51 protein-coding genes and 2 riboswitches (1 of these 53 running past the window's edge) are annotated in these 57,011 nt (G+C 63.4%); of the genes, 31 read left to right on the forward strand and 20 right to left on the reverse strand.

Translation table 11 applies throughout. The features are described 5' to 3' along the window. Positions 1-394: 394 nt before the first annotated feature. The gene (gene norR, locus BLS60_RS20155) at positions 395-1,957 is read right to left on the reverse strand and encodes a nitric oxide reductase transcriptional regulator NorR (protein WP_092371725.1); all 1,563 of its coding nucleotides are present in this window, start codon (positions 1,955-1,957) and stop codon (positions 395-397) included. A gap of 156 nt (positions 1,958-2,113) precedes the next feature. Here norR and hmpA point away from each other — a divergent pair, with 156 nt between their 5' ends. Further along, positions 2,114-3,295 (forward strand): NO-inducible flavohemoprotein, encoded by a 1,182-nt coding sequence (gene hmpA, locus BLS60_RS20160; protein ID WP_092371728.1) that lies wholly within the window; start codon positions 2,114-2,116, stop codon positions 3,293-3,295. A 46-nt stretch (positions 3,296-3,341) separates the two neighbouring features. Here the strand turns inward: hmpA and BLS60_RS20165 are convergent, their stop codons facing one another. Both BLS60_RS20165 and BLS60_RS20170 read right to left on the reverse strand, forming a co-directional pair. Then, a complete protein-coding gene (locus tag BLS60_RS20165) occupies positions 3,342-4,565 on the reverse strand; it encodes a CaiB/BaiF CoA transferase family protein (protein WP_092371731.1) in 1,224 nt (407 codons plus the stop codon). A gap of 76 nt (positions 4,566-4,641) precedes the next feature. Then, positions 4,642-5,823 (reverse strand): acyl-CoA dehydrogenase, encoded by a 1,182-nt coding sequence (locus BLS60_RS20170; protein WP_092371734.1) that lies wholly within the window; start codon positions 5,821-5,823, stop codon positions 4,642-4,644. Between the two features lie 156 nt (positions 5,824-5,979). Between BLS60_RS20170 and BLS60_RS20175 the strand changes: the two genes are divergently transcribed. The 18 genes from BLS60_RS20175 (at position 5,980) to BLS60_RS20265 (ending at position 26,098) form a co-directional block, all read left to right on the forward strand. Next, positions 5,980-6,879: a LysR family transcriptional regulator gene (locus tag BLS60_RS20175; RefSeq protein WP_092371737.1), complete on the forward strand. Its 900-nt coding sequence runs from the start codon at positions 5,980-5,982 to the stop codon at positions 6,877-6,879. A gap of 251 nt (positions 6,880-7,130) precedes the next feature. Next, positions 7,131-8,204, forward strand: a complete 1,074-nt coding sequence (locus BLS60_RS21690) for a proline racemase family protein (RefSeq protein WP_244153447.1) — start codon at positions 7,131-7,133, stop codon at positions 8,202-8,204. After that, positions 8,201-9,325, forward strand: coding sequence for an NAD(P)/FAD-dependent oxidoreductase (locus BLS60_RS20190; protein ID WP_092371740.1), 1,125 nt, complete (start codon positions 8,201-8,203; stop codon positions 9,323-9,325). The genes BLS60_RS21690 and BLS60_RS20190 overlap by 4 nt, the downstream gene beginning before the upstream one ends. Beyond that, positions 9,318-9,554, forward strand: coding sequence for a (2Fe-2S)-binding protein (locus BLS60_RS20195; protein WP_092371742.1), 237 nt, complete (start codon positions 9,318-9,320; stop codon positions 9,552-9,554). Before BLS60_RS20190 ends, BLS60_RS20195 begins: the two co-directional genes overlap by 8 nt. Continuing rightward, positions 9,551-10,813, forward strand: a complete 1,263-nt coding sequence (locus BLS60_RS20200) for an NAD(P)/FAD-dependent oxidoreductase (RefSeq protein WP_092371744.1) — start codon at positions 9,551-9,553, stop codon at positions 10,811-10,813. Before BLS60_RS20195 ends, BLS60_RS20200 begins: the two co-directional genes overlap by 4 nt. A 666-nt stretch (positions 10,814-11,479) precedes the next feature. Continuing rightward, a complete protein-coding gene (locus BLS60_RS20205) occupies positions 11,480-12,229 on the forward strand; it encodes an AraC family transcriptional regulator (RefSeq protein WP_070882348.1) in 750 nt (249 codons plus the stop codon). Between the two features lie 221 nt (positions 12,230-12,450). Beyond that, entirely contained in the window at positions 12,451-13,269 is an 819-nt protein-coding gene (locus BLS60_RS20210) for an ABC transporter substrate-binding protein (RefSeq protein WP_070882349.1), read from the forward strand. 96 nt (positions 13,270-13,365) lie between these two features. Beyond that, a complete protein-coding gene (gene lhpI, locus BLS60_RS20215; RefSeq protein ID WP_092371748.1) occupies positions 13,366-15,177 on the forward strand; it encodes a cis-3-hydroxy-L-proline dehydratase in 1,812 nt (603 codons plus the stop codon). Further along, positions 15,170-15,835 carry an amino acid ABC transporter permease gene (locus BLS60_RS20220; protein WP_092371750.1) on the forward strand — a complete coding sequence of 222 codons (666 nt, stop codon included), beginning with the start codon at positions 15,170-15,172 and terminating at the stop codon, positions 15,833-15,835. Before lhpI ends, BLS60_RS20220 begins: the two co-directional genes overlap by 8 nt. Before the next feature lie 13 nt (positions 15,836-15,848). Beyond that, positions 15,849-16,499, forward strand: a complete 651-nt coding sequence (locus BLS60_RS20225) for an amino acid ABC transporter permease (RefSeq protein WP_092371752.1) — start codon at positions 15,849-15,851, stop codon at positions 16,497-16,499. Then, positions 16,492-17,214 (forward strand): amino acid ABC transporter ATP-binding protein, encoded by a 723-nt coding sequence (locus tag BLS60_RS20230; RefSeq protein ID WP_092371754.1) that lies wholly within the window; start codon positions 16,492-16,494, stop codon positions 17,212-17,214. Before BLS60_RS20225 ends, BLS60_RS20230 begins: the two co-directional genes overlap by 8 nt. 124 nt (positions 17,215-17,338) lie before the next feature. Then, positions 17,339-18,376 carry a trans-3-hydroxy-L-proline dehydratase gene (locus BLS60_RS20235; protein ID WP_092371756.1) on the forward strand — a complete coding sequence of 346 codons (1,038 nt, stop codon included), beginning with the start codon at positions 17,339-17,341 and terminating at the stop codon, positions 18,374-18,376. A 314-nt stretch (positions 18,377-18,690) separates the two neighbouring features. Continuing rightward, positions 18,691-19,638, forward strand: a complete 948-nt coding sequence (locus BLS60_RS20240) for a dihydrodipicolinate synthase family protein (protein ID WP_070882355.1) — start codon at positions 18,691-18,693, stop codon at positions 19,636-19,638. Positions 19,639-19,778: 140 nt separating this feature from the next. Next, positions 19,779-20,831, forward strand: a complete 1,053-nt coding sequence (gene dctP, locus BLS60_RS20245; RefSeq protein WP_092371758.1) for a TRAP transporter substrate-binding protein DctP — start codon at positions 19,779-19,781, stop codon at positions 20,829-20,831. 48 nt (positions 20,832-20,879) lie between these two features. Next, complete coding sequence (locus tag BLS60_RS20250; RefSeq protein ID WP_070882356.1) at positions 20,880-21,386, forward strand: TRAP transporter small permease subunit; 507 nt, start codon at positions 20,880-20,882, stop codon at positions 21,384-21,386. Between the two features lie 3 nt (positions 21,387-21,389). Further along, a complete protein-coding gene (locus BLS60_RS20255) occupies positions 21,390-22,700 on the forward strand; it encodes a TRAP transporter large permease (protein WP_092371760.1) in 1,311 nt (436 codons plus the stop codon). A 117-nt stretch (positions 22,701-22,817) separates the two neighbouring features. After that, entirely contained in the window at positions 22,818-24,398 is a 1,581-nt protein-coding gene (locus BLS60_RS20260; protein WP_092371762.1) for an aldehyde dehydrogenase (NADP(+)), read from the forward strand. A gap of 383 nt (positions 24,399-24,781) precedes the next feature. Continuing rightward, complete coding sequence (locus BLS60_RS20265; protein WP_092371764.1) at positions 24,782-26,098, forward strand: MFS transporter; 1,317 nt, start codon at positions 24,782-24,784, stop codon at positions 26,096-26,098. Between the two features lie 2 nt (positions 26,099-26,100). Here the strand turns inward: BLS60_RS20265 and BLS60_RS20270 are convergent, their stop codons facing one another. The 3 genes from BLS60_RS20270 to BLS60_RS20280 form a co-directional block, all read right to left on the reverse strand. Next, complete coding sequence (locus BLS60_RS20270) at positions 26,101-27,432, reverse strand: leucine-rich repeat-containing protein kinase family protein (RefSeq protein ID WP_092371766.1); 1,332 nt, start codon at positions 27,430-27,432, stop codon at positions 26,101-26,103. 64 nt (positions 27,433-27,496) lie between these two features. Then, on the reverse strand, positions 27,497-28,189 hold the full coding sequence (locus tag BLS60_RS20275; protein ID WP_420848497.1) for a vWA domain-containing protein: 693 nt from the start codon (positions 28,187-28,189) through the stop codon (positions 27,497-27,499). After that, entirely contained in the window at positions 28,171-29,178 is a 1,008-nt protein-coding gene (locus BLS60_RS20280) for a magnesium chelatase ATPase subunit I (RefSeq protein WP_092371770.1), read from the reverse strand. Before BLS60_RS20280 ends, BLS60_RS20275 begins: the two co-directional genes overlap by 19 nt. A gap of 124 nt (positions 29,179-29,302) precedes the next feature. Here BLS60_RS20280 and BLS60_RS20285 point away from each other — a divergent pair, with 124 nt between their 5' ends. The 4 genes from BLS60_RS20285 to BLS60_RS20295 all read left to right on the forward strand — a co-directional run bounded on the left by BLS60_RS20285 (position 29,303) and on the right by BLS60_RS20295 (position 31,837). Further along, positions 29,303-29,881 (forward strand): LOG family protein, encoded by a 579-nt coding sequence (locus BLS60_RS20285; protein WP_092371771.1) that lies wholly within the window; start codon positions 29,303-29,305, stop codon positions 29,879-29,881. Further along, positions 29,881-30,309: an NUDIX hydrolase gene (locus BLS60_RS20290; RefSeq protein ID WP_092371773.1), complete on the forward strand. Its 429-nt coding sequence runs from the start codon at positions 29,881-29,883 to the stop codon at positions 30,307-30,309. Before BLS60_RS20285 ends, BLS60_RS20290 begins: the two co-directional genes overlap by 1 nt. Positions 30,310-30,335: 26 nt before the next feature. Beyond that, positions 30,336-30,467, forward strand: a complete 132-nt coding sequence (locus BLS60_RS21740) for a hypothetical protein (RefSeq protein ID WP_256605040.1) — start codon at positions 30,336-30,338, stop codon at positions 30,465-30,467. A gap of 281 nt (positions 30,468-30,748) precedes the next feature. Next, entirely contained in the window at positions 30,749-31,837 is a 1,089-nt protein-coding gene (locus tag BLS60_RS20295) for a 3-deoxy-7-phosphoheptulonate synthase (RefSeq protein WP_092371774.1), read from the forward strand. 56 nt (positions 31,838-31,893) lie between these two features. On the opposite strand, the gene BLS60_RS20300 is transcribed toward BLS60_RS20295, so the two are convergent. From BLS60_RS20300 to cobW, 3 genes are all read right to left on the reverse strand, one after another. Then, positions 31,894-33,501 (reverse strand): ABC-F family ATP-binding cassette domain-containing protein, encoded by a 1,608-nt coding sequence (locus tag BLS60_RS20300; RefSeq protein ID WP_092371776.1) that lies wholly within the window; start codon positions 33,499-33,501, stop codon positions 31,894-31,896. Between the two features lie 237 nt (positions 33,502-33,738). Then, positions 33,739-37,473 carry a cobaltochelatase subunit CobN gene (gene cobN, locus BLS60_RS20305; RefSeq protein ID WP_092371778.1) on the reverse strand — a complete coding sequence of 1,245 codons (3,735 nt, stop codon included), beginning with the start codon at positions 37,471-37,473 and terminating at the stop codon, positions 33,739-33,741. A gap of 59 nt (positions 37,474-37,532) precedes the next feature. After that, positions 37,533-38,582: a cobalamin biosynthesis protein CobW gene (gene cobW / locus BLS60_RS20310; RefSeq protein WP_092371780.1), complete on the reverse strand. Its 1,050-nt coding sequence runs from the start codon at positions 38,580-38,582 to the stop codon at positions 37,533-37,535. 100 nt (positions 38,583-38,682) lie between these two features. Then, positions 38,683-38,862: riboswitch (cobalamin riboswitch) on the reverse strand. A 71-nt stretch (positions 38,863-38,933) separates the two neighbouring features. Further along, positions 38,934-39,135, forward strand: a riboswitch (cobalamin riboswitch). A 99-nt stretch (positions 39,136-39,234) separates the two neighbouring features. Here cobW and BLS60_RS20315 point away from each other — a divergent pair. The 4 genes from BLS60_RS20315 to cobM all read left to right on the forward strand — a co-directional run bounded on the left by BLS60_RS20315 (position 39,235) and on the right by cobM (position 41,622). Beyond that, positions 39,235-39,420, forward strand: a complete 186-nt coding sequence (locus BLS60_RS20315; protein ID WP_070882369.1) for a CbtB domain-containing protein — start codon at positions 39,235-39,237, stop codon at positions 39,418-39,420. A 10-nt stretch (positions 39,421-39,430) separates the two neighbouring features. Then, positions 39,431-40,147: a CbtA family protein gene (locus BLS60_RS20320; RefSeq protein WP_092371782.1), complete on the forward strand. Its 717-nt coding sequence runs from the start codon at positions 39,431-39,433 to the stop codon at positions 40,145-40,147. Beyond that, positions 40,144-40,551, forward strand: coding sequence for a cobalamin biosynthesis protein (locus BLS60_RS20325; protein WP_070882371.1), 408 nt, complete (start codon positions 40,144-40,146; stop codon positions 40,549-40,551). The genes BLS60_RS20320 and BLS60_RS20325 overlap by 4 nt, the downstream gene beginning before the upstream one ends. A gap of 297 nt (positions 40,552-40,848) precedes the next feature. Beyond that, positions 40,849-41,622 (forward strand): precorrin-4 C(11)-methyltransferase, encoded by a 774-nt coding sequence (gene cobM, locus BLS60_RS20330; protein WP_092371784.1) that lies wholly within the window; start codon positions 40,849-40,851, stop codon positions 41,620-41,622. Here cobM and BLS60_RS20335 read toward each other — a convergent pair. After that, entirely contained in the window at positions 41,585-41,890 is a 306-nt protein-coding gene (locus BLS60_RS20335) for a hypothetical protein (RefSeq protein ID WP_092371786.1), read from the reverse strand. The two genes, cobM and BLS60_RS20335, sit on opposite strands and share 38 nt — an antisense overlap. After that, the gene (locus tag BLS60_RS20340) at positions 41,883-44,615 is read right to left on the reverse strand and encodes a PAS domain-containing sensor histidine kinase (RefSeq protein WP_070882374.1); all 2,733 of its coding nucleotides are present in this window, start codon (positions 44,613-44,615) and stop codon (positions 41,883-41,885) included. Before BLS60_RS20340 ends, BLS60_RS20335 begins: the two co-directional genes overlap by 8 nt. A 100-nt stretch (positions 44,616-44,715) precedes the next feature. Between BLS60_RS20340 and BLS60_RS20345 the strand changes: the two genes are divergently transcribed. Continuing rightward, positions 44,716-45,189, forward strand: coding sequence for a prepilin peptidase (locus tag BLS60_RS20345; protein ID WP_092371787.1), 474 nt, complete (start codon positions 44,716-44,718; stop codon positions 45,187-45,189). A gap of 174 nt (positions 45,190-45,363) precedes the next feature. Then, positions 45,364-46,086 carry a response regulator transcription factor gene (locus BLS60_RS20350; protein ID WP_092371789.1) on the forward strand — a complete coding sequence of 241 codons (723 nt, stop codon included), beginning with the start codon at positions 45,364-45,366 and terminating at the stop codon, positions 46,084-46,086. A 113-nt stretch (positions 46,087-46,199) separates the two neighbouring features. Here the strand turns inward: BLS60_RS20350 and BLS60_RS20355 are convergent, their stop codons facing one another. From BLS60_RS20355 to cpaB, 8 genes are read right to left on the reverse strand one after another with little or no spacing between them, the layout of a single operon-like run. Further along, positions 46,200-46,478 carry a DUF3613 domain-containing protein gene (locus tag BLS60_RS20355; RefSeq protein WP_244153448.1) on the reverse strand — a complete coding sequence of 93 codons (279 nt, stop codon included), beginning with the start codon at positions 46,476-46,478 and terminating at the stop codon, positions 46,200-46,202. 44 nt (positions 46,479-46,522) lie between these two features. Next, positions 46,523-48,049, reverse strand: coding sequence for a tetratricopeptide repeat protein (locus BLS60_RS20360; RefSeq protein ID WP_092371791.1), 1,527 nt, complete (start codon positions 48,047-48,049; stop codon positions 46,523-46,525). After that, positions 48,046-48,936 (reverse strand): type II secretion system F family protein, encoded by an 891-nt coding sequence (locus BLS60_RS20365; RefSeq protein WP_092371793.1) that lies wholly within the window; start codon positions 48,934-48,936, stop codon positions 48,046-48,048. The genes BLS60_RS20360 and BLS60_RS20365 overlap by 4 nt, the downstream gene beginning before the upstream one ends. Further along, the gene (locus BLS60_RS20370; protein WP_092371795.1) at positions 48,936-49,817 is read right to left on the reverse strand and encodes a type II secretion system F family protein; all 882 of its coding nucleotides are present in this window, start codon (positions 49,815-49,817) and stop codon (positions 48,936-48,938) included. The genes BLS60_RS20365 and BLS60_RS20370 overlap by 1 nt, the downstream gene beginning before the upstream one ends. 27 nt (positions 49,818-49,844) lie before the next feature. Beyond that, positions 49,845-51,086 carry a TadA family conjugal transfer-associated ATPase gene (locus BLS60_RS20375; RefSeq protein ID WP_070882381.1) on the reverse strand — a complete coding sequence of 414 codons (1,242 nt, stop codon included), beginning with the start codon at positions 51,084-51,086 and terminating at the stop codon, positions 49,845-49,847. After that, the gene (locus tag BLS60_RS20380) at positions 51,083-52,252 is read right to left on the reverse strand and encodes a CpaE/TadZ family protein (protein ID WP_070882382.1); all 1,170 of its coding nucleotides are present in this window, start codon (positions 52,250-52,252) and stop codon (positions 51,083-51,085) included. Before BLS60_RS20380 ends, BLS60_RS20375 begins: the two co-directional genes overlap by 4 nt. Positions 52,253-52,261: 9 nt before the next feature. Further along, complete coding sequence (locus BLS60_RS20385; RefSeq protein ID WP_092371797.1) at positions 52,262-53,509, reverse strand: type II and III secretion system protein family protein; 1,248 nt, start codon at positions 53,507-53,509, stop codon at positions 52,262-52,264. Positions 53,510-53,527: 18 nt separating this feature from the next. Further along, positions 53,528-54,481, reverse strand: a complete 954-nt coding sequence (gene cpaB / locus BLS60_RS20390; protein WP_092371798.1) for a Flp pilus assembly protein CpaB — start codon at positions 54,479-54,481, stop codon at positions 53,528-53,530. A 395-nt stretch (positions 54,482-54,876) separates the two neighbouring features. On the opposite strand from cpaB, the gene BLS60_RS20395 reads away from it, so the two are divergent. Then, positions 54,877-55,077, forward strand: coding sequence for a Flp family type IVb pilin (locus BLS60_RS20395; protein WP_208597327.1), 201 nt, complete (start codon positions 54,877-54,879; stop codon positions 55,075-55,077). 35 nt (positions 55,078-55,112) lie between these two features. Continuing rightward, positions 55,113-55,556: a response regulator gene (locus BLS60_RS20400; RefSeq protein WP_070882385.1), complete on the forward strand. Its 444-nt coding sequence runs from the start codon at positions 55,113-55,115 to the stop codon at positions 55,554-55,556. 145 nt (positions 55,557-55,701) lie between these two features. On the opposite strand, the gene BLS60_RS20405 is transcribed toward BLS60_RS20400, so the two are convergent. After that, on the reverse strand, positions 55,702-57,011 hold the 3' portion of the coding sequence (locus BLS60_RS20405) for a patatin-like phospholipase family protein (protein WP_092371800.1). Its footprint extends 874 nt past the window's final position; only the last 1,310 of its 2,184 coding nucleotides appear in the window; its start codon lies off the right edge, out of view — the gene reads right to left on this strand; its stop codon occupies positions 55,702-55,704.

Raw genomic sequence — 57,011 nt, forward strand, 5'->3', positions numbered from 1 at the left:
ATTTCCTGTCAAGCTGTTTTTGAAGAACTTTTTCTTTCTTCTCAACACCTTGCAGCGCCCCACCAGATCATCTTCTCTCCAGCGGGAGGCGAATTCTACAGCGTTACAAACCGCTGTCAACACCCTCTTTACCGCCTTCGATCAAACCTGATCGAACCATCAACAGAGTCACTCAAACCACCCTGTCGATGCCGGCGCATTCTACTCGAATTCGCCGTCCGTGCAACCTTTATTTTCATCTAACTTCTTGTTTTACAAGGAGTTTTCAGATCAGGCCACGCCGGAAGTGGTGCGCATTATAGGCCGCCAGATTCCTAGGTCAACCGTTTATTTCACCTAACTGTAATAAAGCGACTTTTGGCCCCTTCTATACATAAGCAGCCTCTGCTGACAGCTATTTCAGACCAAGGCGTTTCGCCAGGCGCTGCAGATTGGCGCGGTCCACATCCAACTCGCGAGCTACCCCGGCCCAGCGGCCGGCATGGCGCGCCAATGCTTTCTTTATAAGGAGTCGCTGGTAATCATCCACCGCATCGCGCAGGCCCACGCCTGCCGATGACAGCTCGGCACCAGAGGCCAATGCACAGCCTGCTTCTATATAGGTAGCCGGCGAGGGCTGGAGATCCAGCGCGCCGCTATCAATGGTCAGAATCTGCGGACGCTCAGCGCTGGCTGACAAAGCCTTGATCGCTGCGCGGCCAATCAAGTGTTCCAACTCTCGGACATTACCCGGCCAATCATGCTGCAACAGGGTTTGCTGAGCATCAGCAGCAAGACGCAGGCTGCGTAGCCCCAACCGCGCCCGATTGTCTTCGAGGAAGTAGCCAGCAAGCAGCAGCACATCGCGACCGCGCTCGCGCAGCGCCGGGACTTTGAGTGGATACACGCTAAGGCGGTGATACAGATCCGCTCGGAAGCGCCCGGCACGCACTTCCTCGGCCAGGTCACGGTTGGTGGCAGCCAATACGCGCACATCGACACGATGCTCGCGGTCCGAACCCACCCGCTGTAGCTGCCCACTCTGTAGCACACGCAAGAGCTTGGACTGGACTGCCAGCGGCAACTCGCCCACCTCGTCGAGAAACAGGGTGGCGCCATCGGCCACTTCGAACTTGCCGCGCCGCTCGCTTACCGCCCCCGAGAAGGCGCCGCGCACGTGACCGAACAGCTCGCTCTCGACCAGCGTATCCGGCAGCGCCGCGCAGTTGATGCTGACCATCGGCCGCGTGGCCCGGGATGACGCTGCGTGCAGCGCTTCCGCAACCAGCTCCTTACCCACGCCGGTCTCGCCACTGATGAGCACGGTCAGATCGCTGCCGCCGACCAGCTCGATTTCCTGCAACAGCGCCTTGTGCCTCGGGCTCTGGCCGATCATCTCCCGCGGGCGCAAGGCGTCGGCCGCCTGTTTATAGAGTTCGGCTCGGCGCTGTTCGTCCTCCACGCGCCCCATCAGCAGGCTGATTCGCTCGCTGGCCGCGACAGTCGCAGCAGCAAGGCTGGCAAAAGCCTCCAGCATGCCAAGGTCAACACGGCCAAAGCTGCTTGACTGCAGCGAGTCCAGGGTCAACAACCCCCAGAGTTGCTCCTTTATATACAGCGGACAACCCAGACAGTCGTGCACCTCTAAATGACCGTGTTGCCCTTCGAGCAAACCGTCGTAGGGATCCGGCAGCTCGCAGTCGGCGGCAAAGCGGGTAGGCCCACGATGTTGCAGCAGCTCATGCAGGCGCGGGTGCTCATTCACCTTGAAGCGTCGCCCCATGGTGTCGGGGCTGAGCCCTTCTACCGATAACGGCACCAGTACATCACCATCGAGCCTGAGCAGCGCGACGGCATCACAGGGGAACAGCTGGCGCAGCGCGGCCAGCAGTCGTCGATAGCGTTCGCCCTCCGGCAGGTCACGCGACAGGTCATCGACCAGCGGGAGCAAAGCAACCAGCAAGGGATTCGAAGTCATAAAGACACCAAGAGAGTCATATCGACACAACCAAGCATAGGTCAAAAGGACTCATAGCATAGGCAAGCCCAGTGTTCCAGAGGCCTGCAGAGTTGGCACGGTATCTGTAACGAGCACAGCAGAAACTTTTCATGCCTCGCGATAGGAACCATGACCATGCTGACCAGCCAACAACGCACCATCATCAAAGCCACTGTCCCTTTACTGGAAACCGGCGGCGAAGCCCTGACCCGGCACTTCTACGCCATGATGCTCGAGGAATACCCTGAGGTACGCGTATTGTTCAACCAGGCTCACCAGGCCAGCGGCGAACAGCAGCGTGCACTGGCCAATGGCGTATTGATGTATGCGCGACACATCGATCAGCTCGAAGCCTTAGGCCCCCTGGTGGGGCGCATCGTCAACAAGCACGTGTCGCTGCAGATTCTGCCGGAGCACTACCCCATCGTTGGCAACTGCCTGCTACGGGCCATCCGCGAAGTGCTCGGCGCAGAGATCGCCACCGACGAAGTGATCGAAGCCTGGGGCGCCGCGTATGGGCAACTGGCAGAGATCCTTATTGGTGCCGAGGAAAGCGCTTACCGTGAACACGAACAGGCGCAGGGCGGCTGGCGGGGTTCGCGAGATTTCAAGGTGACCGCGAAAACGGTTGAGAGCGAGGAAGTCACCTCGTTCCACCTGGCGCCTGTTGATGGCGGTGCGGTACTGATTCAGCAACCCGGTCAGTACATTGGCCTGCGCATGGTCATCGATGGCCAGGAGCAGCGCCGCAATTACTCGCTCTCCGCGCTCGGCAATGGCCGCGAGTACCGCATCAGCGTGAAACGTGAGGCGGGCGGCAAGGTCTCCAACTACCTGCACGACCACATCCAGATCGGTGACACCCTGGAGCTGTTCCCGCCGGCCGGCGACTTCGTGCTCAACCCGTCGGACAAGCCCCTGGCATTGATCACCGCTGGCGTGGGCATTACGCCGGCACTGGCGATGGTGGAAGCGGCGCGGGACAGCGGTCGCCCGATTCACTTCATTCACTACGCACGGCATGGCGGCGTGCACGCTTTCAAGCAGTGGGTCGAAGCGCAGAGCCGTGATTATCCGCAGATCAGCTGCCGGTTCATCTACAGCGAGCCGCGCGATGGCGATCAACCGCACGCCGAGGGAATGGTCAGCCGTGAGCAGTTGGCCGAGTGGCTGCCTGCAGAGCGCGATCTGGACGCCTACTTTCTCGGCCCGAAACCTTTCATGGCCACGGTGAAGCGTCATCTGCAGGATATCGGCGTTCCCGCAGCGCAGTGCCGCTATGAGTTTTTTGGCCCGGCGGCTGAACTGGACGCGTGAATCGTTCCCTGGATGCCCCGACCATGGTCGGGGCAAACCTGAAGAATCAAATTACGCCCTGACTGCGCAGTACCGCGATCTGGCTGGTATCCAACCCCAGCACGTCGCTCAGTACCCGCTCGGTGTGCTCGCCTAACAGCGGCGGCGCCTGGCGGTATTCAACGGGGCTGGCCGACAGCCGCAGCGGACTGGCTACCTGTGGCGTACTGCCAGCGAGTGGGTGCGGCAGGTCGATCCGCAAGCCGCGGGCGATAACCTGCGGGTCGGCGAATACCTGTTCAAGATCATTGACCGGCCCACACGGCACGCCAGCGGCTTCCAGCACGCTGACCCATTCTGCAGTGGTACGGAACACGGTGACCTGACGGATCAGCGGAATCAGCTCGGCGCGATGGGCGACGCGCTGACCATTGCTAGAGAAACGCGGGTCGCTGCCCCACTCCACATGCCCGGCCACTTCGCAGAACTTGCGAAACTGGCTGTCGTTGCCAACCGTGAGGATCAAGTCGCCATCGGCAGTCGGAAATGCCTGATACGGCACGATATTGGGGTGCGCATTACCCAGGCGCTTCGGAGAAACACCGGTGGTCAGGTAATTCATCGCCTGATTGGCAAGGCACGCGACCTGCACGTCGAGCAGTGCCATGTCGATGTGCTGGCCTTCGCCGGTCTTCTCGCGATGCGCCAGGGCCGCCAACACGGCAACCGTGGCATACAACCCAGTAAGGATATCGGTCAGGGCGACGCCGACCTTGACCGGGCCACCGCCCTCCCCGCTATCAGGATGCCCGGTGAGGCTCATCAGGCCGCCGAGCCCCTGGATCATGAAGTCGTAGCCGGCCCGTTTGGCGTACGGGCCGCTCTGGCCGAAGCCGGTGATGGAGCAGTAGATCAATCGCGGATTGATCGCCTTCAGGCTGGCGTAATCCAGTCCGTAGGCAGCCAGGCCACCCACCTTGAAGTTCTCGATGAGGATGTCCGACTTGCTCGCCAACTCGCGCACCAGACGCTGACCTTCCGCCTGGGTGAAGTCGAGGGTCAACGATTGCTTGTTGCGGTTGGCCGAGAGGAAATAGGCGGCCTCGCTGGTATCGCACCCCTCGTCGTTACGCAGGTAGGGCGGGCCCCAGTGGCGGGTATCGTCGCCAACGCGCGGGCGTTCGACCTTGATTACCTCAGCACCAAGGTCGGCAAGGTTCTGCCCGCACCAGGGGCCGGCGAGCACGCGGGACAAATCGAGCACGCGGAGATGGGACAGGGCACCGGACATAGAAAGCAGCCTCATGAGACGGTGACGCGAGCGTCACAGGCGGCGTTCCCACGCCGAGCATGGGAACGATCAACAATCAGAAGAACGCTTGAATGCCGGTCTGCGCGCGGCCAAGAATCAGCGCGTGCACGTCATGGGTACCCTCATAGGTGTTCACCACCTCCAGGTTGACCAGGTGGCGCGCCACGCCGAACTCGTCGCTGATGCCATTACCGCCGAGCATGTCGCGGGCCATGCGCGCGACATCCAGCGCCTTGCCGCAGCTGTTGCGCTTCATGATCGAGGTGATTTCCACCGCCGCCGTGCCTTCATCCTTCATTCGCCCCAGGCGCAGACAACCTTGCAGGGCGAGGGTGATTTCGGTCTGCATGTCGGCCAGCTTCTTCTGAATCAACTGATTGGCGGCCAGCGGACGGCCGAACTGTTGGCGATCCAGGGTGTACTGACGTGCGGTGTGCCAACACGCCTCGGCTGCGCCCAGCGCGCCCCAGCTGATGCCGTAGCGGGCAGAGTTCAGGCAGGTGAACGGGCCGCGCAGACCGCGCACATCCGGGAAGGCGTTTTCTTCGGGACAGAACACGTTGTCCATGACCACCTCGCCGGTGATCGAGGCACGCAGCCCGACCTTGCCGTGGATCGCCGGGGCGGACAGACCTTCCCAGCCCTTTTCCAGCACGAAGCCGCGAATCTCACCAGCGTCATCCTTGGCCCAGACCACGAAGACATCCGCGATGGGCGAATTGGTTATCCACATCTTGCTGCCACTCAGGCGATAGCCGCCGTCGACCTTCTTCGCCCGGGTGATCATCGCGCCGGGGTCCGAGCCATGGTTGGGCTCGGTGAGGCCGAAGCAGCCGATGTATTCACCGGAGGCCAGCTTGGGCAGGTATTTCTGTTTGGTGGCTTCATTGCCGAACTCGAAAATCGGCACCATCACCAATGACGACTGCACGCTCATCATCGAGCGATAGCCGGAATCGATGCGCTCCACTTCACGGGCGATCAGGCCGTAACACACATAATTGAGACCGCTGCCGCCGTAGGCCTCGGGGATCGTCGCGCCGAGCAGGCCGGTTTCGCCCATCTCGCGGAAGATCGCGGGATCGGTCTTTTCATGGCGGAACGCCTCAAGAACCCGAGGTGCCAACTTGTCAGCGGCGAACTGCTCGGCGCTGTCGCGCACCATGCGTTCCTCTTCGGTGAGTTGCTGGTCCAGTAGCAGCGGGTCGATCCAGTTGAAGCTTGCCTTGGCGGCCATCGCGCATTCCTCGAGCGTGAATGGTTCTATTCGGGCTTAGCCTAGGCAGCGACAGGCCGATCGACAAACGAGTAATTCGCACGCAGTTGTGCACAAAGCTCACTCCGGGATAAGTTGATGGCCTTATTAGAGCCATCATTAGTGAGGCGTCCGCACATGCGCCGTAGAATCCCCTCCACGGCGGCACTGATCGCCTTCGAGGCCTCGGCCCGCCACCAGAGCTTCACCCGCGCTGCCGATGAATTGGCGCTGACCCAGGGCGCCATTTGCCGGCAAATCGCCGGACTGGAGGAATTCCTCGGCGTGGAGCTGTTTCGCCGCTCACGCCGTGGCGTAGTACTCACCGAAGCGGGCACCGCGTATGCCGGCAAGGTCGCCGCCCAACTCGATGCAGTGGAGCGCGACACCCTTGCGCTGATGGGCGCCCAAGGCGCGATGAGCCTGGAGCTGGCCGTGGTGCCAACGTTCGCCACCCAATGGCTGCTGCCGCGGCTAAAGGATTTTCAGTGCTTGCACCCGGAAGTCACCGTACACCTGACCAATCGCACCCGGCCGTTCCTGTTTGCCGACACCGGCTTCGACGCGGCGATCTACTTTGGCGACGGCGATTGGTCGGGTACCGATGCGCACTTCCTGATGCACGAGCACTTGATGCCCGTGTGTAGCCCTGCCCTGCTCGGCGGCCACCCCGCCAGTGCCGAACGCATCGCCGAACTGCCGTTGCTGCAACAGAGCACCCGGCCCTACGCCTGGCGCCAGTGGTTTGCGGCGCAGGGGATGAATGTTGGCCGCGACATGACCGGCCCGCGCCTGGAGCTGTTCTCGATGCTCGCCCAGGCGGCCTGCCACGAGATGGGCGTGGCGCTGATTCCACCGTTCCTGATCCAGCGCGAGCTGGCCGACGGCAGCCTGGTGGTCGCCCTCGACCGCCCGGTACCGGATCACGGCCGCGCCTATTACCTGACAGTGCCGGAACGCAAGGTCGAGTCAGCGGCGCTGAAAGCCTTCCGGGACTGGCTACTTCGAGAAGCGCGGCTATATGCAATTGACGGCTGAGCTGCCAGGGATAACTGCAGGAAACGCAAGCAGCAGCCAAGCTGGGCGGCACTCTTTTACACCGCTGCGATTGTTCGATATGACGTAGAACCCTCCTGTATGTGGTTGGCGAATTAGTACCTTGGCCTCATGTGCTGAAAGGCCTCGACGCTGTGCCGATTTCGTCATCACCCTCGCGCAAATCCTTCAAGCCGCGCCGCCCGCCTCGCGTCACGCTGTAGCCATCCAAACCGGCAGACAGGCGCAGCCCCATGAAACGCATCGAGGTTATCGATTCCCATACCGGCGGTGAGCCGACTCGTCTGGTCGTCAGCGGCTTTCCTGATCTGGGCACGGGCAGCATGGCCGAGCGCAAACAGCTGCTGGCCAGCGAGCATGACGACTGGCGCAGCGCCTGCATTCTCGAGCCGCGCGGCAGCGATGTGCTAGTCGGCGCCCTGCTTTGCGAGCCGGTCGACCCGAGCGCCTGTGCCGGGGTGATCTTCTTCAACAACACCGGTTACCTCGGCATGTGCGGCCACGGCACCATTGGCCTGGTGGTATCGCTGGCGCACATGGGCCGCATCGGCGCGGGGGTGCACAAGATCGAAACGCCAGTGGGTACGGTCGAAGCGACCCTCCACGAGGACCGCTCGGTAAGCGTGCGCAATGTGCCGTCCTACCGCTACCGTCAGGCCGTCGAACTGCACGTGCCGGGGCATGGCATGGTGGCCGGCGATATCGCCTGGGGCGGTAACTGGTTCTTTCTGATCGCCGATCACGGCCAACGCATCGCCGGCGACAACGTCGAGGCCCTCACGGCCTATACCTACGCCGTACAGAAGGCGCTGGAAGATCAGGGCATTCGTGGCGAGGACGGCGGCCTGATCGATCATATCGAGCTGTTTGCAGAAGATGAACAAGCCGAAGGCTCGCAGCCAAGCGTCGCGAGCGAAGAGGAGGCAAGGCGGGAGCTGGCGAAAAAGCGCAGTTTACTGGCTGTAAACGAGCATTTTTCGCCAGCTCCCAACGCAGCATCATCGAGCGCAGCAGCTTCGCTGCGAGCCGACAGCCGGAACTTCGTGCTGTGTCCTGGCAAGGCCTACGACCGCTCGCCCTGTGGCACCGGCACCAGCGCCAAGCTGGCCTGCCTGGCTGCCGATGGCAAACTGCAACCCGGCGAAATCTGGCGCCAGGCCAGCGTGATCGGCAGCCTGTTCGAAGGCTCCTTCGAATGGCAGGGCGACAAGGTGATCCCCACCATCCGCGGGCGCGCCAACATCAGCGCCGAGGCCACCCTGCTGCTCGAGCAGGACGACCCGTTCGCCTGGGGCATCCGCCCATGAACCCAACGCGGGTGGCGGATGTGATCGTCATCGGCGCCGGCATCATCGGCGCAGCCTGCGCCCGCGAGCTGGCCCGCCGTGGCCAGCAGGTGCTGGTGATCGATGCCGGCCTGCATGGCGCGACCGCTGCCGGCATGGGCCACCTGCTAGTGCTCGACGACAACCAGGCCGAACTCGACATCAGCCGCTACTCGGTGCGCCGCTGGCGCGAGCTGGGGCCGCAACTGCCGGACGACTGCGCCTACCGCAACAACGGCACCCTGTGGCTGGCCGCCAACGAGCAGGAACTGGCGGCGGCGGAAGCCAAGAGCGTGAACCTGCGTGCCGAGGGAATACGCTGCGAGATGGTGCCTGGCCACGCCTTGCAGGGGATGGAGCCGATTCTGCGTGACGGTCTGCACGGTGCCCTGCGCCTGCCGGACGACGGCATTCTCTACGCACCCAATACCGCGCGCTGGATGCTCGACGACGCGCGCGTCACCCAGCGCCGCGCGCGCGTCACCGAGCTGGACGGCAACCGCGTACGCCTCGACGATGGCGAGTGGCTGAGCGCCGACGCCGTGGTGCTCGCCAATGGCATCCAGGCGGTAGACCTGTGCCCAGAGCTGCCCATTGCGCCGAAAAAAGGTCATTTGCTGATCACCGACCGTTACCCACATCCGGTCACTCACACCATCACCGAGCTGAGCTACCTGACCAGCGTGCACAACACCAGCGGCGCCTCAGTAGCCTGCAACATCCAGCCGCGCCCGACCGGCCAGCTGTTCATCGGCACCTCGCGGCAATTCGATAATCTGGATCCCGAAGTCGACGGCTGGCTGCTGGCCCGCATGCTCAAGCATGCCGCGAGCTACGCGCCGGGCCTGGGGCAACTCAACGGCATCCGCGCGTGGGCAGGCTTTCGCGCCGCCACGCCGGATGGCATGCCGCTGATTGGCGAACACCCTGCGCAGCCCGGTCTGTGGCTGGCGGTCGGCCATGAAGGTTTGGGTGTCACCGCGGCGCCGGGCACCGCCGATTTACTGGCTGCGTTGCTGTTCAACGAGGCCGTGCCACTACCTGCGGCGGCTTATTCGCCGCGACGTTACCTGGGCCACAGTGGAGAACCCGCGCATGCCTGACCTGCACCTCGACGGCCGCCCGCTCAGCGTAGCGCTCGGCACTACGGTCGCCGCAGCGTTGGCGCTGGGCAGCGACGGCAGCGCGCGCACCTCGGTCAGCGGCCAGCGCCGGGCGCCGCTGTGCGGCATGGGCATTTGCCAGGAATGCCGGGTGACCATCGACGGCCTGCGCCGCCTGGCCTGCCAGACTCTGTGCCGCGACGGCATGCAGGTGGAGACGCGGCCATGAGCGCACCGGCTGATGTACTGATCATCGGCGCGGGCCCGGCCGGCCTGTCGGCCGCACTGGCCGCCGCCAACGATGGCGCGCACGTGGTGCTGCTCGACGACAACCCGCTGCCCGGTGGGCAGATCTGGCGTGACGGCGTGCAGGCCAAGATCCCTGCGCAAGCCCGCCAACTGCGCGATGCGGTGGACAACCACGCCAGTATCCAGCGTCACGCCGGCACTCGCGTGGTGGCGCGTGCCGGCGCCAGCGCACTGCTGGTTGAAGATGCCGAGCGCGGCTGGCTGATCAGTTACCGTGCGCTGATCCTGTGCACCGGTGCGCGTGAGCTGTTACTGCCGTTTCCAGGCTGGACCTTGCCCGGTGTGACCGGCGCCGGCGGCTTGCAGGCGCTGATCAAGGGCGGGCTGCCGGTGGCCGGTGAGCGCATCGTGGTTGCTGGCAGCGGCCCGTTGCTGCTGGCCAGCGCTGGCACCGCGAAGCACAACGGCGCGCAGGTGGTGCGTATCGCCGAGCAGGCCGCGCTGGGCGCTGTCGCGGCCTTCGCCCTGCAACTGCCACGTTGGCCGCACAAGCTGCTGCAGTCGTTCAGCCTGTTCGATCCGCGCTATCGCAGCGGCACGCGGATCATCGCCGCGCTCGGCACGGATCGCCTGGAAGGCGTGCGCCTGCAGCGCGGCAATAGCGTTGAAGAGCTGGAATGCGACCGCCTGGCCTGTGGTTTCGGCTTGATTGCCAACGTGCAACTTGCGCAGGCGCTCGGCTGTGCGCTGGGTAACAACGCCGTCCAGGTGGATGCCTGGCAGGCAACCTCTGTAAGCGGCATCTACGCCGCTGGCGAATGCACCGGTTTCGGCGGTAGCGAACTGGCACTCGTCGAAGGATGCATCGCTGGGCATGTCGCGGCCGGCAACCGCCAGGCGGCACAGCGTCTATGGCCCGGTCGCAGGCGCTGGCAGCGATTCGCCGACGCGCTGAATAAGCACTTCGTCCTCGATCCGGCTCTCAAACATCTGGCCGAGCCCGACACCCTCCTATGCCGCTGCGAGGACGTGCCGTACGCGGCGGTAGCCGCTCACACCAACTGGCGTGAAGCCAAGCTGGCAACTCGCTGCGGCATGGGCGCTTGCCAGGGCCGGATATGCGGGGCGGCGACCCAATACCTGTTCGACTGGCAGCCTGCGACGCCACGCCCGCCGTTCGGGCCGACGCGCATCGACACGCTCATGCAGCTGAAAGGCTCGACGCAGAGCGGACATTGACGCAGTGGCGCTTCAACAATGTGTTTCAGCCTCAACCAAACGGTAACAATTCGGGGTAGCGCGGTAACGCTTTACACGGAGAGAGGCGCCATAGAAAAAGCCTAAAAACAATAAAGCATTGAAAAATAACGATATTCCAAAAGTGGCACAGGATATGCTCTATGTTTCGCACAACAAAAATAACAAGACACACCCCATAACAAGAACAAGACAACGGCTCTAGCATAAGAAAGACAAAATCGCAGAGACGCAGCTAACTGATTTCTTTGGAGAGGACCGCCCTCGGGCTTGTACCGCAACCGGGTCGAGAACAATAAAACTGCTTTGTAAGGCAGCGACAGACGGGTTGGATCTCAGGATCACGGCAACATCAGCGTCCAAACAAATCCGTTCGCTCTTGGCTTCCTTTGGGAGCCTCGGCTAAAACAAGAACAAAAGGCCGGTAGCACTAATAAGAACGATGATTCGAACAAAATTTAGGGGGAGCTTCGGCTCCCCCTTGTGCTTTCTGGCATTCAGCCAAGCTGTTTTTTCCCGACTTGAAACCAATACCGCCGCTACTGGGCTGCCATACGACGCCTGAGGCACAGCTTCGCACGCTACGCCTGTTCTTCAATCGCCCACACCGCTACGCTTTGCGCTTCCGGATCATGCTGCGATCGCCCCATGCACAGCCTCTTCACCGCAACGCCACATGCTGACCTGCCGACCTTGATCAGCGCCCTGCAACAGATCGAGCCATTGCTCGATGCGATGCCTGACGTGGTGTTTTTCATCAAGGACATGCAGACCCGCTACGCCCTGGTCAACCAGACATTGGCGCAGCGGCTGGGCTACAAGAGCAAAGGTCAACTGCTGGGGATGATCGCCGAACAGGTGTTCCCGGCCCGATTCGGCCCGTCCTATACGGCGCAGGACCGGCGTGTCCTCAAAGACGGCAACGCGCTCGCCGAGCAGCTGGAGCTGCACCTCTATTACGGCAACCAGCCCGTGTGGTGCCTGACCAGCAAACTGGCGCTGCGCAACCCGGCGGGCGAGATCATCGGCCTGGCCGGAATCTCCCGCGATGTACAGCTGCCGCAATCCAGCCATCCGGCTTATCCGAAGCTGGCAGCGGTAGACGCCCATATTCGCGAGCACTTCGCCCGGCCGATCAGCCTCGCCGAACTCACCGAGTTGGCGGGCCTGTCGGTGGCGCAGCTGGAGCGCCACTGCAAACGCATCTTTCAGCTCACGCCACGACAGATGATCCACAAGGCACGCCTCGGCGAGGCCAGCCGCCTGCTGCAGCAGGACCTGCCCATCACCGAAATCGCCCTGCGTTGCGGGTATACCGACCACAGCGCCTTCAGCCGCCAGTTCCGTGCGCTTACCGGCCTTACGCCCAGCCAGTTCCGCGACTCGCATAACGGCTGATACCTGCTAGTGTTCCGAAACGGGGCGCTGGCGAGATGACACTGCTCCTATCTGTAACATCCGGCCTACGGCCCAGACCGCTGGCTTCCTCCCCCGTTGCAGCTCAACCCGCGCCCCACAGGCCATACACGCATAAGCACCGAAACAGGCACAGCCATTGCATATGAAATATCGTATACGAAATTTCCTATAACTATTGTCTGCACACTTTCGAGGCCCCTATGAAAAATCCCGCTTTTGCCGTAGCCCTCAGCGCAGTACTCAGTACCACCCTGATTGGCACCGCCCACGCCGACAAACTCGATTCGATCATCGAATCCGGCAAGCTGCGCTGCGCCGTAACCCTGGACTTCCCACCGATGGGTTCGCGTGACGACAAGAACCAGCCAATCGGCTTTGACGTCGATTACTGCAACGATCTCGCCAAGGTCCTCGGCGTCGAAGCAGAAGTGGTTGAAACACCCTTCCCGGATCGTATTCCCGCGCTGGTTTCGGGGCGTGCCGACGTGATCGTCGCCTCCACCTCCGACACCCTGGAACGCGCCAAGACCGTAGGCCTGACCGTGCCCTACTTCGCCTTCCAGATGGTCGTGCTGACCCGCGACGATGCCGGCGTCAACAGCTACGAGGATCTCAAAGGCAAGGCAGTGGGTAACACCAGTGGTACCTACGAAGCCATTGCTCTGGAGAAAGACGTGAAGGCCTGGGGCGGCGGCAGCTTCCGCGCCTATCAGTCGCAGAACGACACCATCCTCGCCGTCGCACAGGGCCACATCGCCGCCACCGTGGTGACTAACACCGTAGCTGCCGCCACCCTCAAGTCTGGCAAGTACAAGGGCTTGAAAGTGGTCGGTGATGCGCCCTACGTCGTCGATTACGTGTCTCTCGCAGCCAAGCGCGACGAGTACGGCCTGATCAACTACCTCAACCTGTTCGTCAACCAGCAGGTGCGCAACGGCCGCTATGAAGAACTGTGGAAGAAGTGGGTAGGTGACGAGATCAAACCGGCCAACCTGACTGTGCCGGGCGTGTACTACTGATCAACGCACCACTGCGCCGTCACTGGCGGCGCATTCCACCCCTTTTCGCTCGCGTGCCCCGGTGGCGCCGAGCTTTTGCCCACGGCGGAGCCCTTGATGACAGCAGTCGCGGATCACACCTCGCCCGCCCCTGAAGCGTGCGCGCTCCAGGGCCGCAGCCTGGTCGCCGGCCGCGCCGAGGGTGAGTTGCTGTTCGCCGAGATGGGCCTGAGTTTCTGGGGCGGCGTCGACCCGTTCACGGGCGAGGTGATCGACCGGCATCACCCGCTCAGTGGCCAGAATCTGGCGGGCCGCGTACTGGCGATTCCCAGCGGTCGCGGCTCCTGCACCGGCAGCAGCGTGATGATGGAGCTGCTCAGCGGCGAGTACGCGCCCAGCGCCCTGGTGCTGGCCGAGGCCGACGAGATCCTCACCCTTGGTGTGCTGGTGGCCGAGCTGCTGTTCCAGCGCTCCATCGCTGTGCTGTGCATCGGCCATGAAGCCTTCACCCACTTGCGTGGCCAGGCTTACGCCCGGCTGGACGGTGATCGGCTGCAGCTTTATCCACAGTCCCCCGCCGATGCCCGGCCAACAGGTGTGGCTTCAATACATCAGCAGCCGCTGTTCGCCAGCGCCCTGCAACTGAGCGAAAGCGACCGTGCACTGCTCGACGGCCGCCACGGCAAGGCTGCGCAAGTGGCCATGCAGTTGGTGTTGCGCATGGCCGAGCTGCAGGGCGCCAGCGAATTGCTGGACGTTACCCAGGCGCATATTGATGGCTGCATCTACACCGGCCCGGCCAGCCTGCGTTTTGCCGAGCAACTGGTGGCCTGGGGCGCCAGCGTACGGGTGCCGACCACGCTCAACTCGATATCCGTGGACCAGCGCCGCTGGCGCGCTCTAGGCATCGACGCCACCTTCGGCGAGCCGGCCAGCGCACTCGGCGATGCCTACATGGCCATGGGTGCGCAGCTCAGCTTCACCTGTGCCCCCTACCTGCTCGATAGCGCGCCTGCTGAAGGCGAGCAGATCGTCTGGGCCGAGTCCAACGCGGTGGTCTACGCCAACAGCGTGCTCGGGGCACGGACCCTGAAGTACCCCGACTACCTGGATATCTGCATCGCCCTCACCGGTCGGGCGCCCAACGTCGGCTGCCACCAGGACGAACACCGCATGGCCAGCCTGCAGATCGAGCTGCCAAAGCTCGTCGAACTGGACGATGCCTTCTACCCGGTGCTCGGCTACCACGTCGGCCTGTTGTGCGGCAGTCGCATTCCGCTGATCCGCGGCCTGGAGAAGGCGCAGCCGAGCCTGGACGATCTCAAGGCCTTTGGCGCGGCCTTCGCCACCAGCTCGGCAGCACCGCTGTTCCATATCGCCGGGGTGACGCCGGAAGCCAAGGACCCACAGAACGTTATCCACAGCGGCCAGCCGACGCCAACCGAGCGGGTCACTCTCGTCGATCTGCACCGTAGCTGGGATGAACTGAACAGCGCTGAGGAAGCCGAGGTGGGTCTGATCGCTCTCGGCAATCCGCATTTCTCGCTCAGTGAATTTGCCCGCCTCGCCACACTGTGCCGCGGGCTCAGCAAGCACCCTGACGTCAGCCTGGTGGTCACCTGCGGCCGGGCGATTCTCGAACAGGCCCGCGCGGCCGGTCATATCGCCGTGCTGGAAGCTTTCGGCGCGACGCTGGTGACCGATACCTGCTGGTGCATGCTCGGCGAGCCGGTGGTGCCGACGGGTTGCCGCACCCTGATGACCAATTCGGGCAAATACGCCCACTACGCGCCAGGGCTGGTCGGCCGTTCGGTGCACTTCGCCAGTCTGGCCGAGTGCGTCGACGCCGCCTGCTCCGGCCAGGCCAGCGGCCGCCTGCCGCACTGGCTGCAACCCGCTTCCCCGGTGGAGAACCCCACGCATGTTTGACTACACCTTCCATTGGCGCCAGGCATTCAAGGCATTGCCCGACATGCTCGCCGGCGCCTGGGTGACCTTCGAGACGGCTGCCCTGTCGATGATCTTCGGCGTGCTCATCGCCCTCGCCCTGACGGTCATGCGTGAGCTGAAGAACCCAGTGGCCCGCGGCTTCGCCAACGGCTGGGTATCGATCGCGCGAAACACGCCGTCGCTGTTCCAGATCTACATCCTGTACTTCGGCCTGGGCTCGATGGGTTGGCACGTCAGCTCCTGGGTCGCGCTGCTGGCCGGCATCACCTTCAACAACGCTGGCTACCTGGCAGAGAACTTTCGCGGTGGCCTCAAGGCGGTGCCCGACACCCAGGTGCGCGCCGCGCGTTCGCTGGGCATGAGCGCCTTCCAGGCCTACCGGATGATCGTCGTGCCGCAGCTGCTGCGCATCGTCTTCTACCCGCTGACCAACCAGATGGTCTGGGCCGTGCTGATGACCTCGCTGGGGGTGATCGTCGGCCTCAACAACGACCTCACCGGCGTCACCCAGGACTACAACGTCAAAACCTTCCGCACCTTCGAGTTCTTCGCCATCGCGGCGGTGCTGTATTACCTGATCGCCAAGGCGATCGTAGCGGTAGCCCGGCTGCTGGCCTGGCGCCTGTTCCGTTACTGAGGAAGCACAGACCATGTTCGATACCAGCTTCACCTGGAACGATTTCCTCTACCTGCTCGACGGCGCCTGGGTCACCCTGCAGTTGACCTTCTGGGCCATCCTGCTGGGCTCCTTCGCCGGCCTGCTGTTCGGCCTGCTGCGTGCCCTGCTGCCGCGCGCCACACTACCGCTGGCCTGGGTACTCGACGTGTTTCGCAGCGTGCCACTGCTCATCCAGTTCGTGCTGTTCAACTCGTTCAAGAGCATCGCCGGCATCGACATCAGCGCCTTTGCGGTGGGCTGCATCGTGCTGGGCATCTACGCCGCCGCGTATTTCACCGAGATCGTGCGGGCCGGTGTGCTGTCGGTGCCCTTTACCCTGCGCCGCGCCAGCCGCTCCCTGGGCCTGAGCTACCTGCAGGACCTGCGCTACATCGTCCTGCCGATGGCCACCCGGGTGGCCTTTCCCGGCTGGCTGAACCTGGTGCTCAGCGTCATGAAAGACACCGCGCTGGTGATGTGGATCGGCATCGTCGAGCTGCTGCGCGCCTCGCAAACCATCGTCACGCGCATTCAAGAGCCGCTGCTGGTGCTGTGCATCGCCGGCCTCATCTACTACGTCATGAGCCTGGTGGTCGCCCAACTGGGCGCACGGCTGGAAAAAAGGTGGCAGGAAAATGATTGAGATCGACAACGTACACAAATCCTTTGGCAGCCTCGATGTGATCAAGGGCGTCAGCCTGACCGTGAACAAGGGCGAAGTGGTGTCGATCATCGGCGGCTCGGGCTCCGGCAAATCGACCCTGCTGATGTGCATCAACGGCCTGGAATCGATCAAGAGCGGCAGCATCCGCGTTGACGGCACCGAAGTGCACGCACCGGGCACCGACATCAACAAACTGCGCCAGAAGATCGGCATCGTGTTCCAGCAGTGGAACGCCTTCCCGCACCTCACCGTGCTGGAAAACGTCATGCTGGCGCCGCGCAAAGTGCTCGGCCTGAGCAAGCAGGAAGCCGAGGCCATCGCCGTGCAGCAGCTCACCCACGTGGGCCTGGCCGACAAGCTCAAGGTGTTCCCGGGCAAGCTCTCCGGCGGCCAGCAGCAGCGCATGGCGATCGCCCGCGCACTGGCCATGAGCCCTGACTACATGTTGTTCGACGAGGCCACCAGCGCCCTCGACCCGCAGCTGGTCGGCGAAGTGCTCGACACCATGCGCATGCTCGCCGAAGACGGCATGACCATGGTGCTGGTGACCCACGAGATTCGCTTCGCCCGTGACGTGTCCGACCGTGTGGCGTTCTTCCGCAACGGCCTGGTGCACGAGATCGGCGCGCCCGAACAAGTGCTCGGCAATCCGCAGAAGCCGGAAACCGCCGACTTCCTCAAATCGGTTCATTGAAAGCGACTTCACTGCCGCACAACAAACGAGCCGTAGGATGGGTCGGGCCGCGCAGGTGAAACCCATCAATTGTCGATGGGTTCCATCCATCCTACGGCCTTCAAGTCACGAAGAGGGCTGCGCCGTGCGCTCCAGCAAAGTCATTCATGTGGTCAGTTGCCATGCCGAAGGCGAAGTCGGCGACGTCATCGTCGGCGGCGTCGCGCCACCACCTGGCGAGACGCTGTGGCAACAGTCGCGCTGGATCGAACAGGACGACTTCCTGCGTAATTTCGTGCTCAACGAGCCGCGCGGCGGCGTGTTCCGTCACGTCAACCTGCTGGTGCCGGCCAAGAACCCCAAGGCGCAGATGGGCTGGATCATCATGGAGCCGGCCGATGTGCCGCCAATGTCCGGCTCCAACTCGCTGTGCGTGGCCACCGTGCTGCTCGACAGCGGCATCCTGCCGATGACAGAACCGCAGACCTTCCTGACCCTGGAAGCACCCGGCGGCCTGGTGGAAGTGATCGCCGACTGTCGTGATGGCAAAGCCGAGCGGGTCGAGGTGAAGAACGTACCGTCGTTCGCCGACCAGCTCGACGCCTGGATCGAGGTCGAAGGTCTCGGTTCGCTGCAGGTCGATACCGCCTACGGTGGCGACAGCTTCGTCATCGCCGATGCGCGCCACCTGGGCTTCGCCATTGAGGCCGATGAAGCCGCCGACCTGGTCGCCGTGGGGCTGCGCATCACCCAGGCCGCCAACGAGCAGCTGGGTTTTCAGCATCCGTTGAATCCGGACTGGAGCCACATCTCCTTTTGCCAGATTGCTGCCCCGGTGGTGCACGAGAACGGCATCGCCACCGGCGCCAACGCAGTGGTGATCCGTCCCGGCAAGATCGACCGCTCGCCCTGCGGCACCGGCTGTTCGGCACGCATGGCGGTGCTGCATGCCAAAGGTCAGCTGGCGGTGGGCGAGCGCTTCATCGGCCGCTCGATCATCGGTTCCGAATTCCACTGCCGCATCGACTCACTGACCGATGTAGCCGGCCGCCCGGCAATCTACCCCTGCCTATCCGGCCGGGCGTGGATAACCGGCACTCACCAGCACCTGCTCGACCCGAGCGACCCTTGGCCAACGGGCTATCGCCTGTCGGATACCTGGCCGGTGGAGCTGAAGCTTTAATAGGCACTTCATGATCTCGTCGACTAGCAAAAAGCACGTCGATTGAGAGGCTGCAAAGCAGTAGCGGCCATACGTAGGGTGGATCGGGGCGCGTAGCCGACGCTTTTTTCATCCACCGTAAAGATTGCAGAGCGGTGGATGGGTCGAGCCGCGTAGGTGAAGCGTCATCCACCCTACGGCCTGAAAGTTTGAAATCCGCCGGTTCGCCGGCGACCTGACCCGGGCATAACGCCCAACAACGGAAAACAGACGGCCTGCTACGGCCTTCCGCTTTCGTATACGAAATACTTTTACTCTGTCTAGGAGGCAACACCATGAGCAGCAACATCTTCACCGGCACCATCCCCGCCCTGATGACCCCATGCACAGCCGACCGCAAGCCGGACTTCGACGCCCTGGTACGCAAGGGCAAAGAGCTGATCCAGATCGGCATGAGCGCGGTGGTTTACTGCGGCTCCATGGGTGACTGGCCACTCCTGACCGAAGCCGAGCGCCAGGAAGGCGTAGCGCGCCTGGTGGCTGCCGGGATTCCGACCATTGTCGGCACCGGGGCGGTGAACAGCCGCGAAGCGGTGTCCCACGCGGCCCACGCTGCCAAGGTTGGCGCCCACGGCCTGATGGTCATCCCGCGCGTCTTGTCCCGTGGCGCGTCGCCGGCCGCCCAGGAAGCGCACTTCGCTGCCATCCTCGAAGCGGCGCCGACGCTTCCGGCAGTGATCTACAACAGCCCGTATTACGGCTTCGCCACCCGCGCCGAGCTGTTCTTCAAGCTGCGTCGCAAGTACGCCAACCTGATCGGCTTCAAGGAGTTCGGTGGCGCTGCGGACATGCGCTACGCCGCCGAGCACATCACGTCGCAGGACAAAGACGTCATCCTCATGGCTGGCGTCGATACCCAGGTGGTACACGGCTTCGTCAATTGCGGTGCGACGGGTGCCATCACCGGTATTGGCAACGCCCTGCCGCGCGAAGTGCTGCAGCTGGTCGAACTGAGCAAGAAAGCCGCCAAAGGCGACGCCGTTGCCCGCCGCCGCGCCCTTGAGCTGTCCGAGGCGCTGAACGTGCTGTCGTCCTTCGACGAAGGCACCGACCTGGTCCTCTACTACAAGCACCTGATGGTGCTGGGCGGCGACCAGGAATACGCCCTGCACTTCTACGAAACCGATGCCCTCAGCGAGGCCCAGCGTAACTACGCCGAGACGCAGTACACGCTGTTCCGCCAGTGGTACGCCAACTGGTCGGCGCAGCAGAGCGCCGTCTGATCGCCCTTCGGCCTGTAACAGCCATTACCGCTGCATGGATGCGGGAGGCCACCCCTCCCGCTTCTTTGGCCTCACCTGCCTTGCCTGACAACTGCGCAAGCCGCGCACCTGGCAAATACATAAAGACCAAGGAGAACAGGATGATCAACAAGACCACTCAGCTTTTTGCCGCTCTCGGCCTGGCGCTTTGCTGCGCCACCACCCAGGCGGCCAGCTACACCTACTCGGTGCCGACCTCAGTACCGGAAGGCAGCTTCTTCTTCGATAACTTCCTCAAACGCTTCGCCAGCAACGCCGCCCTGCTCACCGATGGCGAGGTGAAGATTCGCCCGATTGGCGCGGGCGTCATCGTGCCGCCATTCCAGGTTTACGAATCGGTACAGAACGGGGTGCTCAAGGCAGGCCACTCCACGCCGACTTACCTGATCAATCAGGATCCGCTGAACAACGTATTCGCCGGCTATCCAGGCGGCATGTCCGGTGAAGAAACCCTCGCCTGGCTGTACGAAGGCAACGGTCTGAAATACTTGCAGGAATACCGCCGCAAGAAGATGGGCCTGCATAGCCTGGTGGTCGGCGTCGGCAGCACCGAAGTGCTCGCCCACTCCAATAAGAAGATCGAAAAGCTGGAGGACTTCAAAGGGCTGAAATTCCGTACCGCTGGCGCCTGGGCCGAGGTCATCCAGCAGGTCGGCGCCTCACCGACCGTTGTGCCGCCGGGCGAAATCTACACACTGCTGCAGCGCAAAGGCGTGGACGCCGTTGAGTGGGCAACGCCAGGCGCCAACCTGACCGAGGGCTTCCATGAGGTGGCGCCGTACCTGCTGATCCCCGGCGTGCACCAACCGTCATTCGTCTGGGAGTTCTTCATGACCGAGGAGAACTGGAACGCCATCGACGAAAAAACCCGGGCCAAGCTGGAAGAAGCCGCCAAGCTCACCACCCTGCAGAGCTACTTCCACTTCCTCGACAGTGACATGAAAGCCATGGAGACCTACCGCAAGGCGGGTATCGAGATCATCGAGCTGGACAAGAGCATCACCGATGACCTGGCTCAGCGTGGCAACCAACTGATTGCCGACAAACTGGAAGCTCGCAAGGCCGATGACATCGATGCCAAGGCGATCTTCAAGGACTACAGCGACTACATGCAGCGCTGGTCGAACAACTCCTCCTATCTCTACAGACATTAATCGACTGGGCCGGCCACCCTCAGGTGGCCGGCCAGGTAAGGAGGCGTTATGAAAAACAGATGGTACAACTGGCCAGCGCAGGCGCTGCTGGGCCTGGCAGCCAGCATGGCGCTGATCATGGTGCTGGCGATGATCTATGAAGTGTTCTCACGCTATGCCCTCAACAGCCCGACGCTTTGGGCCTTCGATATTTCCTACATGCTCAATGGCTGCATCTTCCTGCTCGGCTGCGCCTACGCACTGAAGGAGGAGACCCATGTGCGCGTCGACTTCCTGTCCTCACGCATGCCGCCAGCGGTACAGCGGTGGTTCAACGCAGGCTTCTACCTGCTGGTACTCACACCAATTATCGGTGGCCTGACCTACGTCGCTGGCCGTCGCGCCTGGCATGCCTTTGCTAACGGCGAGGTCGAGCACGTCAGTGCCTGGGCGCCGCTCATGTGGCCGTTCTACCTGGCGCTCGCGCTGGGCCTGGCGGGCCTGACCTATCAGCTCATCGTCGATGCCGCGCTGTTCATCGGCAATCGCAAGCAGCCCGGCAACAAGGAACACTGACCGATGATGGAATCCATACCCCTGCTGATGTTCGCCCTGCTGTTCCTGTTGATATTCCTCGGCATCCCCGTGTCCTTTTCGCTGATCAGCGTGTCGTGCCTGTTCGGCCTGTTCCTGTTCGGCGACAACATCCTGCAGCAGATGTATGGCTCGCTGCTGCAGGCCTCGACCAACTTCGCCCTGTCGGCCATCCCGCTGTTTGTGCTGATGGGCGCGATCCTCGAGCGAACTGGCCTGGCACAGCGGCTGTTCAGCGCGATGCAGCTATGGCTCGGCGGGTTTTCCGGCGGCCTGGCGATTTCCTCGATGTTGATGTGCGGCATCTTCGCCGCCAGTTCCGGTGTGGTCGGGGCCGTGGAAATCGTCGTGGGCATGATGGCCATTCCGGCCATGTCCAAATACAACTACGATCGCGCACTCATCTCCGGAACCATCTGCGGCGGCGGCTCGCTGGGCGCGATCATCCCGCCCTCAGTGATCGTCGTGGTGTACGCGTCCATGGCGCAGCTATCGATCGGCCAGTTATTTGCCGCCACGCTGTTCCCGGGCCTACTCATGCTGGGCTTGTTTTTGCTCTACATCATCGTCATCTGCTGGCTGAAACCATCACTGGCGCCTGCCGTGCCGGAGATGAAAGCCACACCGCTGGGCGAGAAGCTGAAGATCACCCTCAGCGCACTGATTCCACCACTGCTACTGATCGCCGCGGTTCTGGGATCGATGCTCGCCGGTATCGCCTCGCCCACCGAGTCGGCTGCGGTGGGCGCCTTCGGTGCCGCGGTGCTGGCTATCTGGTTCCGTGAACTGAGCATCCAACGCTTGATCGAGGCGCTGGTTTCGACCATCAAGATCACCTCGATGATCATGCTGATCGTGGCAGGCGGCATCATGTTCACGGCCATCTTTGCGGCGAGCGGCGGGGGCTGGATGATCGGCGAATTCATGGATGAAATGAATTTCAGCCCCTACGCACTCATCCTGATTCTGATGGCCATGGTGTTCTTCGCTGGCATGGTGCTGGACTGGATTTCTCTGGTGCTGATCTTCGTACCGATCTTCACCCCGCTGGTGAAGGCTGCCGGAATCGACCCGGTGTGGTTTGCGGTGATGTTCATGGTGGTGGTGCAGACCTGCTACCTGACGCCGCCCCTGGCGCCCTCGGTGTTCTACCTCAAATCGATTGCCCCACCGGGTTATGGCTATGGCGTAATGTACCGCGGTGTGCTGCCTTTCATTGCCATCCAGCTGCTGCTGTTTTTGCTGATCCTGGCCATGCCCGGCATCGCCACCTGGCTGCCGAGGCAGCTGTTCTGAGGCTCTGACCCGGCCCTGTGATGCGGGCCGGGCCAACGCAGACTTGCGCAACTTATCAGACATCGTACAATCAAAGCCTTTCCGTACGTGTTCAAACGTCACCAACAGGAGCTAACAATGCCCGCTACCATCGGCCACAACATCATCGGCGGCGCGTACAGCGCAGCCGGCTCCGTAGTTCATAAGAGTCACGACGCCACCACTGGCGAAGCCCTTTCCTACGACTTCATCCAGGCCACGCCGGAAGAAGTCGATGCCGCTGCCAAAGCCGCAGCCGCTGCTTACCCTGCTTACCGCAGCCTGCCAGCTGCTAAGCGCGCAGATTTCCTCGACGCCATCGCTGACGAACTGGACGCCCTGGGCGACGAATTCGTCGCCACCGTCTGCCGCGAAACCGCACTGCCGACCGCCCGTATCCAGGGTGAGCGCGGCCGTACCAGCGGCCAGATGCGCCTGTTCGCCAAAGTGCTGCGCCGTGGCGATTTCTACGGTGCGCGTATCGACCGCGCTCTGCCAGACCGTCAGCCGCTGCCGCGCCCTGATCTGCGTCAGTACCGCATCGGCCTCGGCCCGGTTGCCGTGTTCGGCGCCAGCAACTTCCCGCTGGCCTTCTCCACCGCTGGTGGCGATACCGCTTCCGCGCTGGCTGCTGGCTGCCCGGTGGTCTTCAAGGCCCACAGCGGCCACATGGCTACCGCGGCGTTCGTCGGTGAAGCCCTGCTGCGCGCGGCTGACAAAACCGGCATGCCGAAAGGCGTGTTCAACATGATCTACGGTTCGGGTGTTGGTGAGACGCTGGTCAAGCACCCGGCCATCCTGGCGGTCGGCTTCACCGGTTCGCTGAAAGGTGGTCGCGCCCTCTGCGACATGGCCGCCGCCCGCCCGCAGCCGATCCCGGTATTCGCCGAGATGAGCAGCATCAACCCGGTCATCCTGCTGCCGGAAGCCATCAAGGCCCGCGGCGAGAAAATCGCCGGCGAGCTGGCGGGTTCGGTGGTCATGGGCTGTGGTCAGTTCTGCACCAACCCGGGCCTGGTGATCGGCGTTCGTTCGCCTGAGTTCAGCGCCTTCCTGGAAACCTTCACCGCCAAGATGGCCGAGCAGCAGCCGCAAACCATGCTCAACGCCGGCACCCTGAAGAGCTACGTGAAAGGCCTGGACGCACTCAATGCGCATTCCGGCATCACGCACCTGACCGGCGCCAAGCAAGAAGGCAATCAGGCTCGTCCGCAACTGTTCAAAGCCGACGTCAGCTTGCTGCTCAATGGTGACGAGCTGCTGCAGGAAGAAGTCTTCGGCCCGACCACTATCGTCGTCGAAGTGGCTGACAAGGCTGAGCTGCTGAAAGCCATCGGCGGCCTGCATGGTCAGCTGACCGCGACCCTGCTCACCGAGCCGGGCGACCTGGCCGGCAGCGAAGAGCTGTTCGCACTGCTCGAGCAGAAAGTTGGCCGCGTGCTGTTCAACGGCTACCCGACTGGCGTGGAAGTCTGCGACTCCATGGTCCACGGCGGCCCGTACCCAGCGACTTCCGACGCCCGTGGTACGTCGGTCGGCACCCTGGCCATCGATCGCTTCCTGCGCCCGGTGTGCTACCAGAACTGCCCGGACGCCCTGCTGCCCGACGCGCTGAAAAACGCCAACCCGCTGAGCATCGCTCGTCTGGTTGACGGTGCCAGCAGCCGCGACGCGCTGTAAGAAACGGCTCGGCGCCATGGCGCCAGCCCGCTCTGCGTTGTAAGAGAAAGCCGACCTCAGGGTCGGCTTTTTTGTGGGTGCGGTTTGTGCCGTGTAGGGCAACGCCTTTCCTGGGTATCGCTTCACTCAACACAGGCTACGGTTTGCGCTTCGGATGCTACCCGTAGGGTGGATAACGCGAAGCTTATCCACCAGCGATCGCGCCGGGAGCGCAATGATTTGACCGCCTCAAGGCGCTTGCGCGAAACCCCTGTCGCTTACGACTACCCTCAGGTCGTACTCGAATCCCGCCACAGCCGCCGAGCCACGTAAGTTATCCACAGATGGACGCAAAGCCGCGGAGCAGGCGCGTCTGCACGTTGGAGAACTAAGCGGAGGCAGCCATGAGCGTGAGCACTTATCCACAACAGGCTACGCATGTCGATCTGGGCATCTTGCGCAAGGTGATCGCCGCGTCGGCAATCGGCAACTTCGTCGAATGGTTCGACTTCGCCGTGTACGGCTTTCTCGCCGTGACCATCGCCGCGTTGTTCTTTCCCCAGGGCGATCCCGCACTGGCGCTGCTGCAGACCTTTGCGGTGTTCGCCGTATCCTTCGCGCTACGCCCGTTGGGCGGTATCGTCTTCGGCATCCTCGGCGACCGCATCGGCCGCAAGCGTGTGCTGTCGATCACCGTGCTGCTGATGGCCGGCGCTACCACGCTGATCGGCCTGCTGCCCACCTATGCCAGCATCGGCCTGCTCGCTCCTCTACTGCTGGCCCTGGCGCGCTGCCTGCAGGGGTTTTCCGCGGGCGGTGAATACGCCGGTGCCTGCGCGTTCGTCATGGAACACGCGCCGACCGAGCAGAAGGCTCGTTACGGCAGCTTCGTGCCGGTCTCCACTTTCGCGGCTTTCGCCTGTGCGGCAGGCCTGGTGTTCGGCCTGGGCGTCTGGCTGGACGAAACACAGATGCAGGCCTGGGGCTGGCGCGTGCCGTTCCTGATCGCCGCACCGCTGGGCCTGGTCGGGCTTTACATGCGCCTGCGCCTGGACGAATCGCCGGCCTTCCAGGCCCTGGCTGCGCAAGCGCACCCGGAACACTCGCCGCTGCGCGAAACCCTGCGTGAACACGGCGCCACGGTGCTGTGCCTGTCGGCCTTCATCTCCGCCACAGCGCTGTCGTTCTACATGTTCACCACTTATCTGACCACCTACATGCAGGTGGTCGGCGGCGCGGCGCGCCCCACGGCGTTGCTCGCCAGCTTGGCGGCGTTGCTGTTCGCCGCTCTGCTGTGTCCGTTCGTGGGCCGCTACTCGGACCGTGTCGGCCGCCGCCGCACCATCCTCACCGCCGGGGTGGCGTTGATCGTCGCGGTGTACCCGGCCTTCACCCTGGCCGCCTCGGGCACCCTGTGGGCCTCGGCCATCGGTGCCATGCTGTTGGCGGTCGGTGCGGTGATCTGCGGTGTGGTCACCGCTGTGCTGCTCTCCGAACAATTCCCCACCCGCGTGCGCTACACCGCGTCGGCCTTCACCTACAACCTGGCCTACACGGTATTCGGCGGCACCGCCCCGCTGGTCGCTACCTGGCTGATCGAAGCCACCGGCAACCGCATGGCGCCAGCCTTCTACCTGATCGCCATCGCACTGCTGGCTTTGGCCGGCGGCCTGGCGCTGCCGGAGTCGTCGAAGCGTTCGCTGGATTACCGACCGGATTGACCTCAGCAGCCGTCGGAAGCAGCACCCTGCTGCGCCAGAGCCTGTAGCAGCCCGTCGATTTCGCTGAAATCCGGGCGACTGGCAACCTGCGGTTGCTGGCAGCGCGCCACAAGCGCTGCCAGCAACGTCTGGTGCCGTGCGGGTACGTCGCAGCGGGCCAATAACTCTTCCAGCAAAATGCCGAACGCACGTACTTCGATGCGCTGCAGCAAGCCATGCTGCGACGACGCCCCGGCGGGCAGGAACGAGGCGGCGCCAAAGTCGCCGAGCAGCACGTCGCCAGTGTCATCAAGGAGGATGTTGTGGCCGTACAGGTCGCCATGGGTCACGCCTTGGGCATGCAGGTGGCGCAGCGCCGATGCGATGCCGCAGGCCACTTGCAGCGCCTGACCGAACGACGCGCGCCACTCGGCGGCATAGACGTCACGGCTGCAACTTTCCAGGCTCGGTGGCCCGGCCAGGGTGCGCAAACGTGCGTCGACCAGGCTCAGCAGCAGGCCCTGATCACCATCCGGATGGCTGACAACGCGGCCGATCGCACCGATCAGGTTGGGGTGCTGTCCGGCAGTGAGACAGGCCGCCATCTCGCTATCCGGCGTGCCGTCGCTGGTCATTTGCCCCTTGAACAACTTGAGCGCCACGGCCTCGGCAGAGCCGTCCGCCCGCTGCCACAGCGCACGGTGGATGATCCCCGACGCGCCCTGGCCAAGCACCTCGCCCACCTGCAGCTCAAACCAAGGCACGGCTACCGCCTGCGGTTGCGCCGCCGCAACGCTGGCGAAGGGATTGCCGGCATAGGCCAGCCAGGCCAGGCACGGCAGCCGCAACAGCTCATCAGGCAACGCAGTTAGCTGGTTGGCGGCGATACGCAGCAGCTCCAGCTTGTCGAGGCGCGCCAAGCTGGCAGGCAACGCACGCAAGCGATTGCCGGCGAGCATCAGCTTCTGCAGCTCAGTGCAGTCACCCAGCTCCTCAGGCAAGGTTTCCAGAAGATTGTCTGTCAGGATCAACCAGCGCAGGCGCGGCGGCAGCGCCTTGGCAGATAGCTCGCGAATGCGGTTGGACTTGAAGCCGACCATGCGCAGCGACAGGCAGCGACCCACGGATTCGGGCACATGCTCGAAGTGGTTGTTCGAGCAGAACAGCACTTGCAGGCGATGCAGCCGGTGCAAGTCGTCGGGCAGATCACTCAGCCGGTTGCCGCTCAGGTTGAGCACTTCCAGACTGTCGGCCAGGGAAAAAATCTCCTCGGGAAACTGTTCCAGCGAAGCGCTCAGGTCGAGGCGAGTGATGCCGTGCAGCTGGCCCGCACGCAGTTGGTCAAGGGTATGCATGAGAGCGCAGGCTCGGCAGCTGAACGAAGCGCGCCAGTGTACGCCATCACGCCAGAAGAGGCTGTCAGCGCCTGGTCAAGGGCTGCAGCGTATCAACGTGCTGGTAGTCGGCGGCCAGCTCATCGGCCAGTTGCAGCGCGCGCCCGAGGCGGATCGGCGCACACTCGATGTCGACCACCGTGGCCGGGCACGGGCTGGGCGCCAGCCGCGGCCATTCGCGCAGTCGCCCATCGGTGATCACCAACAGCCGCTGCGCCTCGGTCGGCTTCAGGCGCTGACGGCGCTGTAGCCAGTCATGGGCCTGCTGCAAGGCCGGGATCAACGGGCTACCGCCGCCGGCGCCGAGTTCGCGCAACCACTGCTGCAACGCGCCGGATGCCTTTTGGCCGTGCCAGTGCCACTGCGGTTGTGCACCGTGGGCGTCCAGCACGGCGATGCGCGCGCGGTCCCGGTAAGCGCGCTCGAACAGCTCGGCGAGCACACCCTTGGCCTTGCTCAGCGCGCCATGGCGGCGGGTCGAGGCCGAGGCATCGACGACGATCAGCCATAGTTGGGTTGGCCGGCTACTCCGCGGGCGACGCTGCAGATCGGCACGGCGTTTCGGCGTGCCCTGCAACAGAGTGGCGAGCCAGTCGATGGCGCCACTCTCGCCGTGGCGTTTGGCGCCGCTGCGGCCGCCCGCTTGTTTGCCGGGAGTGGGCTTCGCATCCGTCCCCGCCCTGGCGCGCGGGGGGATGCCTAAGGCTTTTTTGCCCAGCGCGGCGGTTCACGGCGCTCGCCGGTGCTTTGCGCTTGCGCCGGCAATTCGCCCCAGTTGCCCTCGCCCGCTGCGGGCTGTTCGCTTGGCGCTTGGGTGGGCGGGCTGGCCGGTGGCTGAGACGGCTGCTGGGGCGGTGTATGCCGACGCCGATGACGCAGCACGAAGTCGGCCACGGCCTCGATATCCTCCTCGCTGATGGCTTCCGCGCCACGCCAGGCCGCATGGGCGCGAGCGGCGCGCAGCCAGACCAGATCGGCGCGCAGGCCATCGACGCCGGCCTCGAAGCAGCGCCCGGTGATCGCCTCCAGCGCCTGGTCATCGAGGGGAATATTCGCCACGCGGGCTCGCGCCCTTTCACAGCGCTCGGCCAGCGCCGACTGCTTCTCCGCCCACCGGGCAATGAACGCCTGCGGGTCGGCATCGAAGGCCAGGCGCCGACGCACGATTTCGGCTCGCGCGCCCGGCTGCGGCTGGCCGTCCAGTGCCAGGTTGAGGCCAAAACGGTCGAGCAATTGCGGACGTAACTCGCCCTCTTCGGCGTTCATGGTGCCGATCAGGATGAAGCGCGCGTTATGGCGGTGGGAGATGCCATCGCGCTCGACATGGTTGACGCCGCTGGCCGCCGCATCGAGCAGCAGGTCAACCAGGTGATCGGGCAGCAGGTTGACCTCATCGACGTACAGCACGCCGCCGTCTGCCTTGCTCAGCAGGCCGGGCGAGAACTGCGCACGGCTCTTGCCCAGCGCGGCGTCCAGATCGAGCGTGCCGACGATGCGCTCTTCACTGGCACCCAGCGGCAGGGTGACGAACACGCCGCTTTCCAGCAGCTCGGCCAGGCCGCGCGCCAGGGTCGATTTGGCCATGCCGCGCGGGCCTTCGATCAGCACCCCGCCGATTGCCGGATCGACCGCCACCAGGCACAGCGCCAACTTCAGCGAGTCGGCGCCGACCACGGCGGCAAGGGGGAAATGGGCGGTATCGGTCATGAGACGGTCCGGGCTGGGCAAAGGCGCCCATTGTAACAGCGGGTGGTCGAATCCCTTGCAGCTGATCTGCTAAGGTCGGCGGTTTCGCGATGCTGTCGCGTGCGATTTATCCAGGGAGACTCAGATGCGCCTGTGCATTTTCTGCGGTTCCAATGCGGGCACCAATCCCGTCTATATCGAGGCGGCTACCCGCCTTGGTCAGACCCTCGCCAAGGCCGGTATCGGCCTGGTGTACGGCGGCGCCTCCGTCGGCCTGATGGGCGCGGTGGCCAACGCGGCGCTCGAAGCCGGCGGCGAAGTGATCGGCGTGATCCCGCGCTCGCTGTGGGAAAAGGAAGTGGCCCACACGGGCCTCGACGACCTGCGCATCGTTGACTCGATGCACCAGCGCAAGGCGCTGATGGCCGACTTGTCCGACGGTTTCATCGCCCTGCCCGGCGGCGTCGGCACCCTGGAAGAGTTGTTCGAGGTGTGGACCTGGGCACAGCTCGGCCATCACCAGAAACCCTGCGCACTGCTCAATATCAACGGCTACTACGACCGCCTAGCCGGGTTCCTCGATCACATGGTCGACGAAGCCTTCGTCAAGGCGCCGCATCGCGAGATGCTGATCGTCGAGCAGGATATCGATGTCGTGCTGGCGGCGATCGAGGGCTACCAGGCGCCCACCGTGGGCAAGTGGATCGGCAGGCAGGAAACCTGATGAGCCCGCAACCGCGGCTGGGTTGTGGCGCCGCCATCGTGCAGGACGGGCGCCTGCTGCTGGTGCGCCGCCTGCGTGAGCCGGAGGCAGGCTGCTGGGGTTTGCCGGGTGGCAAGGTGGACTGGCTGGAACCAGTCGAGCAGGCCGTGCGCCGCGAGATCGAGGAAGAGCTCGCCATTCGCCTCAAGGTGCTGAACCTGCTCTGTGTGGTCGATCAGATTGACCCGGCACGTGGCGAACACTGGTTGGCGCCGGTCTACCTGGCCGATGCCTTCGAGGGTGAAGTGCGCAACGTCGAACCCGAGAAACACGGCGATATCGGCTGGTTCCCAATGGATAACCTGCCCGAGCCGCTGACCGTGGCGACCCGACGCGCCGCGCTAGCCCTCAACGAACGGCGCTTGCAATCGACCGCTGCAATGAATTAACGTCGAGCCATTCAACGGAGCCGCACATGTCCCCAACCCTGATCCTGAACGCCACCCGCCTCGATGCAGCCTGCATCGTGATCGCGCGTGCCCAGGTGTCTGCGGTCGCGGCGGCTTCCTATTATTTTGGGTATTGGTTTAGCCACAGGCGCGCCTGATACCCCACAGGCGCCCTAGTAACTCAGGGTCGCCACCAGACAGTTTCTCGAAACCCCCGGTCGGCCTCCCGACCGGGGGTTTTGTTTTTTCCGGCACACCGATTTTCCAACGAGGATTTCACCATGACCGCCTATATCAACTGCATCACCTACCAAACCTATTACCGCTACAGCTGGCGATTTACCGGCAGCCGAGCTGCCCATCCACTCAATCGAACATCCCATCGAGCCAGATAGTGCGCCGCGCGCGGTAATAGTCCGCGCCGGCCGAGGAAATCACCATGTCCGTAGCCGTCAATTCCCGCTCCACCGCCAAGCCCGCTGATCTGCACCTGGTCACTACGCCGCCCCGCCGCCACACCTCGCCCCTGCCCAGCGCCCTCCAGCTGCGCGAAGAACTGCCTCTCCCTGCCGCCCTGGCGCGCCAGGTACAGCAACAGCGCCACTCGATCCGCGCCATTCTTGATGGTCATGACCCGCGCCTGCTGGTGGTGGTCGGCCCCTGCTCCCTGCACGACGATGCCGCCGTACTCGAATACGCCGAACGCCTGGCTACCCTGAGCCAACGCGTGGGGGATCGTCTGCTGCTGGTGATGCGCGCCTATGTCGAAAAGCCGCGCACCACGGTGGGTTGGAAGGGCCTGGTCTATGACCCGGCGTTGGATGGCAGCGGCGACATGGCCGAGGGGCTGCGCCGCTCGCGGCAGCTGATGCTGCGCATGCTGGAGCTGGGTCTGCCACTGGCCAGCGAGATCCTCCAGCCGCTGGTGGCCGGCTACTTCGACGACCTGCTCGGCTGGGCGGCGATTGGCGCACGCACCAGTGAATCCCAGGTGCACCGCGAGCTGGTCAGCGGTCTGGAGATGCCGGTGGGCTTCAAGAACGGCACCGACGGCAGCCTCGGCATCGCCTGTGACGCCATGCGCTCGGCAGCCCATGCCCACCAGCACTTCGGTGTCGATGGCCATGGCCGCCCGGCACTGGTACACACCCACGGCAATCCGGACACCCACCTGGTGTTGCGCGGCGGCCACGCTGGGCCGAACTATGACGCCACCAGCGTCGCCGCTGCCCGCGCCGAGCTGGAGCGCCAGGGCATCGCGCCACGGATCATGGTCGACTGCAGCCATGCCAACAGCGGCAAGAACCCAATGCGCCAGCCCGAGGTGCTGAGCAGCGTGCTCGACCAGCGCCTCGCTGGCGACGGCGCCCTGCGTGCGGTGATGATCGAAAGCCACCTGTTTGACGGCGCTCAAAGCCTCGGCGGCGAGTTGCGCTACGGCGTCTCGATCACCGACGGCTGCCTCGGCTGGACGGGTACCGAACGCATGCTGGTAGACGCTGCCATCCGCATGCGCCACTTGGTCTGACCGCCCGTAGCCTGGCGTTGAGCGAAGCGATACCCAGGGCGTCCTCGCGGGTATCGCTACCTCTGGTACTGCCAGCCTACCTCGATCCACTGCAGCCGGTCGGTGATCGCCAAGGCCTCGATGAACGCCGCGTCATGGGACACCACGATCAGCCCCCCACGATATTCTCGCAGCATGCCTTCGACGGCCAGCAACGAGTCGAGATCGATATGGTTGTCCGGCTCGTCGAGCAGCAGCAATGGCGCTGCCGGCTGACCATCAATGACCCCGGCAAGCGCCAGCTTCAGGCGTTCACCGCCGCTGAGCCGTGCGCAAGGAAGCAGCCCCCGCTGGGTATCCAACCCCAGGTGCCTCAGGCGCGCACGGGCGACGGCTTCCGGCAACCCTGGATTGCAGCGACGCAGGTGATCCAGTGCTGAATGCGCGGCGTGCAGGCAGGACAGCCGCTGGTCCAGATAAGCCAGCGGCACCTCGATCCGGCATTCGCCCGCCGCCGCAGCGCGTTGGCCCGCGAGTATCGCCAATACGGTCGATTTCCCGCAGCCATTGGGCCCGGTGATCGCCAGCCGGCGCGGGCCGAACAACTCGATATCCGGCAGGCCGGCGCCCGAGAACGGCAGGCGAACGCCCTGCAGGCTGAGAATTCGTTTACCGTCGGGCAGGTTGGGCAACGCACCGTGCAGGCTTATCACCTGCTGCTCGTCGACCCGGGCTGCGGCTTCTCGCACCGCGTCATCGAACCCGCTACGCGCCTCGCTGCGCCGCTGCTGCAGCCGCCCGGCGCTGGCTTCGCTGCGGTTCTTCTGGCGATTCACCAGGATCTGCGCCTGGTTGCTATCCCGCGCGCTTCGCGCCCCGCTGGCGGCACGGCGCTGCTGGCGTTGCTGCTGCACGTGCAACTCCCGTTCGCCTCGTTTGCGCTCGGTGCGGGCGTGCTCCAGCGCCTGCTGGGCGGCCTGCCGTTCACGCAACAGACAGTCTCGATAGACGCTGTAATTGCCGCCATAGGCGCGCAGCCCGCCTGGCGATAATTCGACGATACGCTGCATGCCGTCGAGCAGTTCACGGTCATGGCTGATCACCAGCAACCCACCCGGCCACTGCTGCAGGCGCCGATAGAGGCGCTGGCGGCTGGCCTGGTCCAGGTGGTTGCTGGGCTCATCGAGAATCAGCAGATCGGCACCGCTGAGAAACACCCCGAGCAGCGCCACACGCGTGCGCTCGCCACCGCTGAGCAGGGCGGCCGGGGTTTGCGGGTTTAGGTGGCCAAGGCCGTCGTCGTGCAACGCCGCGTGCAGCCGTTCGGCAATATCCCACCGGCCTTCGAGCGTCTCGATATCGTCCTCGCCCATGCGCCCCTCGGTCACCCGACACAGTGCATCGAACGGCGCAGCGAAGCCCAGCAGGTCAACCACCCGAGCGCCTTCCGGCTCCTCGATATCCTGGGGCAAATAGGCAACCTGTGCCTGCCGCACGATACGCCCTTCAGTAGGCGGCAACAGGCCAGCGAGCAGGCGGCCGAGCACGCTCTTACCGGCACCGTTGCGCCCTACCAGGCCGGTATGCCGGGCATCGAAGGTTTCGCTCAGTTCATCGAACAGAGTCTGACCATTGGAGAAATGAAAGGACACGCGCTCGAGCGCGATAACAGGCGGGTTCGTCATGGATGACTCCAGGCAATGCCGTGAAAACGCGAGGCACAAGGCCACGGCGGACCATCACAGGTCGTGCGGACACGACGGCATTACTGGCGCATTGGACGAAACTCCAGAAGGGAATGAACGGCCAGGGTAAACCTGGGCAAGCCACGGGGCAACCCGCGAAGCCAATGGGCTGAGCGCAGCGGTTCCCGGAAGATCGCCCCTGGGTATCGCCTCGCTCAACGCCAGCTACGGGCGTTTTCAGCTTTCTTCGCTGTCGATAAGCATATTTTCCAGCGCTTCGCGGTACGCGCCAGGCTCCTGCCACATGCCGCGCTGCTGGGCTTCGAGCAGGCGCTCGATGATGTCCTGCAGGGCGCCGGGGTTGTGCTGCTGGATGAAATCGCGGGTGTCTCGGTCCATCAGGTAGGCGTCGGTGAGCAGCGCGTACTGATGGTCATCGACCAGCTCGCTGGTGGCGTCGAAGGCGAACAGGTAGTCGATGGTCGCAGCCAGTTCGAAGGCACCCTTGTAACCGTGGCGCTTCATGCCTTCGATCCACTTCGGGTTGGCCGCGCGGGCGCGCACCACGCGGCCGAGCTCCTGCTTGAGGGTGCGGATGCGCGGGGTGTCCGGTTGGCTGTTGTCGCCAAAGTAGCTGGCCGCCTTGCCGCCGCGCAGGGTCTCCACCGCCGCCAGCATGCCGCCCTGGAACTGGTAGTAGTCGTTGGAGTCGAGGATGTCGTGCTCGCGGTTGTCCTGGTTGTGCAGCACCGCCTGCAGACGCTCCAGGCGCTCGGCGAACTGGCCCCGCGCAGGTGTGCCTTCGCTGCCTTTGCCATAGGCGTAGCCGCCCCAGTTCAGGTACACCTCGGCGAGATCCGCACGGCTTTCCCAGAGGCGCTCCTCGATGGCGTTCTGCACGCCTGCACCATAGGCGCCGGGCTTGGAGCCGAAGATTCGCCAGCCGGCCTGACGCCGCGCCTCGAGTTCGTCCAGCCCGCCATCCTGCAGCGCCAGGGCTTCTTGCCAGACGCGGGCGGACAGCGGGTTCATGTCCGGCGACTCGTCCAGGTCGGCGACCGCCTGTACGGCGTCATCGAACAGGCGGATCAGGTTGGCGAAGGCGTCGCGGAAGAACCCGGACACCCGCAGGGTCACGTCGACCCGAGGGCGCCCTAGCTGCTTGAGTGGCAGCACTTCGAAGCGCTCGACCCGCTGGCTGCCCGCCTGCCACACCGGGCGCACGCCCATCAGCGCCATGGCCTGGGCGATATCATCGCCGCCGGTGCGCATGGTCGCGGTGCCCCACACCGACAAACCGAGCTGGCGCAGGTGATCGCCTTCATCCTGCAGATGGCGTTCGAGCAGACGATCCGCAGCCTGCACACCGAGGCGCCAAGCCGTGGGCGTAGGCAGATTGCGCACATCCACGGAATAGAAATTGCGCCCGGTGGGCAGTACATCGAGCCGTCCTCGGCTGGGTGCACCGCTGGGGCCGGAGGGCACGAAGCGCCCATCAAGGGCATCGAGCAGGCCGTGCATCTCGGCATCACCACAGGCATCGAGCAGCGGCGCGATCTGCCGGCGCAGGCTGTACAGGACGGTATCGCTCGCCGGCCCGATGGCATCCAAACACGTGCCATCGATGAGGGCCAAGCCAAGCAACTCCAGGCGCTCACGTGTGTCACCAAAACTGCGCCAGGGTTCTTCGCTCAGGCCAATCAGAATCTCAGGACGCGGGCCGGTCCACGGCGCAGCCATATCGCAATCGAGGGGATCGAAGTCGAGTGCCAAGTCATGGGCCAGCGCACGCAGCAGGCTGGCGTTGCCGCCTTGACCGTCACCGCGCGGAATGCGCAGCAGTGCCAGCAAGGTGTCGCGGCGCAGCGTGCCGGTCGGCGATTCGCCGAACACATGCAGGCCGTCGCGAATCTGCGATTCCTTGAGGTCGCACAGGTAGGCGTCGAGCTGCGGCAGCCAACTGGCGGGGTCGTCGTTGAGCTGCAGGCCCAGTTCACGGTCCAGGCTGGCCTCGCGCACCTTGTGCAGGATCTCTCCGCGCAGCTCACTGGCACGGCGCAGGTCGAGCTGGCTGGCGTCGTAGTACTCATCGGCCAGCCGCTCCAGATCGCGCAGCGGGCCGTAGCTCTCGGCGCGGGTCAGCGGTGGCATCAGGTGATCGATGATCACCGCTTGGGTGCGGCGCTTGGCCTGGGCGCCTTCACCGGGGTCGTTGACGATGAACGGGTAGATGTTCGGCAGCGCACCGAGGATCAACGTTGGCCAGCAGCTCTCGGACAGGCCGACGCTCTTGCCCGGCAGCCATTCCAGGTTGCCGTGCTTGCCGACATGGATCACCGCCTGGGCCGCGAACACCTGGCGCATCCAGAAATAGAACGCCAGGTAGCCGTGCGGCGGCACCAGGTCGGGGTCGTGATAGACCGCCGCCGCATCGACCTGATAACCCCGCGCCGGCTGGATGCCGACAAAGGTCAGGCCGAAGCGCAGGCCGGCGATCATCAGCCGGCCGTCGCGGAACATCGGGTCGTTTTCCGGTGCGCCCCAGCGCTCCAGCACCGCCTGACGATTGGCTTCGGGCAGGGCCGCGAAGAAACGCTGGTAGTCATCAACCGCCAGGCTTTGCGCGCAGGGCCGCAGGTCAAGGTTGTCGAGGTCGTTGGTCACGCCACCGAGCAACTGATGGATCAGTGCGGTACCGCTGTCCGGCAAGGCGTCGACCGGGTAACCCTGCTGTTGCAGGGCCTGGAGAATGTTCAGCGCCGCCGCTGGCGTGTCCAGGCCCACACCGTTGCCGATGCGGCCGTCGCGGGTCGGGTAGTTGGCCAGCACCAGTGCGACACGTTTTTCGGCTGCGGGTGTGCGCTGCAGGGCACACCAGCGGCGCGCCAGTTCGGCGACGAAATCCATGCCGGGCAGGTGCGCGCGGTAACAGACCACGTCGCTCTGGCTGCGCTCGCTGCGAAAGGCCAGGCCCTTGAAGCTGATCGGCCGGGTGATCAGCCGGCCGTCTAGTTCCGGCAGCGCAATGTGCATGGCCAAGTCCCGCGGGCCGAGGCCCTGGGCGCTGCCTTGCCACTGCTCTTCGCTGTCCAGCGCACAAAGCGCCTGCAGCACCGGCACATCACGGCGGAACGGCCGCGCCTGGGGCGACTCGGGATTGGACTGCGCGAAGCCGGTGGTATTGAGGATCACACTCGCGCTGGTTTCATCCAGCCAGTCCTCGACCTGCGCCAAGCAGGCAGCCTCTTTGAGGCTGGCGACGGCGATGGGCAGCGGATTGAGGCCCTGGGCCTGCAGCCGCTGGCAGAAGGTGTCGACGAATGCGGTGTTCGCGGCCTGCACATGGGTGCGATAGAACAGCAGCGCCGCCACGGGCGCATCAGGCACCCAGTCGGCGCGCCAGTCCTGCAGCGAGGCGTTGCCGGTACGCGGGTGATAGAGGCCGACCCGGGGCAGCGCCTTTGGCTCGTCCCAGGTGTACTCACGATCCAAGTAGCGATTGGCGATGCAGTGGAAGAACTGCCGCGCATTGTCCACGCCGCCTTGGCGCAGGTACTGCCAGAGGCGTTCGGCGTCCTCGGCGGACACGGTGCCCAAAGCGGTCAGCTCGGGGTCGGGATTGTCGCAGCCAGGTACCAGGATCAGCGTTTTGCCTTGCCCGGCCAGTTCCACCAAACGCTCGATACCGTAGCGCCAATAGCTCACGCCGCCGTGCACGGAAATCATGATGACCTTGGCGTGCTGCAGCACCTTCTCGACGTAGAAATCCACCGAGGCGTTGTTGCCCAGTTGCGCCGGGCTGGCCAGGCGCAGGCTGGGGTAGTCGTCGGGCAGATGACGCGCCACTTCGGCCAGCAGCGACAGGTGCGAATCACCGGTGCACAGCACCACCAGCTCGGCGGGCGTCTGGCCGAGGTCGGCTATGCTGTCGGCCGGCAGCGACTGGCCGGGCTGGGTGCGAAGCAGGTGCATGGGGTCGGCCTAGATCGTTGCCCGCGCGCTGACAACTGCCAACGCGCGGGCCAAGAGTGTCACACCAGGGCGGCTTTCAGCTCGCTGGCGATGGCAGTGTGATCGAGCGCCTGGCCGATCACGATCAAGCGGGTAATCCGCGCTTCATCGGCCTGCCAGGCGCGGTCGAAATGCTTGTCGAAGCGCAAGCCCACACCTTGCAGCAGCAGGCGCATGGGTTTATTCGGCACGGCGACGAAGCCCTTGATGCGCAGAATGCCGTGGCGCGCCACCACTTCCTTCAGCGCGGCTAGCAGGCGCCCCTCATCGGTTTCCGGTAGTTCCACGTGGAACGAGTCAAATGCATCGTGATCGTGGTCTTCATCTTCGTTGTCATGGTGGGTCTTGCGGCCGTCGATATGCAGCTCGGTCTCGCTGTTAAGACCCAGCAGCACGTTAAGCGGCAACGAACCGCCATGGGCCTCCACTACCTTGACCGCTGGCGGCAGCTCCTCACCAACTTCCGCACGCACCGCCGCCAGCGCATCGGCATCGAGCAGGTCGGCCTTGTTGAGAATCACCAGGTCGGCGCTGGCCAGTTGGTCGGCGAACAGCTCATGCAACGGTGATTCATGATCGAGGTTCGGGTCCAGCTTGCGCTGGGCATCGACCTGATCGGGGAAGGCTGCGAAGGTGCCAGCGGCTACGGCCGGGCTGTCGACCACAGTAATCACCGCATCGACGGTGCAAGCGTTGCGGATTTCCGGCCAATTGAAGGCCTGAACCAAGGGTTTGGGCAGAGCCAGGCCGCTGGTTTCGATGAGAATGTGGTCGAGGTCGCCACGGCGCGCCACCAGTTCGCGCATTACCGGGAAGAACTCTTCCTGCACGGTACAGCACAGGCAGCCGTTGGCCAGCTCATAAACCCGGCCGTTGGCTTCTTCCTCGGTGCAGCCGATGGTGCACTGCTGGAGGATCTCACCGTCGATACCCAGTTCGCCGAACTCGTTGACGATCACCGCGATACGACGACCCTCGGCATTTTCCAGCATGTGGCGCAGCAGGGTGGTCTTACCGGCACCGAGAAAGCCGGTAACGATGGTAACGGGAAGTTTGGCGAGCGTTTTCATGGAGGCCCCTGGCGTCTGGAGAAACGGCGAGCGGGCAATAGGATGGCAAGCGCCAGCCAGAGCTGGTGCGAAGGCATCACCGGATCACCCCGCCCGGTTGTCGAAAGCGTTTACCGAGGCAGGTCTCCTGGCTCACAGGTCATGGCGCGTAGCCGGCCTTCCCGGTTTCCCAGTGGCGATTGGCGATGCGCTCGCTGCTTACAGTTGCGGGGGCAGCCACGGCTTGCCGTGTTCCCTCTTAGCTCCACGCGAGTGGAGAACCTCGAAAGACGCAAGGCTACGCAGAGCCTGCGACACGGTCAATCACGAGCTGACCCGTAACATATTGACGCATCTGCCGCTTCATGGTGTTCTTGCGCGGTTGTTTCAGGTGCCTCACGCCGCCGTGCGTGAGGTGAAACGGGAAGCCGGTTCGAGTCCGGCGCTGCCCCCGCAACGGTAAGCGAATGCCAGGATCGTTTTGGCCACTGTGCGACAGCATGGGAAGGCCGATCCTCATCACTGCACAGTGATCATCGCAAGCCCGGAGACCGGCCTGAATCGTTCGTTTGGCAACCCGCGGTGGGCGGGCACGCGCCGATAGCTGCCTGCTATTGCGGGCCGTCTCGCTGCGTCCCTGTGCACCGTTCACCTCATTCAGAAGGTCACGATAATGCCCAGCAGCGTTCTGTCGTCCGCCACGCCGTCCTCCCTTTCCCTGTCCCAGCGCATCGTGCTGGCCATCGGCAGTTGCCTGCTCGGCAGCGTGTTGATCTTCTTCGCCGGCTTCTCACACGTCGAAGCCCTGCACAATGCCGCTCACGATACCCGGCATAGCGCCGCGTTCCCGTGCCACTGAGGACGCCAAGATGATCAAGCGCATCGCCCAGACCGCAGGCTTCGCCGGCCTGTTCGCCGCCATCGTGCTGACGCTGCTGCAGAGCCTGTGGGTCACCCCATTGATCCTGCATGCCGAGACGTTCGAAGGCGCAGAGCCTGCCGCCCTTGTGGAACACAGCCACGATGCCATCGGCGTCGCCCACGACCACGGCAGCGCCAGCGGCCATAGCCACGACGGTGAAGCCTGGGCACCGGATGACGGCTGGCAGCGCCTGCTATCCACAGGGCTGAGCAACCTGGTGGTCGCCGTCGGCTTCGCGCTGATGCTGGCAGGCCTATTCACCCTCCGTGCGCCCGAGAAAACCTGGCAGGGCCTGCTGTGGGGCCTGGCCGGTTTCGCCACCTTCGTACTCGCGCCCTCGGCCGGGCTACCTCCTGAGCTGCCAGGCACCGCCGCCGCCGAGCTGGTGCTGCGCCAGTACTGGTGGATCGGCACCGCGGCTTCGACCGCGGCTGGTCTGGCACTGTTGGCATTTGGCAGCCACTGGCTGCTACGCATCCTCGGCGTGCTTATCCTCGCCCTGCCCCATCTGGTCGGCGCGCCTCACCCGGCGGCTCACGAAAGCCTTGCACCGCAGGCGCTGGAGCAAGAATTTATCCTCGCCTCGCTGCTGACCAACGCCGCGTTCTGGGCAGTACTGGGGCTGGTTGCCGCCTGGTTCCACGGCCGCAAGCAGCACGTGTGAGCGAGCGCCCAATTCTCGTCGCCGGCCTGGGTTGCCGGCGCGATTGCTCGCTGGGTGAGCTGCTGGCCTTGCTCGACAGCACGCTGGCCGAGCAGGGCTCGAGCACTGCCGAGCTGACGGCCCTGGCCAGCAGCGCACACAAGGTCGATGAGCCGGGATTGCTGCAATTGGCCGAGCACCTGGGCTTGCCCATCAGCTTCCTGCCCGCCGATGTGCTGACGGGTTACCATGCGCGCCTGAGCCAACGTTCGGCCATCGCCCAACGTGTTACCGGCAGCCCGAGCGTTGCCGAAGCCAGCGCCCTGGCCTTGGCCGAACGCTTGAGCAATCGACCTGCACGCCTGTGGATAACCAAGCGCAAGAGCGCCAACGCCACACTGGCTGTCGCTAGCATCGAGTGCTAGAACCGCCCTGGTGTAGGAGCGTCGACCTCGGCGCGAAAATGGCAGCCTCGCCGCAATACGGTATCGCTCACGCCATTCGCCGTGGGGTCGCGGCTCCTACAATGGATTGCGGCACACCACCACTCGCGTAGGAGCGTCGACCTCGGCGCGAAAATGGCAGCCTCGCCGCAAAACGGCGTCGTTAAAACCATTCGCCGCGAGGGCGCGGCTACGGAAAGGAGATCGCCGAGTTATGCGCAGATTCGCTGAGATGCATCGCTCATATTCATCCCTGTCGCGTACGACCCCAGGAACCCCATGACCGTCTATTTCATCGGCGCCGGCCCCGGCGACCCCGAGCTGATCACCGTGAAGGGCCAGCGTCTGATTCGTTCCTGCCCGGTGATCCTCTTCGCCGGCTCCCTGGTGCCAGAGGCCGTGCTCGACGGCCATCAGGCCAGTCTGGTGGTGAATACCGCCGAGCTGCACCTGGATGAAATCATCGCCCTGCTACGCGCCGCCGAAGCACGCGGTGAGGACGTGGCACGGGTGCACTCCGGCGACCCGTCGCTGTATGGCGCCATCGGTGAGCAGATTCGTCACCTGCGGGCCCTCGGCATCCCCTTCGAAATCATTCCCGGCGTTACCGCGACGGCGGCCTGCGCGGCGCTGCTGGAAAGCGAGCTGACCCTGCCTGACGTCTCGCAGACGGTGATTCTCACCCGCTACGGCAGCAAATCACCGATGCCCGCTGGCGAGCAGTTGCACGACCTGGCGCGTCACGGCGCGACGATGACCATCCACCTGGGCGTGCCGCACCTGGCCGAGATCGTTGCCGAACTGCTGCCGCACTATGGCGCCGATTGCCCGATCGCGGTGGTGCACCGCGCCAGTTGGCCGGATCAGGACTGGGTGCTCGGCACCCTGGCCGATATCGAAGCGAAGGTCAGCGCCAAGGGCTTCCGACGTACCGCGCTGATCCTCGTCGGCCGGGTGCTGAATACAGAGGACTTCGCCGATTCGGCGCTCTACCGTGAAAGCCATCGCCATCTGTTCAGGGCCGGCGCTGCAGACGATACAGACTCTCGCTGACCTTGCCGCGCTGCTTGGCAATGACGATCTGCCCGCCCAGCGCCGCCAGCCGGGCATTGAGATCACCGGCGTACAGCTGCTTGAGGAAGGTCGCATAAGCCGCTGTATCGGCCTGCCCGGCCAACCACTGGTGCAGTGTCGGTAGCCGAAAGCTCCACGCCGCTTCGCAGCATTCGAAGCCGGCGTCACGCAATTGCCCGATCATCGACCGGTCGCCTTTCAGCACCCCTGCACAGGTGAGGTAAAGCGCTTCGCGCCAGTCACTCATCCGGGCTCTCGGCCACTGGCAGCTCGATACGGAAACAGGCACCGCTCTCCTGGTTGCTCACGCTGAGCTTGCCGCCCATCTGGTTGACCAATCCATAGCTGACCGACAACCCCAGGCCTGTGCCCTTGCCCACCGGCTTGGTGGTAAAGAACGGATCGAACACCCGGTCCAGTAGCAGTGGATCGATACCACCGGCGTTATCCTGAACCCGCACGATCACCATGCTTTCGCTGACCTCGCTGCGTATGACGATCCGCGGCTCCAGTTCGGGATTCTTCTCGCGTGCGCTGAGCGAGGCGTCCTTGGCATTGACCAGCAGGTTGATGATCACCTGCTCGAGCTGATCGGCATGCCCGCGCACTTGCGGTGAGCCGCAGAGGTCGAGAATCAGCTCGATGTTGCCCGCCAACTCGCCTTCGCGAATCAGGGTCAGTGCGCCTTCGACCGCCTCATCAGGGCTGAACAGATCGCCCTCCACTTCCGACCGACGCCCGAAAATTCGCATGTGGTTGACGATTTTCGCCGCGCGGGTGATCTGCTGCTCGATACGCCCCAGCTTGTTCTTCAAGTAGTCGGGATTGGCCGAGCCGTTCTCGACGCCCTTCAAGGTGTTGGTCAGGGCAATGCGCATGACGTTGAGCGGCTGGTTGATCTCGTGGGCCAAGCCGGTGGCCATCTCGCCGAGGACCGCCATCTTCGCGCTCTGGTTGAGCATCTGCCGGGCCTTCTGCAGTTCCGTGTCGTCGCGCCCAAACGCCTGGATTTCCAGGAGCTTGCCACGCTCGTCGAACACGCCGCGCTCGGCCAGCACCCACCAGATGTGTTCACGACCCGGCAGGTCCATGCGTACCAGCGCGGTGGTAACCGGTTCGTCAGGGGTGAGTTGGCGATGCCGCTCGCGAAACTGGATCATTTCCTGTGCCGACAGGTAAGTCGCCAGGCTCGTGCCCGGTAGGTTGTCCTGGCGAATACCGAGGTACTGCGCCAGCGGCCGGTTGGCGTAAACAAGCGTGAGGTCGGGGCGGTACCGGCAGATGATCGCCGGTGAGTCCTCGACCAGGATGCGGTAGCGCTCTTCGCTCTCACGAACGCGCTCGGCCGCCTGAGCGGCGTCGGTGACGTCGAGGCACAGGCCGACCGCCTCGACGGGGATGCCGCGTTCATCGCGCAGTAGCTTGGCCTCGTCCTGCAGCCAGTGGTAACGCCCGTCGCGGTCGATCAGGCGGTAACGGCAGCTGGCCGCGCCCTGGCTCAGCAAGGTACGGATGTGTGCAAAGTAGATATCCCGATCATCCGGGTGGATGAAGTCGGCCATGCTGCGTTGCACGAAATCCTCCAGCGTCCAGCCCAGCAGTGCGCTGCTGCTGTCGCTGCAGAAGACCGGCACGAAGGCGCCCTCTTCGTAACGGTTCACATAGATCAGCGCTGGCGCGCTGGCAACCAGGCTCTTCAGGCGTGTGGTCGCCGCATCGGCCTCGACTTCCTTGAGCTTCATGTCGTTGATGTCGAGCACCGCGCCGACGATCCGCCGCTGGCCGTTGGCATTGAGAATGCGCGTGTGGATACGGAACCAGCACTGCGCATCGTCGCAATCGCGCAGGCGCACCACCTGCTCGAATGCCCGACCGCTCAGCTCGGCATCGCCCAGGCGAATACGAAATTCGTCGCGGTCCGCCGGGCTGAGCAGTTCCAGCCAGTCGGCCAGCGTCGCCGGGGATTGCGCATCGAAACCAAAGCGCTGCAGCAGGCTCGGCGCCAGCAGGAACGCGCCGCTGCGCGGCATGTATTCCCACCAGCCGGTACCCAGCAGGTTCTGCAAAATATCCAGACGTTCGCCATGCACCTTGCGCGCCTGCTCATCGAGACGCTGCAACAGCGGCGCAGCGACATAAGCGAATAGATCCAGCCAGTCCCGGGTGTTGAGCTCGGGCATGCTCTGGTGCGCGATGTACGGTGAACACAGCAACCAGGCGCGAATGCCCTGATAGTCGGCGTAGGGCACCAACCAGACCGAATCGGCGGCGTGCCATTCGGTGGCGTCCGATCCACCGCGTAACCACTGCACGGGCTGATCGCCGGGATACTGTTGCAGCTCGCGCGGTAAGTGCTGCCCGTCCGCCCAGAATACGGGGGTCTGCGCGTCACGGTAATGGCCGACGATCTGCCAGCCACCGCGTGACGCATCCGGCAAGGCCAGCGCGACGCACGCGAGCCGCAACGCCTGCGCCATCGCGCCCAGCCACTCCTGGGCATGCCTGGGGAACTCGACACGTTCAGCGCCTCGCACGCTCTGCGCCACACTGCTGATTTGTGAAAAAGCCTGCAGGCGTTGCTCGCAGGCGTGCAAGCGGGCCAGGAAGTCCCCGACCTCGAACGCCTGCAACGACCAGCCCTGCTGCTCGGCCTTTAGCCAGCCGCGGGTATGCAGAATGCTGCCATCCCGGGTGACGAAGGAAAGGTCGAGCGTCTGCTGCACGAAAGCCGCCAGGTCAGTCGCCAGGTAACGGCTCTGGCCATGCAGCAACTGCTCCAGTGGCAGCACCTGCGACACCGCGATCGGCAGCCGGTACGAGAGACTGCCGGAGACTTCAAACACGCGGCCCAGCGCGTCGATGGAGAGATTCAGGCATGGGCTGTTGGCAGACACCGGAGCGGGTGCCGCGGCTTCCTCCACTGCGAGCGGCGTTTCCGGGTCACGCTTGAACCAATCCTTGAACACTTGCATTGTCCAGCCCACCTACCATGATTAGCGCCGCAGACGGATCGAATCCGTCATGTGATCGGGCCGTAAAGCCCACCTCGAGAAACGACTACGTGTGGCATCCATGAACTACATCATAGTGCTGTGCTGGCTTTGCGCTTGTGCGCTGCAAGACGCTCAACAGCGCAAGATCGCCAATCTGCTCACCTTGGGCGGCCTGGCTGTCGCGCTGCTGCACCTGCTGTGGTCAGGCAGCAGCCTCACCGGCGCCAGCCCCGCCGCCGCAGCATTAGGTATGGCCGCGGCGGGCCTGCTGTCGCTGCCCGGCTACCTGACACGCAGCATGGGCGCCGGCGACGTGAAGATGCTGATAGCGCTCGGTGCGGCCAGCGATGCGCTGCACGTACTGCTCAGCGTGATCGGTGCGGCGCTTGTGTTGGTCGCCTGGGTCATCTTGGTACGCGCTTGCCCCGCCATAGCGCAGGCCATTCCCCGGCGCATGGTGTTCCTCAGATCACCCCACGCCAAGGACCACCCCTACGCACCATTCCTGCTTCTCGGTTTCGCATTTACTACGCTGTGGCTTATTACCCAATAAAAAATAGAGTCCGCAATAAATGACAATGTAATTCCTCTTATTACAGAAGCCTTATTACAGACCTGTAATCATCGAAATACCCGACGCAATGACGGAATTTGTACAACTTTGACTGCAAGTTAGGGCATAGCTATGCTGAGCTTTCTGTGTGCCTCAACTCAGAGAAGCGTTTGCATGAGTATTACCCAGCCACTGCGGATAATGGTCGTCGATGACGAGCCGGCAATTGTCGAGGAACTCGCGGAGTTTCTGGAACAGCTCGGCTACGGCGTCACTGCCTGTCACACCACAGAGGATGCACTTCGAGCCTTTCAGCAGGATGAGGCCATTGGCATCGTTCTGAGCGACATGCACATGCCCGGACTCACTGGCGTGCAGCTGATGGGCGAATTGGCTCGCCTTTGCCGCTCCGGACGGCTCTACGAAACCGCTATATTCACCGGTAGCAGCGATAAGCAGGATGTGGTTCTGGCTTTGCGCGCCGGGGTCTCCGACTACTACCAGAAGCCGGTGAACCTCGACGAGCTGCAGGCGGGTGTGAAACGGCTTCAAGAGCGCGTCGAACAGCAAATGAAAGAGCAGCAGATTCGCCAGCGTATTCAGGATCTGGCTGCCTCACTGCATGAAATGCACAGTGATCTGGTGCCGGCCAAACCGAGAAAAACCGATGTGCAGATGACCACGCCCGCTGATGTGATCCCGGAACCCTTCGACAAGCTCTCAAGACGGCAGCTGGCGGTCGCGCAGCTTATCGCCAAAGGGATGACTAATTACCAGATATCCTGTGAATTGGGTATTACCGAAAATACCGTCAAACTTTATGTTTCGCAGATACTGCGACTGACCCGCGTACACAACCGCACGCAACTCGCACTGTCTTACCCTTCTCACGCGTAAAGTTTGTAAGGGCCGGGTATAACATTGCTCAAGAAGTTATATGTGGCGACAGGTTGCGCTCAACAATTAATAAAGGCCGAAAAAAGCCAGCGGCGCTTTCCGGCCATATCTCGCTATTCGCCCAGTTCTCCACCGACATCCTGATCGAAGTATTCGGGTATAGGATGGTTATGGCTATCCAGCCATCGCTTCAGCGCCAACTCTCGTTCCGTGGGCGTTGAGGTCTGCGGGTGAGACGAGGCCAGTTGACCCTCGCGCTGCACACGCAGCCAGTACCCCGTCTGCGTCTCTGCGTCATTGCCAGTCAGCCCGCGCTCCTCGCCTTGACCCGCCGCAAACGTCGCCAATGGAAAACACGCCGCCAGCGCACAGCTAACGATCATCCGGTTCATGGTGCTCTCCTGTGTTTACCGTTATGCCGTCACTAGCTGTGCCATCAGTTGGTGCTGGTGGGCTCGACGCGCACAAAACCACCATCGTCCGGGACAATCAGACGGCCCGGACGCATCTCGATTACCGCGCCGCCCTGGCTCGCGGGCGCAACTGCGGCCACTGGTGCAGCAGATGCTCTTACAACCGGCGTGGCTGGTGCCGCTGCCGGCGTCGCAGGCTGGCTGGCGACTACAGATGCAGCTGCCACTGGGCGCGGCGCCGCAGCTGCCGGTGCGGCGGCCATGACAGGTGCCCGCACAACCGGCGCGACTGGTGCCGCTGCCGACGTCGCAGGCTTGCTGGCGACTACCGGTGCAGCTGCCACTGGGCGCGGCGCCGCAGCTGCCGGTGCGGCGGCCACGACAGATGCGCTAGTCACAGCTACCGCGGGGGTTGGGGTTGATGTTGGTGCAGGTGCCGAGGGCGCTTTGACAGCGGCTACAGGCGCGGCAGCAGATACTGGCGCGGCTGGCGGTTTCGCCGCCGTGCTGGCCATCGACAACGGCACCACTGGGGTCGGACGAAAATTGGACAGCTGCGGGGCGGGCACGCCGTGGGATTTCGGCGCTGGCGCCACAGGCGGGGTGGGTGTGCGCGTTGCTGTCGGCGCAACCGTTGGCTGAACGACCGGCCGTGTTGCTGTCACTGCAGTAGCTGCTGCAGCAGGCTTCGGCGCAGGAACCGGAGCGGGTGCGGTCGCGGCAACTGCAGGCGCAACCACCGGCTTGGCTGCCGGTATCGGAGCCACACGAACCTCTGCGGCCTTGACCGGTGGGACTACAACGGCAGCTGGGCTTTGCGCAGCCCCCTGGGCGGAGGCAGGTGCAACCTGCGCAGCCGGGGCCTTGCCGACAGCGCCACCGAGCTGACCACGCAACGCATTGGCGCGATCTTCAGCGGTGCGCAGCTGGTTGGCCGAAAAGCCCATGCGCTCGGCCAAGGCATTGGCTTGCGGCAACATGCCCTGGTAAATCAGCAAGGTCAGCAGATTCAATGCCGGTTGTTGCTCAGCCTCGTTCAGCTCCAACGCCGTCAGCAGCTCGAAGCGTGCTTCATCCAGGCGTCCAAGGTTCATGTACACCACACCCAGGTCATTGCGGATGGTGTCGCTGGTCGGATCCAGGCTGGCGGCCAGGCGCAGATGAGTCAGCGCCTCGTCATAACGACCCTGTGCGCTGGCAAGCTGGCCCAGGCCATGCTCGCCCTGAGCCTTGAGGCAGGTGTTGACCAGGCTGGCGTAAAGCGCCTTGGCTTCCGGGCGATTAAGCGAACGCAGGATACGCGCCTTGTTCAAGCGTGCCTGGGGCAGGCTCGCAGGCAGGCGTTCCAGATTGGCCAGCGCTGCGTGCAAGCGCCCTTCATCAGCGGTTTTCTGCGCCAGATTCAGGGTCAGTTCCTGCTCTTGTGACAGCGGCGCACAAGCCATCGGAATCGGCTCTGCTTTATTGGTCAACCAGGGAGACGGAGCCTGGCTGCTTGCGCATCCACTCAACAGACCCATCATCCCTACCAAGGTCACTACACGCTTCATCTCATTTCCCCTAAAGCCCCGACGATTGCAATGAATCCGGGCCCCGCCAATACGATCAACAATGCCGGAAACAGAAACACCATCATGATGACGGACATCTTGCCGGATAACTTGGAAACTCTTTCTTCGAGAGCCGTATGGTGCCGATCATCGATCAGCTCTTTGAGCCGCAGTAACGAGGCCATGGCTCCGCCGCCCTGGACGATAAGCTGATCAAGGATCACTACGCAATCGGTGACCTCATAGACTTCCAGAAGCGCGGCCATGTCACGTAATTCACGGCCTAATTCGAGCCCCGCATCGACGCGAGCGAGCACCTGCCGCAGCTCGCTGCTGAGGTGCGGCAGGATGCGTTCCGACTCCTTGCTGAGTACGCGCAGCCCCTGCTCGACAGTCATGCCGACATCAAAGAGGATGCGCAACAACGGGATGAAGGTCGTCACCTCCTCGGCCAGGCGCTCTTGCCGGTCTTTCGCCGCCCAGGCCAGCCAGCGCTTGGGCAGCAGGTAGCCGATGCCCAGCGCGAACACCGGCGCCAGCCATACGGGTTGTGGCGGCTTGCTCATCAGTAGCTGCACGATCACCACCAGCAGCAACAAAACGACCGGGGTACCCAGCTGAATCGCCGAGAACATCGCCTGCTGGCTGCGCTTGCGCCAGCCCAGGCGGTTGAGCAGCTGCAGCGTTTCGCTATCCATGCTCAGCGTGCGCCGGCCCAACGAGCTGCCGCCGATGCCACGGATCACGCCGCCACCGGAAGCCCGCGGTGCCGTTCCCATACGCTGACTGAACTGGCGCCGTGCCCGCAGATCACCATACGCCAGGTACAGAAACAGCAGTGCCAGCAGCAATTGCAGCAGTGCGCTGAGCAGCAACAGGCCACTCATCACAGGCTCCTCAACATGCGCCAGAGCGACACGCTGCCGAGCGCCTGCAGCACGAACGCCAACAGCAGCACCATCCGCCCGGTCGACTCGTGCCACATGCCCAACATGAACTGAGGGTTGGTGACGAAAATGTAGCAGGCCAGGCCCAGCGGCAGCCCGCCCATCACATAGGCGCTGATGCGCGTCTCGCCGGTCAGCGCGCGCAGCTTGCGAGCACTCTGTTCGCGCTCGCGAATCAGCCGGATCAGGTTGTTCAGCAACTCAGTGCTGTTGCCGCCGTAACGCTGGTTGACCCGCACCCCGAGGGCCAGCACCTGAAATTCATCACGCTCGTAAAGGTCGGCAAAATCCTGCAGGGCGTCGCCCAAGCCCATGCCGCGCTGCACATTGCGACGGGTTCGCGCCATGGCGCCACGCAAAGGCTCAGGCGCGGTTTCCATGGCCAGCATCAGCGCATCACCCAGCGCCCTGCCGGATTTCAGGCTGCGAATAACGTGATCGAGGAAGATTGGCAGCCGTTCGATCATCCGCTGCACCCGCCGCCGATAACGCAGCGCAATGAACAAGCGGCCCAGGAACAGCGGTAGCAGCAACATGATCAGCAGGCCGAGCCAATGCCCGAGGATCAATCCCATCAAGCCCCCGAGCAGCCAGGTGAACAGCCACAGGCCGAGCCCTTGCCGCGGTTTGCTGAAGCCGGCGCGCAGGAACAACTTATCCACATAACCCATGGAAAGTGCCTGCAAGGGTTGCGGCTGATCGATCAGCAGGCGCTGCATGACCTGCTCGGAAGCCGCCTTCGCGCGCCCTTTACGCAGCATCAGCAGGCCCACCCCAAGCAGAGTCAGGCAGATCGCTCCCAGCAGCAACGGTGCGTTCATCTACACGTTCCTTGGCTCAGGCCGCATTCAATCGCGACGCATCTTGTGTCCGGCCGGGTTCGGCGCATCACGGCAGAAGGTGCCGGTGCCGCTGCGGTCGAGACGAAACAGGGTGTTGGTCACGTACTGGTCCTCGCGCAGGCCCAGCACCTCGACGACCTCGCTGACGCAACGACGGCCATCGGGCATGCGAGTCAGCTGGATCACCACATCCAGGGCCGCGCAGATCATCTGCCGCAAGGTGCGCTCGGCGACCTTGGCACCTGAGAAACCCACCAGCGTTTCCAGGCGCAGCAAGGCGTCCTGCGCATTGTTGGCGTGCACGGTGCTCATCGAGCCATCATGACCCGTGTTCATCGCGGTGAGTACGTCGAGCACCTCGGCGCCGCGGATCTCACCCAGCACAATCCGGTCCGGACGCATGCGCAGTGCGTTGCGCACCAACTCGCGCGCACCCACTTCGCCATAGCCCTCAGCATTCGGCGGGCGGGTTTCCAGGCGCACCACGTGGTCGTGGTTGAGTCCAAGCTCGGCGGTGTCCTCGATGGTAACAATGCGCTCGCGTGGGTCGATCATCTGGCTGAGCATGTTCAACAGCGTGGTTTTACCGGTGCCGGTGCCGCCGCTGACCATGATGTTGCAGCGACGCCGGACCATCAGCTCCAGGCAGGTCAACATGGCCTGGTCCAGCGAGTTACTCGCCAGCAAGTCGGCACTGCGCAGCATGTCCTTGCGGAACTTGCGCACCGAGATGCAAGGCCCATCCAGGGCCACCGGTGGGATGATCGCGTTGATGCGGCTGCCATCGGGCATCCGCGCATCGACCATCGGCGACGACTCGTCAAGACGCCGCCCCACGGGCGCCAGAATGCGCTGGATCACCCTCAGCACGTGCTGATCATCGATGAAGCGCAGGTCGCTGAGTTGAAGTACGCCTGCGCGCTCGATGAACACCCGATGCGGGCCGTTGACCAGAATTTCGGTCACGCTTTCGTCCTTGAGCAGGATCTCCAGCGGGCCGAAGCCGGTCAGTTCATCCACCAGCTCTTCGGCCAGGCGATCCACTTCATACCGGGAGATAGCGATCTGCCGGCGGCTGACGTACTCGCTGACTTGCTCAAGCACGAACATGGCGAGCGCTGTCCGGGTGCCCTCTAGCAGGTTCTCGCTCTTTTCTTCCAGTGCGTCGATCAGGTAGCGGTGCAACACCGGTTTGAGGTCGTGCACACCCACTCTGCCGCCATCGCCGCCGAACACGCCGATACTCATGATTTGCTCCTCAATAACCGCTGCCACCAGCGTCTGGAGCCGCCCTGCTTGCGCTCGACAACGCCATTGGCGAGCGCCAGGAGCGCCTGGGTAAGGCTGTCGCGAGGGGCGAATTGATACAGCGGAACGCCCTCATTCTTGGCCCTCAGCCGCGTAACCGGGCTCAATGGCAAACCTCCCTCGAGCGGCAGCGCGAACGTTTTGCTCAGCTCCTCCAGCCCGGGCGCCACGCCCGACTGATAGCGGTCGACCAGCAACCGGGCATGGTCGAGTTTGATGCCCTTGCCACGCCAGGTCGCCAGCAATGTCAGGTTACGTCGGCAGTTCGGCACGCTCTGGTCGATGCACCAGAACAGTCGCTGGGCATGCGTTGAAAAAGAGCGCAGACCATCGCTGTCCGGCTGGCCGCAGAGGTTCACCACCACGTGCTGGAAATGTTGGCGCAGGCTGCCGAGCAGCAGAAACAGCTCACCGAGACTGAAGCGTTCGAGGGCATCATCATCCGGACCGTGCGGCAGCAACCGTAGCCCATCGGGATGACGGGCAAAGGCGCTCTCGATCAGATTCGAATCGAGGCGACGAATATTGCGCAACGCATCGCCGAAGCAGAATGACGACTCCAGCCCGAACAACTCGAGGCTTTCGCCCCGCGGTACGCCCAGGTCGATGAACAAAGTGCGCTCGCCGCGCGCCTGAACTTGCAGGGCGAGGTGCACGGCCAGCAGAGCCGCATCGGCATCGGGCTGCAGCCCATAGAGCAGCGTCAGCTCGGCCTGATCGCGGGACGGCGGTAGATGCGGCAGGCGCTGCGTCAGGCGTCGAACCAAGCCCAGCACCTCGCTGCTGCGCGAGCCGTAGGCGATGAAGTCGCGAGCCCCTGCGCGCATGGCATTGAGCACCAACTGATTGTCCAACCCGTCCCCCAAGGCGACCACCACCACCATCGGCCGCACATCGAGTAGCGCCTCGATCAGCGCGCACTGAGTGGTCTGTCCCTCGCGGCTGAGGCCGATGAACACCAGGCAACTGCCGGTCATGTCCATCAAACTGAGCACTTCATCGAGGGTCTCGCCGACATTGAGTACCTGACCCTGACCGGCCAGTGCGGCCTGCAGCCATTCCAGGTCCTGCTTACGACGAGTCTGCGCGAGAAAAGTCTGTTCCATGCCTACTCCCTAGCGCGACAAGCCGTCAGCCCGGTGGTAATCACCGTTCTCAAGAAACAGCTGCCGGAACACCCCCGGGTCGTAATTGCGAAATTGCTCGCCCGGCAAATCTGGAAGCTGCGCATTAGCCGCCATTGGCTGCACCAGACGCGGGGTCACAACCATCAGCAATTCGCGCTCCTCCCGGTCAATTCGCGACGATCGAAAGAACGCACCGAGCACCGGCACATCGCCGAGAAACGGCAACTTATCCACAGACGAGGAACTGTTGGTGGAGATTAGCCCACTGATCACGAAGCTTTCACCGTCAGCCAGCGATACGCTGGTATCGGTACGCCGCACATTGAGGGCCGGGACCTGAGTGCCGGCAATGGTTATACCGGCGGTGAAATCCAATTCACTGACCTCCGGGGCTACTTTCAGGCTGATGCGGTTGCGCCCGACCACGGTCGGCGTCAGGGTCAGGCGTACGCCGAATTCCTTGTATTCGATGGAGATCGAATCACTACCGCTGCTCGGCACTGGAATGGGGAATTCGCCGCCTGCGAGAAAGCTCGCACTCTGACCGTTCAATGCCACCAGACTGGGCCGCGCCAAGGTGTAGGCGAAACCGCTGTTTTCTAGAGCGTCAAGGCCGAGCAGAAACTTGCTGCTGCCGCCGCCCCAGAGAATGTTGAAGCCGTCCCGTGAAAGTGGGAACGCAGCGCCCGACCCAACGCCGCTCACGCCGCCCACCGGCACCGTAGCGGGACCCGTCCCTGGCGCGCCGATCAGGAAGTTGTTCGACGCCGTACCAAAGATTCGCAAGCCCACCTCGCGCAACTTGCTACGCCGCACTTCGACGAAGCGAATATCGGTCTGCACTTGGCTGGGGACGATGTCCTCATCATAGGGCAGCACCGGATCGGCAACGGCGGCGGTTGCTGCGCCCTGGACAACAACCATGCTTTGCCTGGGCTCGCGGTCGCAGCGCGTCCACACCATCAGGCTGGTCGCACCGCCTTTTTTGCCTAACAACAGAAAGCTTTCGTTGGTGTTCAAGCTCACGTCCGCTACCTCGGGGTCACCGATGGCCAGGCGCGTGATCGGCACCGGGAAGCGCAGCTCGCGCTGTACTCCCTGGGTCACTTCCAGCATCGCCGGCACCGGTTCAAGGCCCGCACACGAGGCGGCTGCCAGGGATGGCAGGCTCATCAGCGTCACCACCAGGCAGACCGCAAAGCGCGATAAGCATGGACTACGGTAGGCATCATTCATGAAATGCATCCTTGCCGGTCAGGGAATTTGTCGAGTGGCATCGTTGCCGCGATAGACCTGAATGCTCGGCACTGAGGGTGGCGTCACACCCGATTGAAGCTGGGGCTGAGGCCGTGGTTCAGCGCTTCGCTGGGCGAGCTTCTCGAACTGAAACAGTTGCCGTTGCGCCTCGGCGATGTCCGCATCCAACTCATCGCCTGCGTAGTAACCAGCGAGCAGTTGTTCGTCGGCGCTGCGTACCGCCAGGCGCAGGCTGCCGACCTGAGTGGCCAGCATGAAGCGCGTCAACAATTGCTCGGGAACGGCCAGAACAGCGGTAGTCGGTGGGCGGCGACGGCGATTTTCGTCTGCCCCAAGCGGCGACTGCGCCGCGTCTCCCTGATTGGTCACGCCGAGCGCGTCACCCACGCTGAGCAGGCGCAACGCCGGGATCAGCACTTGCGCGGTCTGGTCGTTGTTGCGCTCGTCCTGACGCAGGTACAGCAGCACATCCACATAATCACCAGGACTCAGGTGCCCGCCACCCCCAATGACCTCATCCACAGCCACCGCGATAGCCCGCTCCTGGGGTCGGATCATCTTGGCCAGCGGGCCGCCCATATCGAAGGCAGCCTGGTTCAGGACAGTCCCGGCGGGCGACTGCCGCCACACGCTGCGCCCGACGAGATCGTCTGGGTTGCTAAAGCTGCCTGGCGGAGCGAGGCGCAAGCGCTCCACGGCCAGGTCATCACGGGTGATGGGAACCAGGGGCGGTACCTCACGGGCTAACACCACCACGTTGGTGCGCTGCTGCTCATCGACCTGGGCCTGCAACTGAGTGCCGACCTGCCCTGCCGGACTCATCGGGGCTATCGTCGACGAGGGTGCAGACTCCATAACGGGCTCGCGGCTCAGACTCAGCCCCCAATACCCCGTGACCACGGCGCCAGCCAGCAACACACCGGCGAGTACCAACGTCATTCGGCTATTCATGACAGCACGCTCCTTGTAGCCATAGCGCAGCAAAACCTCGGCACAACCTCATATTCATGCTGATAACGATAGGCAGAAAATTGACCCGCGTGGGATATCGGCACTTAAGTCGTGCACTTTAGTGATTATCTTACGGAAACTTATAGCGGTCCTGACAATCAAGATAATTGGCGCCGTTCGTCGGTACGTTTCGGTTAAAGGGCGTCAACTTTTCCAATAGTGCACGCGCATGGCCCGATTAAGCCTTGATTTTATTAGTGCTTATAGTTGTGATTAATACCTTATATATAATACCAAGGTGAGTTTGCGGATTGCCGCGTGCGATTTCTACACTTCCCCTAGCAAGCACAACGTACAGGCGCCCTGCCTGCATGGCTACAGAGGAAGTACCCGTCATGTTCAAACTCATTATCCTGCGCGAAAAAATCCGCGAGTTCTTCCGCAAGGAAGACGGTGCGTCGGCTATTGAATATTCAATTATCGCGGCATTGATTGCAGTCGTTATTGTCACCGCTGTCACTAACGTTGGCGAAGAAATTAACAACGTTTTTGGGGATATTCTTGCCGCACTGCAAGGCGTAGACGGCGAAGAGTAGTTATTAAGTTTTCCGGAACTGAGCAAGGTTCGCTTATGCGCCAACATCTCTTGCTGGTAGATGACGAAACAGACGCTCTCGAAGAACTCGGCGAACTGCTTGAGGGCGAGGGTTTCCATTGCCATTGCGCCAATAGCGTTAGCGCTGCAATGCTATGTCTTGCCACGTGGCCAGCCATTGCGCTGGTGATTACCGATTTGCGCATGCCCGACGAAAGCGGGCTGCGCTTGATCCAGAACCTGCGCGCCAACCCTCACCATGCAACTCTGCCGGTGATCGTCATGTCCGGCCATGCGGACATGAACGACGTGATCGGCTTGCTGCCTTTGCATGTCGTCGACTTCCTACCCAAGCCCATCTACCAGGAGCGCTTGATCGAAGTCCTCAATCAGCGCTTTCCAGTTGCTCAGCCGGTTGCGATAACAGACAGTGAGCCGGGCGCGCTGTCGGCACTACCTGTCAGCGCGCAATCAGCGTAACCACGCTGTCGCGATCACGTTGCGGCTAATCCGCCGCTGTGCAGATTTCGTCGTGACCCTACGTGCGGCAGCGTCTAAATAAGCACCACCTTACAACACTTACAACAGTCTTTAGAGCAGCCTGCTGCGCCTAAACCCCTCTCCCCTAGAAGCTGCGACCGAGATTGAGGTACAGCGCCTTCTCGTTCTCGTCATTCAGACCGTAGCTGAAGTTCAACGGGCCCAGCGGGGTTTCATAACCGAGAAATACGCTGGCGGCGTTGATGTAGCCGCTGTCGAACTCATTGCCGTTGTTCCATATCCGGCCGCGCTCTAGCGATGCGCCAAGATAGAGCGGGAAATCCAGCGGCAGGAACGAGCGCGGCGTCATGCGGCGGTAGTAGACCATCCGCGCGAGGCTGACATTCTGTCCAGCCAGGGCGTCCTGGCGGAAGCCCGACAGCTGCCGGGCGCCACCAAGCTGGAAGCTCGACGTAACGATCTCGGCATCGTCCAGCGTGCGCCCGTAACGGCCACCCACGACCAAACTATGCGGCCCATGGCTGAACGCCTTATCAAGCTTCAGCTCCCACTGCCGGTAGCGATCATCAGCGCCGAGGCTGGCATCGTACTGGCGCAGTTGCAGGCCGATCTCTTCGCCCTCGTGGGGAAAGTCGACATTGTCGAGGGTGTCGAACGAGTACTGCATTTCGTAGTAACCCTCGGTGAAACTGAACTCCGGCTGGTCACGTTCACCGATGCGCACTTCCGCTTCGCCAACGGCCTGACCAATGCCGAAACGCAGCTCGCCGTTATTGGCGATCTGCCGGCCAACATTGAGCCCGTAGCCATAGCGCTGCACCCGATATTCGGCGACGGGGTCGTTGTCCAGCACGGCATCAACGTTCCAGGCTTCGGCATACAGATTAGGCGCGACGAACCAGCGAGAGCCGACGTCCAGCGGTTGATAGAACTCGCTGTAAAGCTCCTGGCGATCGCCCAACTGCACGCGCGTCAGCCATTCGGCGCCAAGTCGATTGATGCCGTTTTTGCGGAAGCTGGCCCCCAGGTTGAAGACGCTGTCACCATGAAAATCATCGGACAGGTTCAAGCCCAGGCGCAGGTAGTCAGTGCCGGTGCGCTTCTCCCGCGCATCAATCATCAGGGTATTTTCGTCGTTGTGGCTGACCACCCGATATTGCACACGCTCGAAATAATCGAGGCCGTAAAGCGTACCCATGTCGCGCTGCAGGCCCGCCATGTCCAGCGGCTCGCCGAGCGGTTGACGGATGTAGTTGCGGATAACTTCATCGCCAACCTTGGAGTCGTTATCCACTTCGATGGCATGGATCACCGGAGCCCGCTGCTCGGCACTGCGTGCCAACGTAAGCGCAGGGTTGCCACCGCTGCGCCGCACCAGCGCGGTCAGGCGCGGCTGCAGGGCTTTCGCGGCCTGGTAGCCCGCTTCGATCATTT

The organism is Phytopseudomonas seleniipraecipitans (genome assembly GCF_900102335.1).
Taxonomy (GTDB): Bacteria; Pseudomonadota; Gammaproteobacteria; order Pseudomonadales; family Pseudomonadaceae; genus Aquipseudomonas; species Aquipseudomonas seleniipraecipitans.

Coding starts and splice junctions, on each gene's coding strand:
- BLS60_RS20265 (WP_092371764.1), top strand. CDS start 24,782: ATGAGCGTGAGCACTTATCCACAACAGGCTACGCATGTCGATCTGGGC.
- BLS60_RS20205 (WP_070882348.1), top strand. CDS start 11,480: ATGCACAGCCTCTTCACCGCAACGCCACATGCTGACCTGCCGACCTTG.
- dctP (WP_092371758.1), top strand. CDS start 19,779: ATGATCAACAAGACCACTCAGCTTTTTGCCGCTCTCGGCCTGGCGCTT.
- BLS60_RS20280 (WP_092371770.1), bottom strand. CDS start 29,178: ATGACCGATACCGCCCATTTCCCCCTTGCCGCCGTGGTCGGCGCCGAC.
- BLS60_RS20360 (WP_092371791.1), bottom strand. CDS start 48,049: ATGAAGCGTGTAGTGACCTTGGTAGGGATGATGGGTCTGTTGAGTGGA.
- BLS60_RS20230 (WP_092371754.1), top strand. CDS start 16,492: ATGATTGAGATCGACAACGTACACAAATCCTTTGGCAGCCTCGATGTG.
- BLS60_RS20255 (WP_092371760.1), top strand. CDS start 21,390: ATGATGGAATCCATACCCCTGCTGATGTTCGCCCTGCTGTTCCTGTTG.
- BLS60_RS20220 (WP_092371750.1), top strand. CDS start 15,170: ATGTTTGACTACACCTTCCATTGGCGCCAGGCATTCAAGGCATTGCCC.
- BLS60_RS20170 (WP_092371734.1), bottom strand. CDS start 5,823: ATGGCCGCCAAGGCAAGCTTCAACTGGATCGACCCGCTGCTACTGGAC.
- BLS60_RS20315 (WP_070882369.1), top strand. CDS start 39,235: ATGCCCAGCAGCGTTCTGTCGTCCGCCACGCCGTCCTCCCTTTCCCTG.
- BLS60_RS20210 (WP_070882349.1), top strand. CDS start 12,451: ATGAAAAATCCCGCTTTTGCCGTAGCCCTCAGCGCAGTACTCAGTACC.
- BLS60_RS20350 (WP_092371789.1), top strand. CDS start 45,364: ATGAGTATTACCCAGCCACTGCGGATAATGGTCGTCGATGACGAGCCG.
- cpaB (WP_092371798.1), bottom strand. CDS start 54,481: ATGAATAGCCGAATGACGTTGGTACTCGCCGGTGTGTTGCTGGCTGGC.
- BLS60_RS20395 (WP_208597327.1), top strand. CDS start 54,877: ATGTTCAAACTCATTATCCTGCGCGAAAAAATCCGCGAGTTCTTCCGC.
- BLS60_RS20260 (WP_092371762.1), top strand. CDS start 22,818: ATGCCCGCTACCATCGGCCACAACATCATCGGCGGCGCGTACAGCGCA.
- BLS60_RS20270 (WP_092371766.1), bottom strand. CDS start 27,432: ATGCATACCCTTGACCAACTGCGTGCGGGCCAGCTGCACGGCATCACT.
- BLS60_RS20340 (WP_070882374.1), bottom strand. CDS start 44,615: ATGCAAGTGTTCAAGGATTGGTTCAAGCGTGACCCGGAAACGCCGCTC.
- BLS60_RS20165 (WP_092371731.1), bottom strand. CDS start 4,565: ATGTCCGGTGCCCTGTCCCATCTCCGCGTGCTCGATTTGTCCCGCGTG.
- BLS60_RS20345 (WP_092371787.1), top strand. CDS start 44,716: ATGAACTACATCATAGTGCTGTGCTGGCTTTGCGCTTGTGCGCTGCAA.
- BLS60_RS20380 (WP_070882382.1), bottom strand. CDS start 52,252: ATGGAACAGACTTTTCTCGCGCAGACTCGTCGTAAGCAGGACCTGGAA.
- BLS60_RS20355 (WP_244153448.1), bottom strand. CDS start 46,478: ATGAACCGGATGATCGTTAGCTGTGCGCTGGCGGCGTGTTTTCCATTG.
- cobW (WP_092371780.1), bottom strand. CDS start 38,582: ATGAAAACGCTCGCCAAACTTCCCGTTACCATCGTTACCGGCTTTCTC.
- BLS60_RS20250 (WP_070882356.1), top strand. CDS start 20,880: ATGAAAAACAGATGGTACAACTGGCCAGCGCAGGCGCTGCTGGGCCTG.
- BLS60_RS20320 (WP_092371782.1), top strand. CDS start 39,431: ATGATCAAGCGCATCGCCCAGACCGCAGGCTTCGCCGGCCTGTTCGCC.
- BLS60_RS20385 (WP_092371797.1), bottom strand. CDS start 53,509: ATGAATGATGCCTACCGTAGTCCATGCTTATCGCGCTTTGCGGTCTGC.
- BLS60_RS20290 (WP_092371773.1), top strand. CDS start 29,881: ATGAGCCCGCAACCGCGGCTGGGTTGTGGCGCCGCCATCGTGCAGGAC.
- BLS60_RS20285 (WP_092371771.1), top strand. CDS start 29,303: ATGCGCCTGTGCATTTTCTGCGGTTCCAATGCGGGCACCAATCCCGTC.
- BLS60_RS20300 (WP_092371776.1), bottom strand. CDS start 33,501: ATGACGAACCCGCCTGTTATCGCGCTCGAGCGCGTGTCCTTTCATTTC.
- BLS60_RS20365 (WP_092371793.1), bottom strand. CDS start 48,936: ATGAGTGGCCTGTTGCTGCTCAGCGCACTGCTGCAATTGCTGCTGGCA.
- BLS60_RS20225 (WP_092371752.1), top strand. CDS start 15,849: ATGTTCGATACCAGCTTCACCTGGAACGATTTCCTCTACCTGCTCGAC.
- BLS60_RS20375 (WP_070882381.1), bottom strand. CDS start 51,086: ATGAGTATCGGCGTGTTCGGCGGCGATGGCGGCAGAGTGGGTGTGCAC.
- BLS60_RS20200 (WP_092371744.1), top strand. CDS start 9,551: ATGAGCGCACCGGCTGATGTACTGATCATCGGCGCGGGCCCGGCCGGC.
- cobM (WP_092371784.1), top strand. CDS start 40,849: ATGACCGTCTATTTCATCGGCGCCGGCCCCGGCGACCCCGAGCTGATC.
- BLS60_RS21690 (WP_244153447.1), top strand. CDS start 7,131: ATGAAACGCATCGAGGTTATCGATTCCCATACCGGCGGTGAGCCGACT.
- BLS60_RS20175 (WP_092371737.1), top strand. CDS start 5,980: ATGCGCCGTAGAATCCCCTCCACGGCGGCACTGATCGCCTTCGAGGCC.
- lhpI (WP_092371748.1), top strand. CDS start 13,366: ATGACAGCAGTCGCGGATCACACCTCGCCCGCCCCTGAAGCGTGCGCG.
- BLS60_RS20370 (WP_092371795.1), bottom strand. CDS start 49,817: ATGAACGCACCGTTGCTGCTGGGAGCGATCTGCCTGACTCTGCTTGGG.
- BLS60_RS20335 (WP_092371786.1), bottom strand. CDS start 41,890: ATGAGTGACTGGCGCGAAGCGCTTTACCTCACCTGTGCAGGGGTGCTG.
- norR (WP_092371725.1), bottom strand. CDS start 1,957: ATGACTTCGAATCCCTTGCTGGTTGCTTTGCTCCCGCTGGTCGATGAC.
- BLS60_RS20190 (WP_092371740.1), top strand. CDS start 8,201: ATGAACCCAACGCGGGTGGCGGATGTGATCGTCATCGGCGCCGGCATC.
- BLS60_RS20195 (WP_092371742.1), top strand. CDS start 9,318: ATGCCTGACCTGCACCTCGACGGCCGCCCGCTCAGCGTAGCGCTCGGC.
- BLS60_RS20400 (WP_070882385.1), top strand. CDS start 55,113: ATGCGCCAACATCTCTTGCTGGTAGATGACGAAACAGACGCTCTCGAA.
- BLS60_RS20295 (WP_092371774.1), top strand. CDS start 30,749: ATGTCCGTAGCCGTCAATTCCCGCTCCACCGCCAAGCCCGCTGATCTG.
- BLS60_RS20240 (WP_070882355.1), top strand. CDS start 18,691: ATGAGCAGCAACATCTTCACCGGCACCATCCCCGCCCTGATGACCCCA.
- hmpA (WP_092371728.1), top strand. CDS start 2,114: ATGCTGACCAGCCAACAACGCACCATCATCAAAGCCACTGTCCCTTTA.
- cobN (WP_092371778.1), bottom strand. CDS start 37,473: ATGCACCTGCTTCGCACCCAGCCCGGCCAGTCGCTGCCGGCCGACAGC.
- BLS60_RS21740 (WP_256605040.1), top strand. CDS start 30,336: ATGTCCCCAACCCTGATCCTGAACGCCACCCGCCTCGATGCAGCCTGC.